The sequence below is a fragment of the Streptomyces sp. NPDC048288 genome (assembly GCF_043201555.1).
Taxonomy (GTDB): Bacteria; Actinomycetota; Actinomycetes; order Streptomycetales; family Streptomycetaceae; genus Streptomyces.
Genome location: NZ_JBICZD010000018.1, coordinates 1 through 56657, shown reverse-complemented (window position 1 = coordinate 56657; position 56657 = coordinate 1). Strand labels below are relative to the sequence as shown.

The following is a 56657-nucleotide window of genomic DNA, read 5'->3' as shown; positions in this document are numbered from 1 at the left end:
ACCGGCCGCGACCGGGCTACGCCGCCAGGCGCATCTCCTCGCCGAGCGGCTGTTTCCGCTGACCGGCATCGATGAGCCGACACAGCTCCTTGAGCGCGCCGAACAACGTGCGAGATTCGAACAGTTGCTGGGCGCCGAGGCGGGTCCGTTCGCCGATCTCCAGGCCGGCATCGTGGTACTCACCCCCTTGCTGGCCAGCGCTGTCGCGGTGTGGCTGCCGCACTGAGTCACCATTGCACCCCTGTCAGGAGGTCGCCGCCCCGCGCACTCGCCGCGGCCGGAGCCTCGGTGCCATACGCGCAGGTGGTTTGGCCGGGGCACCCCCTCGATCGGCCTCGTGCCCGCTCTACCTTCAGAACGTAGCCGAGTGGCTACGTTGAGTGAGAGGAGACAGGGATGCTTCCGATGTCCACGGGTCGACGGGTGGCCTTCGCCTCGGCGGCCCTGGTGCTGGTCGGCGCGGTGAGCGCCGGATCGGCTCAGGCGCGGTCCGCTGCTCAGGCACGGTATCCCGGGGGGCTCGTCACGTACTCGATCGAGTTCTCCAACCCGCAGGAGAAGGACGACAACAACCTTCCCGAACCCTACGGCAAGGTCTACGTGACCGATGGGGGCCTGCGGCAGACCACCCTGTGGGAGCACCCGGACCTGGACATCAACACCCCCACCGTCCCGCGCTACCCCGAGGCCGGCTACACCCACCGGTACGCCGACCACCTCATCACCGAGGTCTGTGCCTTCGTCGGGGAGGACGACACCGGCTACAACGCCGATGACGTCCTCGCGCAGGGCTGCGAGCCCTTCCACGGTCCCGGCGCGTACACCATCCCCGGTCCGAACGGCGAGGTGACGATCACCGTCTACCACATCGGCTGATTCTCACCGCGTGGCGCCCCGGCCCCCCCCCGGGGGCCGGGGGGCGCCCGGCGGGCCCCCGCCCGCTCGGCGCCCACCCCCCCCGCCCCCCCGCCCCGGCGGGGGGGGGGCCCCCCCCCCCCCCCCGGCGGGGGGGGGCCCCCGGGGGGGGCCCCCCCCCCCCCCCGGGGGGCCCCCCCCCCCCCGCGTCGGCGCGCAGCACGAGAGCGGCAAACCGAACCGCTCAATCGCCCCATGTGCCGGTCAGCCGCAGTGCGGCGGCCGACGGTGCGGGGAGCGGTCGCCGGCTCTGCCCGGAGCGCAAGGAACTGGTCGGATGGGCTGGAGTTGGTACGAGGTTCCACCGGCGTCCGAACCCGGGGCGGCATCGACCGGCGGAACGTCCGCGACTTCCGGAAGGCCCGCACGCAGCTCCCCGGCGACGCCGACGGCCACCCGGCCCGCCGACATGGCGCCTGCGTCCCGGAGGTGGAGCGGACTCCACCACCGATCCGGGTGGCCGGGTCCTCCTGGCGGCGCACCGGCCGCGGGAGGGTTGTTCCCACAAGGTCAACCCCTCCGCACGGACAGGACATCACGATGCCGCACACCAACGCAGCCGCGGTCCGCAAGCCCCGTACCGCCCGCCCGACCCCGGGCACCCCCGCGCCGGTCCGCCCGGCCACGACCGCCCACGTCGTGCCCCTCTGGGAGGCCATGGCCCTGCTCTTCGCTCCGGCCAAGAGCACGGAACGGCCCTGAGCCGCCGCCGCGTCATGCAGACCCAAGAAGAGCACCGGGCCACCACCCCGGCCGCCCCCGGCCCGCTCGCCTCCTTCGCCCGGTTCGTGCTGTTCGGCGGTGGGGTCGGTGTCCTCTCCAGCGGCGCCGTGACCCTGCTTGCCGGGGCCATGCCCTGGACGCTGGCCAACGCCGTGATCACCGTCGCCTCCACCGTCCTCTGCACCGAGTTGCATGCCCGCTTCACCTTCGGCACCGGCAGGCGGGCCGGCTGGCACGAGCACTGGCAGTCCGCCGGCTCCGCCGCCGTCGCCTACGCCGTGACCTGCGCCGCCATGTTCCTGCTCCACCTCGTCCAGGCTTCCCCCGGCATGCTGACGGAGCAGATCGTCTATCTCGGCGCCTCCGCCCTCGCCGGCCTCGGCCGCTTCCTCTTCCTGCGCCTGTACATATTCGCCACCGGCCGCCGCAGCCGGAACCAGGCCACGCCCCTGCCCTCCAAACCGAGCCTCACAGCGCCGCCGCCGCTGCCGCCGCTGGCTGTGCTCGCCGCGGCCTGACGCGGACGCGGTCACGATGCAGGCAGGACCCTGGCCGTTCCCAGCCGCCGACAAGGGGGATCACCAGGGCCCGATGCGGGCATCCGTCCCCAACGCGAGGGGAAAGGCCGACGCCCTCCTCCCTCCCTTGCAGGGCTGACGGGACCGCCGAGCAGGGCGCAGCGCCCGCAGCTGAAACGATCCAGTCCCGTAAGGTTGACGGACAGCCGACGCACGGTGGACAGCCGATGCGCGCGCAGGAGAGGGAGTCCGTCCGACATGGCCCGTTCTGGCCGGGTGACGCTGACCGATGTGGCCGAGGCGTCCGGCGTGTCGCGGGCGACGGTGAGCTTCGTGCTCAACGACGACCCACGGCAGACGATCTCCACCGCCACCCGTGAACGCGTCCTGGCGGCCGCCCGGGACCTCGGGTACGTCCCGCACGGGATTGCCCGGGCACTGCGTGAGGGAGCCTCGCGCATCGTCGTGCTCAGCGTCGACCACGGGCTGGAGGGCAACTTCTCCCGGAGCTACGTCGTGGGCCTCGACGAGGAACTGGCCGCACACGACCACGTGCTGCTCGTCCGGCACGGGCGTGCGGCGCCGGAGAACCTGAAGAAGATCCTCGACACCATCGCCCCGCGGGCGGTCCTGCGGCTCGGTGAGGCCTACATGCGGGGTGACCGGCCCGCCGACGAGGACTGGGAGCGCGGATTCGCCTTCAACGCCGGCCTGCAGATCGGCTACCTCGCCGAACGCGGACACCGGCACATCGCCATGGCCATGCCCGACCATGACTTCCCGCTGACCGAGGCACGCCTCGGATTCGCCCGGGAGGCGGCCCGACGGCTGGGGCTTCCGCCCCTGGAGCGTCTCGTCGTACCGCAGCCGCGACGGGCCGGCGAGGCCGCCGTGGCGGCGGCGCTCGCGGCGCACCCGGAGGTGACCGCGCTCGCGGCGTTCGACGACGACATCGCGCTGCGCGGCCTCACGGCCCTGCGCGACCTCGGACGGCGGGTGCCCGACGACGTGGCCGTGATCGGCTTCGACGAGACGGAGTACGGCTCCCTGTCCACTCCCGCCCTCACGACGGTCCGTATCGATGCCGAGATCCTCGGGCGGATCGCGGCGCGCGAGGCCCTCGGCCTCGACACCGCCGGACTGTCCCCGGTGCCGGGCCGGATCGTGGTGCGCGAGTCGGCCTGACCCCGCACCGCCCGCCCGACCGCTCGGAAAATGGTCTCCGAAAACTGGTCTCCGACGGGTTCTTCGCCGTCGGCGGAGGCGTCTGCTACCGTCGCACTTAACCGATCTAGTTACGTGATCTGATGGCTTCTTCGTCATGGACGAGCGAAGGGGTCACGCGCGAGACCCGCGCCTTGGCCGGTACGACCGGGCCGGGGCGGCGAGAGTCACCAGCGCCCGCGAGCAGGAGAGTGTCATGGGTACAGCCGACATCCAGCGCACGACGTACGACGCGGTCCGGCGGTTGAAGGGCGCCCCCTTCATCGCCCAGCGGCCTGCCTATTTCAGTCCCGCCGCGGCGGCCCAGGACGCGAGCAACACCCGGGGCGGCTTCGGCGAGTTCGCGCAGACCCTGCTGCCCCTGGAGTACACGGACTGGACCGAGGAGAGTGCCGCGCACGTGAGCGCGTGCTACCTCGGGGACTGGTCCAGCCTGCACAAGGTGCTCGTCAGGGGACGGGGAGCCCGGGACTTCCTCTCCTGGCTGGGCATGCGCGACCTGACCCGCTTCGAGTACGGGCAGATCAAGCACCATGTCCAGCTCGACGAGCACGGCCGGGTGGCCTCCGAGGGCATCCTGTGCCGCCTGGCCGAGGAGGAGTTCCTGTACACGGCCGGCAGCGGGGACTGGCTGATCTGGCAGCTCGGCCAGGGCGACTGGGACGCCGAGGCCGTGGACGTCAGCCCCGAGCGGTTCATCTTCGGCGTCCAGGGGCCGGCGTCGCTGGCGACACTGGAGAAGCTCACCGGCGAAAGCCTCCGGGACATCGGCTTCAGCCGGAGCCGTATGTCGCGGCTCGCCGGAGTGCCGGTACGGCTCCTGCGCACCGGGATCTCGGGCGAACTCGGCTACGAGATCCACGGCCCCGCCGAACAGGCCGGCGAGATCTGGTCGTCGACCGTCGAGGCCGGCCGTCCGCTCGGGATCAGCCAACTCGGCCTGCGGTCCCAGCCGGTGCAGCACATCGAGGCCGGTATCGCGACGAACGGCCTCGACTACCTCCCCGCCTCGATCCTCACCCCGGGTGCGCCCACCCAGTTCAGGACCGGCAGGCCCGGCGGCAGCTACGTACCGGAGAACGGCATCACGGACTACTTCCGCAAGCCCGCCGAGCTCGGCTGGGGGTTCCGCAAGGGGGTGCCCGGCCGGGACTTCCTCGGGCGGGACGCCCTGGCGGCGGACGCGGTCGGCGGCGGACCCCGGCGGACCCTCGTGGGGCTGCGCTGGAACACGGCGGACGTCGCCGGCGTCCTCACCGCCGCCCTCGGAGAGGGCGACCTGCCCGAGCCCATGGAGCTTCCGCGCGGGCGGGGCCCCGTCTTCGACCAGGTGCTCGCGGACGGACGTCCGGTGGGCGTCTCGACGGGGCGGACCGTCAGCGTGAACCTCCGCTCGACCATCTCGCTCTGTGTGATCGACGAGAGCCGTGCGGCACCCGGGACCGAGGTCGTCGTGGTGTGGGGCAGGCCCGGGACCGCGCAGCGCGAGATCAGGGCGACGGTGGCGGCACTGCCCTTCAAGCCGGACCGCCGGCGGACCGACGTGTCGGCGGGGTGACGCCATGGACCGCATGCTCCTGATGAACAGTTTCGTGACCGTCGCGCAGCTGGGCAGCTTCAGCCAGGCGGCCAGGGCCCTCAGCTCCTCGGGATCGCTCGTCTCGCGCCATGTCGCGGAGTTGGAGCGGCAGGTCGGCGTCCGGCTCGTCAACCGGACGGCCCGCTCGGTCAGCCTCACCGAAGCCGGCGTACGGTACGCCGAGTTCGCGACCCGCATCCTCAAGGAGATCGAGGCCGAGGACGCCGGCATCGCATCCGTCCACGACCGAGCCGAGGGAAGCCTCGCCATCGTCTCGCCCAAGTGGATCGGCAGCCTCGACCTCGGCGACGCCATCGCCGCCTTCTCCACCGCCCATCCCAAGATCTCCGTACGGTTCGAACTGGGCGGCCTGTCCGATCGCACCTACGAGTTCCTGGACAGCGGCTTCGACGTCGCCCTGCACACCCGGGACCTGCGGGACTCCAGCGTCCACCTCAAGAAGATCACGTCGCTGCCCTTCGTGCTCTGCGCGTCGGCGGAGTACATCGGCAGACAGGGGGCGCTCACCCACCCGAACGACCTGTCGGCCCACGACTGCCTCGTGCACGTCAACGAGCCCGTCTGGCGGTTCGGGTACGGGTCCACCTCGACCCTGCACAAGATCCGCAACGTCGCCTACTCGTCCAACTCCTACATCGCCCTGCAGAAGGCCGCCGTGCACGGTCGGGGCATCGCCCTGCTTCCGGAACGGTCGGTCCACGACGACCTGATCGCAGGCAGACTGCGGATCCTGCTTCCCGGCCACACGGTGCCCGACCGGCCCCTTTACGCCATCTACGGGCCGGGGCAGCCCGCCCCTCGCAAGATCACCGTGTTCCTCGACTTCCTCGCCCGCTGGTACAAGGACAACCCGGTCCCCGGCGGAGCGGAGGGGGCGGGGACCGGGCGAGAGGACTCGCGGTGACCGGTCCGACGATGTCCAGTTCCTGGTCGAGGAGCCACTGCGACCGGAGCCCGTTGAGCACCCCACGCAGGCAGGCGCCGGAGTAACCGCGCTCGGCGAGGCCGTCGACGACATCCCGCGCAGAAAGTCTGCCAAGTGGCCGGATTCTCTCCCGGCCGCACCGTGTCAGCCGTTCGCGGTGGTCCCCTCGTGGCGCTGGAGGAACTGCTCCACGAAGTCGAGGGCCTCGGCGTGACGGGTCGTCATGCCCATCGCGTTCTCCATCATGATGATCCGGCCCAGGGCGTTCGTCAGCATCAGCAGCACGGCCGGGGACACCTCGGACGGCAGCTCCACGCCGGTCTCCGCGAGCCGCCGGGTGAGCGCCGCCAGCTGTGCCTCTCGGTAGCGGTCGGCGAAGGCGGCGAGTTCGGTGCGGATCGCCTTGCGGTGGTTGGCGAGGGCGGCGAACTCCGTGGTCAGCGCGTTGCCCGGGTGGCTGGCGATCCGCCACAGGGTGTGCAGCGGCTGCGGGCCGTCCAGCAGGCGGGTGACCCGCTCCATCTCGTGCTCGCCGCGCCGCCGCAGCATCGCGAGGAACAGGTCGTCCAGCGTGCGGAAGTAGTACAGCACCAGCGCCGGTGCCACCTCTGCCTCGCGGGCCACCCGGCGGATACCCACGGAGGCGTAGCCCTCCTCCAGCATCAGCCGCTCGGCGACGTCGAGCAGGACCTGGCGCGTCTTGGAGTTCTCGGTGCCCATACGGCGAGGCGCAGTCATGCCGCTCATTGTCCTTGACGGCTCCGGCAAGCGCTGTTAAACAGTTGTTCAGCGCTCGTGTTAAACACTCGTTCAGCGTGAACGGAGGGCCACATCGATGGCTCGCTCCACGGGTACCCGCGCTCTCCGCGCCGAGGATCCAAGGCTGTTGTTGACCAGCACCGGCACTTCCGCGTATATCGCCGACGTCGTACGCCCCGGCGTGCACGCGGCGTTCACCGCCCAGGACCCCAACTGCCGTGTGCGCGAGCAGTGGTACACGCCCAACGGACGCGACGAGCCCGACACCCCCGTCCGCCGCTCGCCGAGGCCGCCACCTCGGCGTCGGCACCTGCGCCTACGTCGAACCCACCGTCGGCGCCACGCCCTTCCGCGGCACCGAGGGGCTGAGATCGCTGCGGGTCCGGCCGAAATCCCAGGTGTCACACCGCCGGCCGCCGCCCTCGCCGCGCTGCTCCTCCTCGTGTTCGCCCTGCGCGGCAGCCGACGCACCGACCGGTGACCAGGCCTCCCCGCCCAGCTGTCACCGCACCCCAATCCACCGCACCCCACCCAGTTCCATCCGACCCGCACCAAGAAAGCGAGGCAGTCATGCCCGGACGAGTCGAAGGCAAGGTCGCCTTCATCACCGGCGCCGCTCGCGGCCAGGGCCGCGGCCATGCCGTACGGCTGGCCGAGGAGGGCGCCGACATCATCGCCGTCGACGTGTGCAAGCAGCTCGACGGCGTCACGTTCCCCATGTCGACGCCCGAGGACCTGGAAGAGACCGTGAGGCAGGTGCAGAAGCTCGGGCGGCGGATTCACGCCGTGCAGGCGGACGTCCGCGACCACGACGCGCTCAAGGCCGCCGTGGACGACGGGGTCGCCGCATTCGGCCGCCTGGACATCGTCGTGGCCAACGCGGGCCTCGGCAGCGACGGCGGCCCGCTCGACGCCATGGGGGAGAAGACCTGGCGCGACATGATCGACGTCAACCTGACCGGCGTCTGGCTCTCCACCAAGGTGTCGACCCCGCACATCGTGGCGGGCGGCCGGGGCGGCTCGGTCGTCCTGACCAGCTCGGTCGGCGGCCTCAAGGGTTACGCCAACATCGGCCACTACATCGCCGCCAAGCACGGCGTGGTGGGCCTGATGCGCACGCTGGCGGGGGAGTTGGGGCCACACGGCATCCGCGTCAACACGGTGCACCCCACCCAGGTGAACACGCCGATGGTGATGCACGAGGGCACCTACCGGATGTTCCGCCCCGACCTGGAGCACCCCACCGCCGACGACTTCGCGGCGGTCTCCCAGAGCATGCACGTGCTGCCCACCCCGTGGGTGGAGGCGCTGGACATCAGCAACGCCGTCCTCTTCCTCGCCTGCGACGAGTCCCGTTTCGTCACCGGCGTCACCCTGCCGATCGACGCGGGCGCCCTGCTCAAGTGAGCCGCGCAACAGAGGAGTTGTGCCCGTGACGACCGCCGACACGATCTACTGGGACCCCTTCGACCCCGCGCTCGCCCGCGACCCCTACCCCCTGTACGCACGGCTGCGTGAGGAGGCACCCCTCTACTACAACGACCGGCACGACTTCTACGCCGTCAGCCGCCACTGCGACGTCCAGCGCGGCCTCGCGGACTGGGGGACCTACTCCTCCGCCCGTGGCGACATCCTCGAAATCATCCAGGCGGACATCGAACTCCCGCCCGGCACCCTCATCTTCGAGGATCCGCCCGTCCACGACATCCACCGCCGCCTGCTCGCCCGGCTGTTCACCCCGCGCCGGATCGCCACCCTGGAACCACGAGTACGGGCCTTCTGCCGCCGGGCGCTCGAACCGGTCACCGGCGCCGAGCGGTTCGACCTGGTCGAGGCCGTGGGCGCCGAGATGCCGATGCGGGTGATCGGCATGCTGCTCGGCATCCCGGAGGCCGACCAGCCCGCCATCCGCGACCACACCGACGACACGCTCGGTACCGAGGGCACCGGAAAGATCAACCACGAGGACATCCTCACCACGGACGCCTTCAAGGACTACATCGAGTGGCGCAAACGGCATCCGTCCGACGACCTCATGACCGAGCTGATGACCGCCGAGTTCGAGGACGAGAAGGGCGTCGTCCGCACCCTCACCGACGACGAGGTCCTCACCTACTGCACGGTGGTCGCCGGCGCCGGCAACGAGACGACGGGCCGCCTCATCGGCTGGTTCGGCGCCCTGATGGCCCGCTACCCCGATGCGCGCCGGGAGCTGGCGGCCGACCCCTCGCTGATCCCCAACGCCATCGAGGAGATCCTGCGCTTCGAGCCGACCGGACCCTTCACCGCACGCTACGTCACCAAGGACGTCGAGCTGTACGACCGTACGGTCCCGGCCGGCAGCGCCATCCTGTTCGTCCAGGCCGCCGCCAACCGCGACCCCCGGCGCTTCGAGGACCCGGACACCTTCGACATCCACCGGGTCACCCAGCACCTGAGCTTCGGGGTCGGAGCCCACTACTGCCTGGGCGCGGCCCTGGCCCGGCTGGAGGGCCGGATCGCCGCCGAGGAGATCCTCGCGCGGTTCCCCGGCTGGGACGTGGACTGGGACCACGCCGAACTGGCCCAGACCTCGACCGTCCGAGGCTGGAAGACCCTGCCGCTCGTCATCGAAGGGGCCCGCCGATGACAGAGACGACAGAACGGTGGACGGTCTACGTCGACAAACGGGTGTGCGTGCGGACCGGACTGTGCGCGGCCTCCGCGCCCGAGGAGTTCGAACTGGACGCGAGCGGCCAGGGCCGCGCCCGGTCCGAGACGCTCCCGGCCTCCGAACTGGTCCTGGAAGTCGCCGAGTCCTGCCCGATCGAGGCCATCGGCATCACGAAGGCGGAGAACGGCGAGCGGATCTTCCCGCCCGGCACCGCCTAGTCCTCCCCGCCGCGGACGGCGTCACCCGGGGCGAGGACTCAGGGTTCAGGGCTCAGGACTGAGGGCTCAGGACGAGACCGCCTGCAGGGGCAGTTCGACGATCGCGTAGGCGAGGAACGCACAGGGTACGGCTGCCGCCAGGGTGAGCGCGCGCTCCCGGTGCGTGCGCGCCATGAGCAGCGGGACAAGGACGAACACGGCGCAGCAGGCCCAGGCCTGCGACGCGTAGTGGAGGTCCCGGGCAGCCGTCATCCCCTCCATGCCGAAGAGCCCGGCGAACGCGGCCAGACCGGCGATACGGACCCGGGCGTCCGTGCCCCGGCGCCACCAGTGGGCCGCGGCGCCGAACAGCGGTCCGGCCACGCAAGCCATGCCCAGCCAGACGAGAGGGAAGAGCAGCGCGCCCATACCGTCACGCCCGAACTCGGCGTAGCCGTAGTACCCCACGACGAGTCCGACCTCGGCGCCCAGTCCGCCGACGGCGGCCCGGAGTACCGTGCCCCGCCCGGCGAGCAGGGCGCCACCGGCGAATGCGACGGCCGACCAGACGGCGCCCGAGTTGGCGAGCTGGTTCCAGGCTCCGGGGAGCCAGCCCTGGGCCAGGTTGGTGAGCACGCCGAGCAGCACGCCACCAGCCGTCGTTGTCGTCATGGCGCCCCACGCACCGAGGCCACCGCTCCGGTCCGCCAGGTCGTCAGGGGTCGCAGCCGTCGCCATATCAGCCTCCGCGCTCACACTCACATCGCCGCACTACTCCTGCGTCCCGCCGAACTATACACACGTCGTATACATGCAGTGCATAGTTGCCCGGCGGTGCCGCCCGGGCAGAACCACCTACGGGGTCTACCGGGCTCGCGCGGGCTTCAACGCATGGTGGTGTGGCCTGCTACGACTGGGTGCTCACCGGCGCCGTCGGTGTCACGCCCGCCGGCAGGCCGGTCACGAGCCGCCGGAAGCGGCGCAGCAGCAGGACGGCGGTGGCCGCCAGGCCGGTGAGCAGGCCGAGCCAGATGCCGAGGGTGTCGAGACCGGCCGCGAACCCGAGCAGGGCCGCGGCCGGCAGGCCGATGAGCCAGTAGCCGACGAGGGTGACCCGGAAGCCGCCCTTGGTGTCGTCGAGTCCGCGCAGCAGGCCGACCCCGATGTTCTGCGTGCAGTCGAAGAACTGGAGGACCGCGGCGACCAGGAGAAGCTTCACGGCCGTGTCCATGGCCCGGTCGTCGTGGGTGTCGAAGAAGGGCGCGAGGACGATGCGCGGGATGGTCACGTAGACGACGGCCACGACCGCCATGACCCCGGCAGCGCAGGCCAGCGCGGTGGTCTTGAGCCGCTGGGCGGCGGCCGTGTTGCCGAGGGCCAGCTCGCGGCTGACCCCGAGGGACGCGGCGTGCGAGAGACCGACCGCGATCTGGAAGACGATGTAGACGAGCTGGTTGACGGCGGTGTGCGCGGCCAGCGCCGCCGTGCCGAAGCTGCCGACCAGCAGCGCGACGACGGAGAAGAAGCCGGCCTCGGAGCCGTAGGTCGCGGCGATCGGGGCGCCGAGTCCGGCCAGCCTGCGCAGGGTCGCGGGCCGGGTCTGCCAGATACGGAGGGAGAGCAGCGGCGCCAGCTGGGGATCACGGCGGGCGGAGGCGTACAGCGCCAGGAAGGACAGCGTGTACACGGAGGTCGTGGCCAGGCCGATGCCGGGCAGCCCCAGCTTCGGGAAGAGCCAAGTGCCGTGGATGAACAGCCAGTTGAGGCCCGCGTTGACCGCGATGGAGGCGATCGTGATGCGCAGCAGGGCTTGTGGCCGGCGCATGCCGACGGTGAACTGGCGGATCGCCTGGAACCACAGGCAGGGCAGCAGACCCGGCGCCATCGCGTAGAGCACCGGCCTCGCCGTGCGGACGACGTCCGGATCCTGGCCCAGCCGGACCAGCGCGTGCCCGATCAGCACCATCAGGACCGCGCCCGCCACACCCGCGAGCGTGGCCAGCAGCAGGCTCGCGCGGACCAGGTCGCGGACGTCCTCCCGTTCGGTCCCGCCCGGCTCGCTCCGCTCGGCCCGCTCGGCCCGTGCGTCGGCTGCGGCGACCTGGTTGCCGACCGCGGTGACCATGCCGACGCCCATGGTGCGCAGCTGGTTGAAGACGACCATGGCCAGTCCGCTGGCCGCGAGGGCCTCGGTGCTGATCAGCCCCATCATCACGGTGTCGGTGGTGGTCAGGGCGACCTGGGCGAGCTGGGTGAGGGCGAGGGGCACGGCGAGCGCGGCCAGGGCTCGGGCATCGGCGCGGAGCCGGGTCGGGGCGAACTGCATCAGAGGTGTTCCCGCGGGATCTCGGTGGTGGCTGGACGGAGGGTGGTCAACAACTCGTCGACGTCGCTTTCCACTTGGGGGTCGAGCAGACCGCGCGCGGTCATCCAGTCGTCGTCGAAGACAGTGTCCATGTACTTCTCCCCGCCGTCGTTCACCAGGGCGACGGTCGTGGTTCCCGGCGGCTGCGCGGCGAGCCTGCGCAGTGCCTCGTACACCACTCCGCCGGCCGAGCCGCCGACGAGCAGCCCGACCCGGCGGGCCACCACCCGTGCCGTGGCGAAGGCTTCGACGTCGCCGACCTTGACGCCCTCGTCGAGGAGGCCGTAGTCGACCATGGCGCCGATGGTGGCGCCCTCGGGGGTGCCGGTGCCGGACTGGTAGTAGTCGTGGGCCGGCGGTCCGAAGGCGATCGACCCCTTCGGTTCGACACCGACGATCCGCACTCCGGGAACGGTCTCGCGCAGCACCTTCCCGGTGCCGAACAGCCCGCCGCCGGTGCCGACGGCGCCGATCAGTTCGTCGATCCGGCCGTCCAGGGCCTTGTCGATCTCCCGGGCCACGGGGTGGTAACCGACCCCGTTCGCCGGGTTGTTGTGCTGTTCGGTGAAGTAGGCGTTGTCCGAGTCGGCGGCCATCTTCTCGGCGAGTTCCTCGCGGGCGGCCGTCGCCAGCTCCTCGTCGCCCTCCTGCGCGACGTAGACGAGTTCGGCGCCGAGGGCCGTCATCGCGCGGAGTTTGTCGACGGCCGCGTGGTGGTCGACGACGGCGGTGAAGGTGTAGCCCCGCTCGGCCGCGACGACGGCCAGGCCCAGCCCGGTGTTTCCGGAGGTCGACTCGATGATCCGGCCGCCCGGCCGCAGCAGACCGCGCTCCTCCGCGTCCACGACCATCTGTCGGGCCATGCGGATCTTGGCCGTGCCGGTCGGATTGAACTGCTCCAGCTTCAGCAGCAGCCGACTGCCGTCCGCGGTGTGGCAGAGCTCGAACAGGGGGGTGGCGCCGATGAGTTCGGAGACCCGCCGGACGACGGGCGGCCGGTACAGGGGATCGTGCACGGAGGTGCGGAGGGGGATGGGCAGGGGAGCGGGTATGGGGGCGGGCATGGGGGGCTCCAGACGTGGGGTCAGGCGGGGCGGCGGTCGAGGTGCCAGCGGAAGCGGTCCGACGCCGGCTCTACGACGACCTTGGGCGGCAGCGGCAGTTCGTGGAACGGCGACTCGTTGGAGTCCATCTGGTAGCCGGCGGTGTTGAGGTACACGAGCAGGTCACCCACGGCCGGCGGGGCTGGAAAGGGGATCTTGCGCCAGGTCAGCAGGTCCGACTCCAGGCAGGTCGCGGCCCCCACGCAGGCCGGGTACGGTCCGGCGGGGGCGCCGAACTCGGGGCGGGCGGGGACGAGTACCGGGTCCGGCAGGAACTCGCTGTCGAACCACTGCTCGGACAGGCTCAGGCTGCTGCCGTCCACGGTCAGGATCGCGTAGCCGTCGCGCTCCTTGACCCCCTGCACCCGGAAAACGGTGAACCCGGCCTGGTCGAGCAGCGCCCGGCCGGGCTCGACCAGCAGCCGCACGTCCGCCGTCCGCAGCACCTCGGCCAGCGGGACGCTCTCGCCGGAGGGGACGGCGGCGAGGATCGCGCGCAGGGCATCGGCGCCCGCGACGGGGGAGTGGTAGGGATAGAAGCCGCCGCCGAAGCGCTTCCCGGCGTGGAAGTGCTCGGCCCGGTTGCTCTCCTCGAACTCCCGCCAGTCCTCGGCGCCGACGTAGTCCACCGCGAAGCCGCCGCCGATACTGATGCTGTCGACGGGCAGCCCGAGTTGCCGTGTCCGTCGGCAGAGCCGTACCAACGTCGCCGCCAGGTCGGCGCGTTGACGGACGTCGTAGCCGGACAGATGGAAGCTGAAGCCCTCCAGCGAGACCGCCGAGACGCCGATGCGGGCCAGCGCGGTCGTCACCTCCCGCTCGTCGAGTCCGAACCGGCTGTGCGGCTGCCCGGGCGGCAGGATCCGGAGCAACGCCCGGGCCCCCCGCCCGAGTTCGCGGGCCACCGTCTCCAGCCGGTCCAGCTCGTCCAGGGCGTCCACGGCGATCAGCGCGCCCTGGAGCACGGCCACCCGCAGGAGTTCGTCCGCCTTCGCCGGGCCGGTGACCATCAGGTCCTCGCCCCGGACCCCGGCGGCGAGCGCCTCGCGCAGCTCGCCCCGGCTCGCCACGTCCACGCCCAGCCCGGCCACGGCCGCACGCTCCGCGAACACGGCGGCCTTGTTGGCCTTCTTGGCGTAGTACACCCGCCCCTGCACACCTGCCTCGCCGAACACCCCACGGAAGGCGGCCGCGTTGGCGTCGAAGGCGCTCGGCAGGAGCACGTGGTAGGGGCCGCCGAGGCCGTGGCCGAGTTCGTGCAGCAACGGGTCGGCCAGGAGCCCGCGCGTCTCGGGGCCGGTGTGCGCGGGAAGCCGTGCCGTCACTTCCACAGGGGCACCGCCGTCCCCAGCCCCTGCGCCAGGGCGAGTTGGGCGAACCGGTGGCCGAGCGCGATGTCGGTGACGACCAGACCGCTGTTGTACGCGAAGATGCTCTGCCCCGCGTCGGTCCGCCCGGACGCCCGTCCGGCCAGGACGTCGGGGAACTCCGCGTCGACGTCCGGCAGCCGTCCGTCGCCGTCCGCCATGTCCGTGCCGGTGACCCGCATCTGCGCGGCGCTGGTGGCGATGACCCGCCGGGCCCGGTGCAGGGTGGAGGGAGCGATGCCGTACCCGACCAGGACGCACAGCGCGGAGGGCTTCAGCCAGGCCGCCTCCACGGAGGCCGGGGTGTTCGGGCCCGCGGTCGCGAGCACGATGTCCGCCTTCTCGGCCGCTGCCCGCAGATCGGACACGACCTCCAACTCCCGGCCGGGGAAGTGCCGTTCCAGCTCCGCCCGGACGGCCGCGATGCCGTCCGGATGGGTGCCGAAGAGCATCAGCCGCTCCAGCTCGGGCAGGGTCGTCAGCAGGAACGGCAGGGCCAGCCGCCCCTGGGTGCCGGTGCCGATGACCAGCGCGCTGCGGCTGCCGGGAGCGGCCAGTTCACGGGCGAGCAGCGCGGAGACGGCCGGGGTGCGCAGGGCGCCGACCCGTCCGCAGTCCAGCATCGCGACCGGCAGCCCGGTCTCGTCGTCGTACAGGGTCAGTGTCGTGTAGTAGTGCTGACGGTCACGGTCCTCGTGCAGGCCGTACTTGTAGGACGTCTTGACGGCGACCACGTTGCGCTCGCCGTCGCGGCCGAGCATGGCGTAGGCGACGGAATGGCCGTCGTCCGGCTTGACGGTCAGCTTGCGCGGGTTGTCGGAACGGCCCGCCGCCAGGGTGCGGTACGCCTGCTCCACCACGGACACCACGTCGGCGAGGGTGATGTCGATGCCGGCCACGTCGCCGGTGCTCAGGATGCGCAGGGTCTTGTCGTCGGGCGTCACGGAATCCCCTTCAGCACGGGCGCGGGTGCGGGTCGGTCCGGTCGGGACGGTGGTCATGCGTACGCCTCCACCGCGGCCTGGCCGTAGCCGTGTTCGTGCCGCTCGGCGGCCGGCCTGCCGGGGCGGTCGGGGACGCGGACCGAGGCGCGCTTGAGCCAGCGGTCGGTGCCGTCGTAACGGGCCCGGAAGGGCACCCGGCCGTGCACGACCAGGTCGTTGTCGACGACGAGGACGTCGCCGGGCGTCAGGCTCACGGCCGTGGAGACCCTGGTGAGTTCCTCCGTCAGCCGGGCGTAGGCCGCACGGTGCTCCGCGGTCCCCTGGTCGAGAGGGGTGTAGGCGGGGTCGTAGCGCAGGGTGAGGCCGTCCGGTGCGTGCCAGAGGGTGGGGACGGCGGGTGGGGTCCCGGTGTAGGACTGGGCCTCGGCGTAGGCGTCGTCGGGGAGGATCGGCAGGACCGGTTCGCTCAGCAGCGCGATGTCGGCCGCGTCGAGCCGGACCTCGCGGACGGAGGCGGCGGTGGTGGCCACGGCGTCGTGGTTGCGCAGGCAGCCGAGGACCAGCAGGTGGGCGCGGCCGGGGTGGAAGGCGTCCTCGGTGTGCGGGCTGAGCAGCACGGTGCTGCTGGCTCCGGTCTGCTCGGCCTCGTGCCCGGGGGAGGGGACGATGTTGTGCACGAACCGGCCGTCCTGCTGGCCCTCCCAGGCGATCGGCGTGCCCATCACGGTGGAGAGCAGCAGCAGGACGACGTCGTACAGCGCCCCGGCGCGCCCGGCGCTGGACCAGTGGCGCGGGGTGGGGCCGATGGCCTCGTCGTCGACGGGGATGCCACGGACGACGAAGAGGCCGGCCGCGGTGTCCACGGGGCGGCAGGCATGGCGGACGTCGGCGCTCAACGAGGCGGCGGCGAGCGGTACCCGGGGTATGAGCCGCGACCAGTCGAGGTCGTCCTCGCGTGGGCCGGCCGAGGAGAGAAGGGTGTGGGCCGCCTCGGTCAGTTCGTGTACGGCGTGCGGCTGCAGCTGGCGCACAGGCGTGACTGCCGTGGGCATGGTCGACCATCCGTTCTTGGGGGGTGCGCGTGCGGGTGCGCGGTGTGGTGATCGGGGAAGGCCGGGCAACAGGGCGTTGGCGGTGGATCGTCTGTGACGGGACGGGAGGTCCACGTGTTGCGTTCCAGTGACGCGCCGGGCCGGCTCGGCTCAGGTAAGCCACACCTAAGTTAGAGCGTTCACGCCGTGTGCGCTGTACTCCACTTGGAGTATTGCCCCGGCTCCGATTTTTAGGATAGGCAAACCTAAGTAAATGAATGCCGCTTCTGAAAGTCGAGGACGACGTGGATGTGACGAGACGCCAACTGCTGTGGGCCGGCGGCGCTTTGGGGGTCACTGCCCTGCTGGCGGCCTGCGGCGGCGGCGGTGACGCCAAGTCGACCGGGGCCACCGGCGGTGCGAGCGCGAAGCCCCGCAAGGGCGGCACGCTGAGGGTCGGGGCCCTCGGCCGCGCGAGCGCCATCACCCGCGACCCGCACGGCACCCAGGCCAACGAGAGCGACTACCTGATCATCAGCCTCGTATACGACACGCTCGCCGTGCCCGGCGGCAAGCCCAACACCGTGCCCCGGCTCGCCGCGAGCTGGAAGGCGTCCGAGGACCTGAAGACCTGGCGGTTCACCCTGGCCAAGGGCGCCACGTTCCACGACGGGTCCCCGGTCACCGCGGCCGACGTCGTCTTCTCCCTCAAGCGACTGCGCGCCACCCCGTCCGGTGCCTCCCGGCTGCCCGGCATCCAGGCCGCCAACATCACCGCCGACGGCGACGACACGGTCGTCCTGGTCTCCGACTACGCCAACGCCGAACTTCCCCTGCTCACCCGCCTGACCACCTTCGTCGTCCCCGACGGCACCGCCGACAAGGACATCGCCAAGGCGCCCGGCACCGGCCCGTTCAAGCTCGACTGGTTCCGCGGCGGCAACGCCCGCCTCGTCCGCAACGACGACTGGTACGGCGGGGACGTGTACCTCGACGCCATCGAGGTGAAGATCTTCGAGAGCCCCCAGGCCATGGCCAACGCCCTGCTCGCGGGCCAGATCGACCTCGCCTCCAACGCCGGCGCCGTCGCGGCCCGCACCGCCGAGACGCGCAGCGACATCCAGCGGGTCCGCCGCCCCAACGACATGGCCATGCCCATCGTGATGCGCACGGCCGACGGGCCCTTCGCCGACCCCAAGGTGCGCGAGGCGCTGCGCCTGGCCGTCGACCGCAAGGCCATGGTCGAACAGGTGCTGTCCGGCTACGGGAGCGTCGCCAACGACATCCTCGGCACCGGCGACCCCGCCTACGCCAAGAGCATCCCGCAGCGCGCCCGCGACCTGGCCAAGGCCAAGCAGCTCCTGAAGGAAGCCGGGTTCGACACCTCCAGGACCTACGAGATCCTCACCACCGAGGACATCGCCGGGCTCGCCGAGTCGGCCACCCTGTTCGCCACCCAGGTCCGCGAGGCCGGCGTCAAGGTGAAGGTGGTCAAGCAGGAGTCCGCGGTCTTCTGGGACAAGACCTGGCTCAAGGGCGACCTCTACACCACCTACTGGGGCACCAACGACTCGGTGGTCTTCTTCGCCAGCAAGACGATGGTCTCCGACAGCGGCCAGAACGAGGCCGGCTGGAAGGACACCGCCTTCGACGCGGCGTACGAGAAGGCCATCGGCACCGCCGGTACCGCCGAACGCACCGCCCGGCTGGGGGACATGCAGCAGATCGAGTACGACAGCTCCGGCTATCTCCTGTGGGGCATGGCGGACGGCGTCGACCTCGCCGCCGCGAAGGTCCGCGGGCTTCCCACGCTGCCCGGCTACGGGCGCGTGCAGCTGGAGAAGGCGTGGCTGGCCAGTTGAGCACGGAAACCGGGGCGCTGCCGGCGATGGCGGCGCCAAGGGTCGGACAGGCGTGGGCCGTTGTGGCCCGCGTCGGTCTCGTCCTGCTCAGAAGAGCTCTGCTGCTTGCGGCACTCCTCGCCGTGGTCTTCGCAGGCGTGGAACTGCTGCCCGGCGACGCGGCGAGCGCCACCTCGGAACGCGGCGAGAGCGCCGCGGACCTGGCCGCTCGCCGCCATGAACTCGGCCTGGACAGACCGGTCCTGGAACGCTTCTGGGACTGGATGTCCGGCCTGCCCACCGGCGACCTAGGCACCTCCGCCCACGGTGAACCGGTCACCGGCCTGCTCACCACCGCGTTCCCCAACACCCTGGTGCTCAGCGGCACCGCCCTGCTGCTGACCGCCGTCCTGTCGGTGACGCTCGCCTCCTGGGCGGCGCTGCGGCCCGAGGGACTCCTCGACCGGACCGTCACCAACGTCTCGACCGCGGTCTTCGCCGTCCCGGAGTTCGTGGTCGCCGTCGGACTCGTCCTGGTGCTGTCCCTGTGGACCGGCTGGCTGCCCGCCGTCACCCTCACCGGCAGCGACGGCACCCCGGCCTCCTGGACCATGCTGATCCTCCCCACCCTGGCCCTGACCATCCCGCAGACCGGCTGGAACACGCGCATCGCCCGCGCCGCCCTCGCCGACGAGGCCCGCGCGCCCTACGTCGAGGCCGCCGTCCTGGACGGCCTCCCACCGGGCCGCGTGCTGCTGCGCCACGTCCTGCCCGGAGCCCTCCCGACCATCGCCACCGGCATCGCCACCTCCTCGGGAGTGCTCCTGGGCGGGGCGGTCGCCGTGGAGACCGTCTTCAACTACCCGGGGATCGGCGTGGTCCTGTCCGCCTCGGTCGCCGACCGGGACACCCCGGTGATCGCCGGCGTGACGGCACTGGCCGGCGCGGCGATCACCGTCGTACTGCTGGGCGCGGACCTCGTCCGCGACCGGCTGACGGCAGGTGGCCGATGAGCGCCCCGACCCGCGCGGTCCTGCTGCGGGTGACACCGGCCGTCCTGCTCGTCCTGCTGGCGCTCGTCGGCCCCTGGCTCACCCCGCACGCCGTCGACGAGCCCGTCACCATGCCGTTCGCCGCACCCGGCCACGGGGCGCCGCTGGGCGGCGACCAACTCGGCCGCGACGTCCTCAGCAGACTGCTCGCGGGCGGCCGTGAACTCGTCCTGTCCGCCCTGCTCATCGCCGTGGTGGTGACGGCGTCGGCCGCGGTGGTCGGCACGATCGGAGCCCTGCGGCCCGCCGTCGGTCGCCTGGTGGAACGCGCCGCCGACCTGCTGATCCTCCTGCCCGCCGTCCTCGGCGTCATGCTGGTCGCCCTCTCCTGGCCCGGCGGCGGACGGCTCGCCGTGATCCTGGCCGCGGTCGTCCTGGGGTTCCCGTACGCCGTCCGGCTCACCGCCAACGCGGCGGCGCCCGTGGCCGCGTCCGGCTATGTGGAGGCGGCCGCCGCCGGCGGCGAACGCCTCTGGTTCCTCGTGGTCCGCGAAGTGCTGCCCAACCTGCGGGCCACCCTGCTCGCCCTCCTCGGGCTGCGCTTCGTGGAGGCGGTCTACGTCGTCTCCATGGCCGGATTCCTCCAGGTCGGGCCCCAACCACCGGCCGCCGACTGGGCGTTGATGATCCGGGAGAACTCCTCGGGCATCCTGCTCAACCCCTGGGCCGTCATCGCCCCGAGCGCGGCCGTGGGCCTGCTGGCACTGAGCGTCAACCTCGCGGCGGCCGCCCTGGCCCCGAGAACCGGCCGAAAGGCGGCAACGCTGCTGTGAGTCACCCCAACCGGAAGACGGACAGCGAGGAACCCGTCGCCACGACACGCGATTTCGGCGTCGTTGCGGCGGACGGGCGACACCTCCTGGCAGCGACCTCGCTCAGCCTGCGGCCAGGGCGCATCGTCGCCGTCACGGGCCCTTCGGGAGCGGGCAAGACCACGTTGCTGCGGGCCTTCCTCGGCCACCTGCCCCATGACACGACCCGCTCGGGCGGCACGGTCGAGGTGCTCGGGCACGACATGTTCGCGGCCGACGAGACCGCGCGCCGTGAGATCCGCAGCGCCGAGATCGCCTACGTCGGCCAGGACCCCGCTTCACTGCTCAATCCACGGCTGCGGATCCGCACGCTCCTGTCCGAGCTGAGCGCGGACCGGGCCTCCGCCGCCGTCACCGAACTCCTGGACGCCGTCCGGCTGCCCGGTGACCGGGACTTCATGGCCCGGCGGCCAGGACAGCTCTCGGGCGGCCAGCTGCGTCGCGTCGCGCTCGCCCGCGCCCTCTCGAAACGGCCCCGGCTGCTCCTGCTCGACGAACCTACGGCGGGCCTGGACCCGGTGCTCCGCGACGAGATCACCGAGCTGCTGCGCACCCTCGCGCGTGAACGGCGGCTCGCCCTGGCCTTCTCCTCCCATGACCCCGACGTCGTGGCGAGGCTGGCGGACGACGCCGTACACCTGACCGCCGACGGGGTCCGCCCCGCACGGGCGCCGCGTCCTCGGGACGAGCGATCCGTCCCGCCGCACACGGCCGCGACGCCTGGGCCCGTCCTCGATGTTCGGGATCTCAGCGTGCCGTTCTCGGACCGAGGGACCGGCGGTCGGCCGGGGCTGACAGATATTCGGCTGTCGGTGGCCGAAGGGTCGGTCGCGGCCGTCGTCGGCGCCTCCGGATGCGGCAAGACCACGCTCGCCCGCACGCTCGTCGGCCTGCGGAAACGCCGGTCGGGCACCATACGGCTCGACGGCGTGGAGCTGCCCGCCACCGTCCGGCGCCGCAGCAGGGAACAGCGGCGCCGGATCCAACTGATCACCCAGGACCCCCTTGGTGCGCTCAATCCCAGCCGCACGGTCGGCTCGTCCGTGGCCAGGCCCCTGCGTATCCACCGGAGAGCCAATGCCGGCACTGCCGACGGCTCGGTGCGGGAGCTGCTGGAACTCGTCGGGCTCCCGGGGGACTTCGCGGGCCGCTACCCGCACGAGCTGTCCGGCGGCCAGCGCCAACGGGTGGCGATCGCGCGGGCGTTGGCCGCCGAGCCGGACATCCTCGTCTGCGACGAGATCACTTCCGCACTCGATCCGGCCACGGGAGACGCCGTGATGGATCTGCTGGACGGACTGCGTCGGGAGCGCTCCCTGACCCTCGTGGTCATCAGCCACGACCTCGCACTGGTCCGGGAGCGCACCGACACGATCACGGTTCTCGCCTCCGGCCGCATCGTGGAGTCCGGGTCCACCGCGGATGTCTTCGCCGCTCCGCAGCACTCGGCGACGCGCGAGCTGCTCTCCGCGAACCTCGCGCCCACCTGAACGGCCCGCGCCCACGGTGCGGGTGGTCAGCGCGGTATGACTCCCTGCGCCTCACCCACTTCGTGCCGCAGGTGGAGCACGCCCGCCACCGTCGCGCTCGCCGACAGCGCGACGACCAGGGCCATGACGACCGCGAGCAGGCGTGAGTATCGGGTGGCAGGCGGCGCCGAAGGCTCAAGGAGTGTGGCGACACGGTGCGACACGGGCTCGGTCGCGGCGCCGAGCGTCAGATAGGGCCGTGTCGTGGGGCCGGCGTCATGACCGGCCAAGGCGGCCCGGGCCACGGCGACGGCGACCAGCCTGCGGTCCCCGACCACCCGGGCCGCCGCCTCGTCGGCCGCCAGTTCCGCGGCGAGCCGGATCCCGGCGCGGACCTGGTGCAGCGCCGGATGGCAATGCGCCGAGATTTCCGCAATGGCGAGAAAGTAGTGATGCCGTCCGGAATTATGCGCTCGTTCATGGGCGAAGAGGGCCTCCCGCTCGGCCGCCCGCAGACAGCGCAGCATTCCCGCGGTCACGACGATCCGGTCGACGCGCCCCGGCAGGGCATACGCGTCGGGCCGCGGCGAGTCGATGATGCAGAGATCGCCGACGACGGGAAGTCCGGCGACCTTTCGCCGGGTCGCCCGCAGCGTACGGCCGTGGCGCACCGCCGAATAACCGAGGCGCACCCCGCCGATGGCGAGAGCGCAGGCCGCCAGGACGGCCATTCCGGCCATGAGATGTGCCGAAGGCGTGCACAGATGGCTGACGAAGTGATGGAGATGGGCGAAGGCCGGCAGCAGATAGAGGCCGGTCATCACCAGCGCGCCGAGGGAGACGGCACAGGCCAGAGCGAGAACCGCCGAACTGACCGTGAGTATCCACAGAGCGGTTGTCGGCCGAGTCCGGGCCAGAACACGATCCGTCACCGGGCCCAGCAGGAACGGCAGTACAAGCGGCACGAGAAAGAGTGGAGTCAGCAACAGGCGTCCCGGAGCGGAGCAGGATCTCGTACCGGCCCTCGTGCCGTGAGGCTGGGAAACGTGCCTTCTTCGGCAGTCACCTATCCATTCACCCCAACTGTCGACTACAGTGTTGTAGACCGTTTACAGATTTGTAGACGGCTTGATTGCTCTTCCCCGAGGAGGGGCGCGACTGGTGTGCCCTCGGTCGGTCATCTTCGCAGACCAGGGTACATGTGCACCCCAACTGCAGGCTCTTCTTTGGATGTTCGGCGAGGATGTGAATGGTGCTGCGTGTACTGCTGGCCGGCGGGCCGACCTCCGTACACTCCCGTATCCGTGAACTGTTCGAAAATACGCCGGACATCCAGGTCGTCGCGGCAGTCGCAAGCGGCGTGGAGAGTGTTCGCCTCGCTCACGATCTGCATCCGGACGTCGTCCTCATTCATGCTCGGAGCGAGGGCATGGACGGAATCGAGATAGCTCGTCAGATTGTCAGAAGCGGCGAGCTGTCTCATGTGTACACGATGATGCTGGCCGACTCGGCCGCGGACGAATCCGTGCTCGGGGCCCTCAATTCCGGAGTCCGCGGGTTCCTGGAAAGGGACGCGCAGACGGAAACACTGGTCGAGGCGGTAAGGGCGGTGGCGCGTGGTGAGGCCCATCTGTCTCCTGCCGCAACGCGATGCGTGCTCGACAAACTGTTTCCCGTCATTCCGTCGGGATCGGGCGACGACATCGCGCAGTTGTGGAGCGAACTCACCCCGAGAGAACGCGAAGTGGTCTCGCTCGCGGCACTCGGGCTGGACAACAAGGCCATATCCAGCCGGTTGATCGTCTCGCATTTCACCGTCAAGACGCACATCACGCGTGCCATGGCGAAGCTCGATGTGAGAAGCCGAGCGCAGTTGGTGGCCGAGGTGCATCGAAGTGGGCTCGTTCGTAAGAGAGACGGTGAGTGAGGAAAGTGGTGTCGCCGGCCTCCGGTGGACCTACTGATCGGCACGTCGGACGAGGCGGAAACTCGTAGTGGTTTTCGTCTCGCCCGGCCGTCGGGGTCTGCGGGAGTTCGGCACGAAGTGCGTCGGCCTGTGCGGTCGCGCGCGTCGGGCCGAGTTCGCGAGGGCGACAAGCTCGGGGGAGTCCCTCTTGAGCAGGCGGAACTGATGCGCCGTGAAGCCGGCGAGTTCGGCCGCGGTATGCCACGCCGTTCCCGAGATGAGGGCCACCAGCAGGACGCGGATCGCCGCCGGGGTCCGGCTCTTGCCCTGCCGTAGGCCATGGGCGCTGGCCAGGGCCGTCGCCGACTCGACGGCGGCCGAGAAGTCCGCGTCGTTCGCCAGCCAGTTGGCCAGTACGTGTTCCGGGATGCCTGCCCACACGGCGGCCGCCGGCAGCCCGAGTCCCTGCGCCGTCGCCTGCAGTACGTCCGCCATCCGCGCGATGCGGTCGTCCCGCTCGCGCGGCACTCCGCCCAGGGGGGCCTGCAGTGCCTGCTCGACCTCCAGCCGGCTGGTCAGCCATTGCACCACCCGGTCGGGCTGGGTCGTGGTCTCCTCCGCGACCTGCCCGTCGGGCCTCTTGGAGTCGTACATCATCTCCTCCGTCCGCGCCTGCTCGGCAGGAGGCGAGAGCCTCTGTCGCGTGCGGCTGTCAGCGGTGTCATGGCTTCGGAGCGACCGGCATCCCAGGCGGCGGACGGTGGGCGGTGGACGTGGAACGACCGGACGCCCTTCGCGCGGCGGGCCGCGGAGGGTGTGGTCGCCGCTGAGTCTACATACATGTAGACGAATAAGGAAGGCTACCCTTACTTGCGTGTCTGCCGCTGGTGAGCCGCGCTGCGGACGGCCTTGGGCTCGCCTGTCCGCGTCTGGCCCGGCGGGGGCGTGGCAGGGTGATGCCGACGTTCCGAGAGGGGCGCCGATCGCTCCCGGTGCGGAGCGCTCTCGGCGCGCCGGAGGCGGACGACGGCGTCGAGTCCGCCGTCGGGGGCCGCCTCCAGGGTGACCTCGCCGCCGGCGGCGTGGGCGAGTTGCCGGACCATCGGCAGGCCCAGGCCCGTGCCGTCGTGGTCGGCGTCGGTGGCCCGCCAGAACCGTTCGAAGGCGCGGACGCGGTCCGCCTCGGCCATGCCGGGGCCCTGGTCGATCACATGCAGCTCGGCCATGAGCGGTGTGCGGCCGCCGTCCCGCCGGGGCGTGACGGTCGCCAGCCTGACGGCCGTTCCCGGCGGGGAGAAGCGCAGCGCGTTGGAGAGCAGGTTGTCGATGATCTGCTCCAGGGCTCCGGGGACCGTCCACACCTGGGCGCCGGTGGCCACGGCGACGTCGATGCCGACGTGCTGCTCGTCCGCGAAGGCCGCCCAGACGGCCGCGCGATCGGCGACGACGACGTCGAGATCCACCGCCACCGGTCTGGTCGCGGAGACCTCCAGCCGGGCGAGCGCGAGCAGCCCCTGGACCACCCGGCTGAGCCGTTCCGTCTCCCCGAGCGCCTTGTCGAGGCTGTCCCGGGCGCAGGGGGCGAGGTGCGGCTCGAAGTTCTCCAGGCGCAGCCGCAGTGCTGTGAGGGGCGTCTTCAGCTGGTGCGACACCTCGGAGGAGAACGCCTGTTGCGCCTGGAGCAGATGCTGCAGCCGGGTCGCGGTACTGGTGAACGACGCGGCCAGTCGGCGTAGTTCCGGCGGCCCGTGGTCGGTGGCCGGCGGGTCGGTGATCCGGCCTTCCGCGAGTTGCGCGGTGGCGCGTTCCAGGGCCTGGACGGGGCGGGTGATGGAGCGGGCCAGAGCGAAGCCGATCAGGGAAACGGTGGCCAGGACGCCCAGCCCGACGACACCGAGGACCATCCAGACCGCGTGGACCCTGGCCCGGAGCGGACCCAGCGCGTACTCCGTCCGCACGACACAGGGGACGGTGGCGGCGGAGCCACCGGGAACGGTGACGAAGAGGAGTTCCTCGCCCGGGCCGGAGGCATCCCCGGTGACGACGGCGGGGTGACCGCGCAGCGCGCTGGAGATGTCCCGCTCGGCGGAGAGATCCTCGCCGGCCCTGGCTCGGGCGGCGGTGTCGATCAGGACAGTGCCCGTGTGCCCGGTGACGAGCACCCGGCTGTGGGTCCGCCGCCCGTAGGCCCGGGCCACGTCCGGGAGGTCGGCCGACAGACCGTGCTCCATCTTCTCCTCGCAGACCGCGGCGAGCGTCATCGCGCTCTGCTGGGCCGCGTGGGAGAAGCGTGACAGTTCGCTGCGTCCGTAGAAGACGCCGAACGGCACTTCGAGCGCGAGCAGGACGAGCAGTATGAGACTGAGGTGGCTGAGCAGGAGGCGGCGCGTCACCGGGGCCCTCCGCCGTGCGGCGAAGGTCCGGCGGACGCGGGATCGGCGTGTGCGGGGAGCACCAGCCGGAAACCGATGCCCCGGATGTTCTCGATCCAGGAGGAGTCACCGAGCTTGCGGCGCAGCGCGGCGATGTGGACGTCCAGGGTCTTGGTGGGACCGAAGTAGTTCGGTTCCCACGCCGTGTCGAGGATCTGCCGACGGGTGCAGACGGCCCCGGGATCTTCCGCCAGGCAGGTGAGCAGGTCGAACTCCTTGGGAGCGAGGGCGACGGGCGACTCGTGCAGGCGCACCTGCCGGGTGCGGCGGTCGATGGTCAGCGGCCCGATCCGCTGGACGTCGGGGATTCCGAGTGGTGTCGGGCCGTCCGAGGGGCGCGGTTCCGTGCGGCAGGTGTCCGGTGCCACGGGCCGGGCGCGGCGGGTGACGGCCCGGATCCGGGCGACGAGTTCGCGCACGCCGAACGGCTTGGAGACGTAGTCGTCCGCGCCCAGTTCCAGGCCGAGCACCCGGTCCACCTCGTCGTCCCTGGCCGTGATCATGATGATCGGAACCGCGGAACGGGCGCGGAGCGCACGGCAGACGTCGATGCCGTCCATGTCGGGCAGCCCCAGGTCCAGCAGCACCATCTGTGCCTCGGGGGCGGCGAGGCCGTCGGCCCCGGTTCCGGCGTGTTCCACGGTGAATCCGAAACGGCGCAGCCCCTCCGCCAACGGTCCGGCCACCCCGTCGTCGTCCTCGATCAGCAAGACACGCATGCCGAAAGGCTCACAGACGCCGGCCGGAGCGCGCGGCGCAAACGCCGTAAGCTCCCCCGACTCGGTGATCCTCGCCTTCCCGGTCAACCGCGTGCACCACGAATGGCGTAACCGCCGACACGCGGTGAGACAGCGACATCCAGGCGATGCCCAGCGTGGATCAAGGAAAGAGCCAAGGCCTTCGAACACGGTGAGGGCCGTCGGCCGGTGCGATCGCGCCGACAGCGCTCGAAAACATGTCTAACGGGCGGCCGTACCGAACGGACCGACCGCCCTGGAAGCCACCGGAACGCCGCACGGCGAATCGCTTCTCCAGGGGGGCACCGGATGGGCCCGCTGTGATTCCCCTGGCCATCCGTTTGACGGCGCTCTCCTAGCGTCGGTTGCACGGTCGGCGCCACCTGGGCGCCGCCCGGCCAGCGCCTCCCCCCCCACAAGCACCCGGGACTCCCCATGCCCATGGAACGACCACCACTTGACGAACTGCGCCGTGTGCGCCCGGACTTGGCAGAGCCCTTCACGACCGCGCTCCCGGGAGCACGCGCGAGCGTCCTGGCCCGCCTGTGGGGAGCCCTCGTACGAGAACCGCTGCCCGGAGTGGCGGGGCACCGCCGAGATTCCGGTGCCCTGGTGGTCGAGCTGCGGCGGGGCGGCGTGCTCTCGGCGGCCGAGTCCTGCGCGCGGCCGTTCGCCGAGGTACCCGAGGACTTCGCCGTGTCCGGGCCCGACGGACCGATCAGCGAGCCTGCCGAGCTGCTGGCGCAGCTCGGCCTGGGCACCCCCGCCGCGGAGCGCCTTCGGGCGGAACTCGACAACAGCGTGGTCAACCTGGCCCTGGCCAGGGCCGCGAACCCCGGCGGGGCGGCCCTTCCGGCCGACTCGGCCGACGCCGAGCAGGCGGTGACCGAGGGCCATCCGCAGCATCCCTGCTGTCGCACGCGGACCGGCATGTCGATCGCCGACGTACTCGCCTACGCTCCCGAACACCACCCCGTCGTCCGGCTGGCGCTGCTGCGTGTCCCGGCCGACCGCTGGCGGGGAGCCGGAACCTGGCCGCGGCACCTGCGGGACGGCGACACGATCCTGATGCCGCTTCACCCCTGGCAGCGGGACCACGTGCTCGCGCACCACCGCGACCTGGCCGTCGCGGAGGAGACCGTCCCGTCCCGGCCGCTGCTGTCGCTGCGCACCCTGGCACCGCTGGGTGTCCTGCCCGGCTGCCACCTCAAGACGGCACTCGACGTGCAGGTCACCAACTACCGGCGCACCATCTCCCCGGCCGAGGTCGCCGACGGCCCCCCGCTGTCCGACCTGGTCTCGGCCCTCGTCGACAAGGCCGGATACGGCGACAGCCTGCGCGTCCTGCGTGAGCTGGGCGGCGGCGCGGTGTGCGTGGCCGGGGAGCCCTCCGCGAGCCTCGCGGCGATGGTCCGGGAGTCGACGGAGTGCCACCTCGACACCGGGGAGATCGCGGTTCCGCTCACCGCCGTCCAGGCGACCGGAGCGGCCGTGGTGTCGGGAGACCCGGTGCGCTGGCTGGCCGACTTCGCCGGGCTCGTCCTGCCGCCCGCGCTGACGCTGCTGTCCATGGGCGTGGCCCTGGAGGCGCACGGCCAGAACACCCTGGTCGTCCTGCGGGACGGGCGGCCGGTCAGGGTGCTGTACCGGGATCTGGACGGCGTGCGGGTCAGCCCGCGCCGCCTGGCCCGCTGCGGCTTCCCGCTGCCGCCGCTGCTCGGCACCCGCGCGGGGGACGACGTGGCCGCCCTGCACACCAAGCTCTTCGGGGGGCTGGTCAGCGGGGTCTTCAGCGAACTGGTCCACGTCCTCGCCCGGACCCACGGCGTCGAACCCCGGGCGCTGTGGGGCGTGGTGGCCGAGGTCGCCCGCCGGGTCCTCGCCGGCCTGCCGGACGGCCACGAGGACGAGGCGGCGCTCTTCGGGGACACGATCCCGCTGAAGGCGACCATCGCGATGCGCCTGGCCGACGACCCGGGCAAGGCCCGGTGGACGCCGCTCCCCAACCCGCTCGCGCGGTGCCGCTGAACTCCGAACCGGCCGATGCCTGCCGCTGTGCCGCCGAGCCTCTGTGTCAACTCCCCAGCCCTGCCTCCCTGTTACCTGGAGCGACCGCATGACCACCAGTGCTACCGCCAGCGTCACCACCGCCCCGACCGCGTCGCCCGCCGTCCCGACCGCATCGCCCGCCGAGCAAACCGAACTCGCCGATTCCGTCACCGCCCACACGCTGCTCAACTGCCTGATCCGTGAGGTGTCCGCCCCCGAACACCAGGTGACGGTCGACGGCGACCTCCTCCTGCTCCGGCTGCCCCGCCGGGGCATCCTGCTGCGCTCCCGGCTGCGCCGGGTGTCCCTGATCGGCGCGCACCGCTTCCGGGGCCCGGTGCAGCGGCTCGACGACGGCACCTGGGTGACCGTGGGCTGGCGGGAGCTGGCCGGTCATGTCCGGGACGAACTGGAACTGCGTACGGGGGTCGCGAACGAGGAGTTCCTCGGCCAGGTGGCGGACAGCCGGGAGACCATCCACACCGCGCTGACGGAGCGGGCCGACGCCACACCGCACGCCGACCCCTACGTGGCCTCGGAGCAGTCACTGGTGTTCGGGCATCGCTTCCACCCCACTCCCAAGGCCCGCACCGGCAACCCGGAGGACTGGCTGGCGTACGGGCCGGAGACCGGTGCCCGCTTCCGCCTGCGCCGTCTCGCCGTGCGCCGCTCTCTCGTGCGCGAGGAGGGCGACTTGGGGGAGCTGGACGCGCTGCACCCGCCCGTCGACCCCGGGTTCGCGGTACTGCCGGTGCACCCCTGGCAGTACCGGATGCTGCGGGACCACGTCCGGCTGCGCGCGGCGATGGCCGCCGGCGACGTCGTCGACACGGGGGTGAGCGGGCCGGAGCTGGCGCCGACCGCGTCGGTGCGCACCCTCTACGACCCCGACGCCGACACCTTCCTCAAGTTCAGCCTGAACGTCCGCCTCACCAACTGCGTCCGCAAACACGCACGTTACGAGCTGACCGGAGGCGTCGCGCTCGACCGCCTGCTCCGGCCGCTCTTCGCCGCGCTCGCCGTCCGCTTCCCGGGCTGCGTACTCCTGGCCGAGCCCGGCTACCGCACTCTCGACACCGGCGACACGGACCTCCTGGAGGGCCTCGGCGTAGTCGTCCGCTCCGGCCTGCGCCGGCACCTGCTGCCCGGGGTGACGCCGCTGCTCGCCGCCGCGGTGGCCGACGAGTACCCGACCGGCACCGCCCACGTCTCCCATCTGCTCGCCCGCGCCGACGGGGACGTCCTGGCCTGGTGGGACGGGTACCTGCGGCTCCTGCTGCCCCCGGTCCTCGCCGCCTACTTCGAGCACGGCGTGGTCCTGGAACCCCATCTGCAGAACGTCGTCGTCGGGGTGCGCGCCGACGGCACCCCGGCGCAGATGTTCTTCCGCGACCTGGAGGGCACCAAGATCCTGCCCGGGCACCACGAACACGCTCTGCGCGACCTGCCCGACGACGTCCGCGACGCCCTCACCTACGATCCCGAACGCGGCTGGAACCGGGTCGCCTACTGCCTCCTGGTTAACCACACCGCCGAGGTCCTCGGCGCCCTGGCCGACCTCGACCCCACGCTGGAACCCGCCCTGTGGGGCCTGGTCCGCGACCACCTGGACGCCTACGCGCGCACCGCCGCCGAACCGCCCCGGCTGCGTGCCCTGCTGTCCGGGGTACCGCTGCCCGCCAAGGCCAACCTGCTGCTGCGCTGGTCCCGCAAGGCCGACCGGCACGCCACCTACGTCCCGCTGCCCAGCCCGCTCGGCGCGGACTTCCCCCGCGAGGTGGTCCGATGAGGCCCGCGACGCACGACCTCGCCGCCGGGCTGCCCGACGACGACCTGCCCGCCTACGTATACGACCTTTCGGACCTGCGCGAGCACGTGCGGGCGATCCGCGCCGCCCTGCCGGAACGCGTCGAGCTGCTGTACGCGGCCAAGGCCAACTCCGACCCCCGGATCCTCGGGACCCTCGCCGAGCACGTCCACGGGTTCGAGGTCGCCTCCGGCGGCGAACTCGACCACGTCCGCTCGCTCGTCCCAGCAGCACCGATCGCCTTCGGCGGCCCCGGCAAGACACCGGGCGAGCTGATCCGGGCCCTGGACGCGGGAGTCGAGCGCCTGCACATCGAGAGCGAACACGAACTGCGCCTGCTCAGCAGCCTGTCGGGCGACCGGACCGTGGACGTCCTGCTGCGGGTCAACCTGCCCGTCGACGTGGGCCAGGTCGCTCTGGCCATGGGCGGCGGTCCGTTCGGCATGGATCCCGTCCAACTGGACCGCTGCCTGGAGGTGTTGGCGTCCGCCCCGGGCATCCGGCTGCGCGGTCTCCACGTCCACCTGGCCAGCGGACTCCAGGCCCGGCCCCAGCTCTCCCTCGTCGACAAGATCCTGGCCTGGGCCGGCACGTGGGCCGGTGACCGCGGGATCGACCTGTCCGAGGTCAACGTCGGCGGCGGAATGGGCGTCGACTACACGCACCCGCCCAGGGTGTTCGACTGGCGCGCCTTCGGCGCCGGGCTCGGCCGGATCCTCACCCGCCACCCGCGCCTCACCCTCCGGATCGAACCCGGCCGCTCGGTCACGGCGTACTGCGGCTGGTACGTCACCCAGGTCCTGGACATCAAGTTCAGCCGCGGGCACGCGTTCGCCGTACTCCGCGGCGGTACCCATCACCTGCGCACCCCGGCCGCGAAACAGCACGACCAGCCCTTCGAGGTGATTCCCGACGACGTCTGGCCACGGTCCTGGGAACGCCCGGAGGTCCGCGACGAACCGGTGACACTGGTCGGACAGCTGTGCACGCCCAAGGACGTCCTGGCCGACCGGATCATGGTCGAACGGCTCCGCGTCGGCGACCGGGTCGCCTTCGCCATGGCCGGCGCCTACGCCTGGAACATCTCCCACCACTCCTTCCTCATGCACCCGCACCCGACCTTCCACCACATCGACGGAGCACCGGCAGCACCGGAAGCACCGGCGCCCGCCGAGCGCACGTACGCCCATCGGCGCTCATGAGCGAGGGCTCCCGGCTGCGGGCCGCCCTTGCCGTCCGGTCCTTCCGGCGCTATCTGCTCGGCCAGCTGACCTCCAACATCGGCACCTGGATGCAGCGCGCCGCCCAGGACCTGCTCGTCCTCCACCTCACCGGCGACAGCGGCAGCGCGGTCGGCATCGTGACCGCGCTGCAGTTCCTGCCCCAGGCCCTGTTCGGCCTGACCGGAGGCGTCCTCGCCGACCGCTGCCCGAAGCGGCGGATCCTGCTCCTGACCCAGACGGCCATGGCGGCGCAGTCCGTCCTGCTCGGACTGCTGACGGTCACCGGGACGGTGAGCCTGCTCGCCGTCTACGCGCTGGCCTTCGCCCTCGGCACCGCCACCGCCGTGGACAGCCCGGCCCGCAACGCGTACATCTGCGAACTGGTCTCCCGGGAGCACGTGGCCACCGCGGTCAGCCTGAACTCCGCCCAGTTCAACCTGGCCCGCATCCTCGGCCCCGCCCTCGCGGGCCTGACCGTCGCCGCCTTCGGCACGGGCCCCGTCTTCCTCGTGAACGCCGCCTCGTACCTGGCCGTCCTGTACGGCCTGGCCACCATCCGCACGGACGAGCCGAACGAGCCGGACGAACCGAACGAGCCAGACGAGCCGGAGGACCACGGTCGGCCCCGCCCTCGCTCCGCGCGGCTGCGGGACGCCTTCCACGCCATCACCACCACCCCCGACCTCCTCCTGCCGATCAGTCTCATCGCCTTCGTCGGCACCTTCGGCCTCAACTTCCAGGTCACCCTCTCGCTCGTGGCGATCACGGTCCTCCACTCGGGCGCCGCCGCCTTCGGCTGGCTCTCCGCCGCCTACGCCGCGGGCAGCCTCGTCGGCGCGATACACGCGGCGACCCGCGGGAACCCGCCCGGCACCCGGCGCCTCGTCACCACCACGGTCGTCTTCGGAGCGCTGGAGACCGCGCTGGGTCTGATGCCCGGCTACGGCACCTTCGCCGCCCTGCTGGTCCCCACCGGCTTCGCCGCCGTGACCGTGACCACCACCGCCAACGCCCTCACTCAACTCCACGCCGCCCCGCACCTGCGAGGCCGCGTCATGTCCGTCTACTTCGTCGTCCTCCTCGGCGGCACGCCCGTCGGCGCCCCGCTCACCGGGCTGGTGTCCGACGCCTTCGGGGCCCGGGCCGGTCTGGTTCTCGCCGGGGTCGTATCCGCCGTCGCCGCGCTCGTGCTCCCCGCCGTACTCAAAGGCCGGGCCCGCCGGTCCGTCCGGGCGGCGTCCGTTCCCGCCGGGCCCTGGCCGGTCCGGACGCGAACCGGGAGGTGAGCACGGAGGAGTAGCGGCCCGTAGTACCGCGGTACGACCCCGCGGACGTGGATCGGCCCCCGGTACCACCGGATCTGGGGATATCGCCTCCTAGCGTGGTCGGTGAGGCGTCGAGGGTGACAGACGGCGCCGGTTCCGGCAGGAAGAGACGCACATGATCGACGCACAGAAGCTGACCAAGCGGTACGGGGAGAAGACGGCCGTCGACGGCCTGGACTTCGCCGTGCAGCCCGGCACGGTGACCGGCTTCCTGGGGCCCAACGGCGCGGGCAAGTCCACGACCATGCGCATGATCGTCGGACTCGACGCCCCGACCAGCGGCTCCGTCACGGTCAACGGACAGCGCTACGCACAGCATCAGGCGCCGCTGCAGGAGGTGGGCGCGCTGCTGGAGGCGAAGTCGATCCACCCGGGCCGCTCCGCCTACAACCACCTGCTGGCGCTCGCGCTGACCCACGGGATTCCCCGGCGCCGGGTCGACGAGGTCATCGAGATGGCGGGGCTGGGCAGCGTGGCGAAGAAGCGGGCCGGTGCCTTCTCCCTGGGCATGGGGCAGCGCCTCGGCATCGCGGCGGCCCTCCTCGGCGATCCGCAGACGGTCATGCTGGACGAGCCGGTCAACGGGCTCGACCCGGAGGGCGTCCTCTGGATCCGCAACCTGCTCAAGGCCCTCGCCGACGAGGGGCGGACCGTGTTCGTCTCCTCCCACCTGATGAGCGAGATGGCCCTGGTCGCGGACCACCTGATCATCGTCGGACGCGGCCGGCTGCTGGCCGACACCACCGTCGGGGACCTCGTCCGCGAGGCGGGCGGCGACACGGTGCAGGTGGCCACCCAGGACCCGGCCCGGCTGCGGGAGGTGCTCGCCGCTCCGGGAGTGGAGATCACGGGCCGGGCCGGCTCCGAGGAGCTTCAGGTGACCGGGGTGAGTGCCCGGGAGATCGGCCTGAAGGCGGCCGAGCACGGGATCGCGCTGTTCGAACTGACCGCGCGGACGGTGTCGTTGGAGGAAGCGTTCATGAACCTGACCAGGGACGCCGTGGAGTACCACGGCTCCGCGACCGTCGAGAGCCTCGAGACCGTCGGGAGGACCGCATGAGCACGCTCACCGCAACCGTCGAGACGCCCCCGGAAGCCCCGGCCCGCCCCGCCTACCGGGTGACCGGACGGCGCGTCCTGGCCTCCGAGTGGGCCAAGCTGTGGTCGCTGCGCTCGACCTGGATCACCCTGGGCCTCGGCCTGCTCTTCCTCGTCGCCTTCGGACTCATCGCGGCGAACCACTACAAGTCCGGCGTCGGCTCCCCGCACCGGGACCCGGACTTCGCCACGTCGACGGCCGTCAGCCTGTCCCTCTTCGGCACCAACTTCGCCCAGCTCGCCCTCGGCGTGCTCGGTGTGCTGGTCACGGCGGGGGAGTACTCCACCGGCATGATCCGCTCCACCCTCGCCGCCGTGCCGCGCCGGCTGCCCGTGCTGTGGTCCAAGGCGGCCGTGTTCGGCCTGGTCGCGCTGCTGGTCGCCACCCTCGGTGTGTTCGTCGCCTTCGGGTTCGGCAGCGCCATCGTCTCCGGCACCCCCGCGGCCATGGGGTTCTCGCACGCGGGAGTCGTCCGCAGCCTGCTGGGCGCGGGTCTCTACCTCGGCCTGGTCGGCGTGATCGGCACCGCGCTGGGCTCGCTGCTGCGGTCGGTGGCCGGCGGCATCTCGGTACTGGTCGCCTCCCTGATGCTGGTCCCGGGCCTGATCTCCCTGCTGCCCAGCTCCTGGCAGGACAACATCAGCCCCTACCTGCCGAGCAACGCGGGCGAGTCGATGTTCGCCCTGACCCACGACTCGACCACGCTCTCGCCGGGCGCCGGTCTGCTGGTCTTCCTCGCCTGGACGGCGCTCGCGCTGGCGGGAGCGGCGTACCGGCTGGTGCGCAGCGACGTCTGACCGCCTGCACCATGGGCAGGTGACGACTGTGACCACCGACTCCACCACCGCGACCACCGACGACATCGGTGGGATGGGACCGCTGGCCGCCCGGCTCGCCCGGGGCGGCCAGCGGCTGCGGCTGGCGGACCGCGCCCATCCGTGGGTGCTGGACACCGCCGTGGCGGCCCTCGTCGTCCTCATGTTCTGCCTGCCGGACCTCGTGCACCACGGCGGTGCGGGGGTCGGCGACGGCGACGGCGACCGCCACAGGTTCCAGTTCGCCTTCACCCGGCTCCCGCTGCCGGCCGTGCTGGCCCTGCAGGCCGGTCTGGTGCTCCCGCTGCTGTGGCGGCGGCGCCGGCCCATGACGACCTTCGCCGTCATCGCCGCGGTCTTCGCCCTGCAGTGGTCGCTCGGCGCCGCGCTGCGCGCGGACGTCGCCCTGTTCATCGCCCTGTACAGCCTGGCCCTGCACGGGCAGCTGCGTCGGCTGCCGTGGGCCTGCGCGGTCATAGCGGCGGGGATGGTGCTGGTCGCGGTGCGCGTGTCGCCCGCCGTGTCCGTCTGGGACGCCCTGTTCTTCCTGCTGAGCACGGCGACCGCGGCCCTCGCCGTCGGCCTGATGGTCCGCAGCCGGCGGGCGCAGCTCGCCGGGCTGCGGGAGCGGGCGGCGCGCCTGGAGACGGAACGCGACCAGCGCATCAGGCTCGCCACCGCCACGGAACGCGCCCGGGTGGCCCGTGAGATGCACGACATCGTCGGCCACAACCTGTCCGTCATCATCACCCTCGCCGACGCGGGCGCGTACGCCACCGACATCGCCCCCGAACGCGGCAAGGAGGCGCTCCAGCTCATCGGCGACACCGGCCGCACGGCCCTCGGCGAGCTGCGCCGGGTGCTCGGCGTGCTGCGCGAGGCGTCGGACGGCACCCGCCAGGCACCCGAACTCAGCCCCCAGCCCGGCCTCGCGGACATCGAGACGCTGTGCGACGGTGTCCGCACCGCCGGACTGGAGATCGTCTACCGGACCGTCGGCGAGGTGGACGCCCTGGACCGGGGAATGCAGCTGACCGTCTACCGCATCGTCCAGGAAGCCCTGACGAACACTCTGAAGCACGCCGGCGCCGGCACCCGGGTGAACCTTGCGGTCGTCGTCGAGGACGAACGGCTCGTCATCCGGATCCGCGACAACGGCACGGCCGGACACCCCGGACCGTGGAACGAGGAAGGACACGGACTGGTGGGCATGCGCGAACGAGCCGCGTTGTACGGAGGGACCGTGAGCGCGGGACCCGCGGCCGACGGGGGCTGGACCGTGGAGGCCGCCCTCGACCTGACCCCCGGGGCGGGTGCCCGGTGACCACGGTCCTCATCGTCGACGACCAGCAGTTGCAGCGCTACGGCTTCCGGGTGCTGCTCGACTCCATCCCCGAGACGGAGGTGATCGGCGAGGCCGCGAACGGCACCGAGGCCGTCCGCAAGACCGCCGAGCTGCGCCCCGACGTCGTCCTGATGGACGTACGGATGCCCGGCATGGACGGCATCGAGGCGACCCGCCGGATCGCCGAGTCCGGGGGACGCTCCCGGGTCCTCGTGCTGACCACCTTCGACGTCGACGAGTACGTGCACGCCGCCCTGCGCGCCGGAGCCAGCGGCTTCCTCCTCAAGGACGCGCGCCCCGAGGAACTCCTCGCCGGGATCCGTGCGGTCGCCGGCGGCGACGCGGTGATCGCGCCGGCCCTCACCCGCCGCATCCTGGACGAGTACGCCCGGCACGTGCCCGCCAGGAGGGGCGACCCGGCCGAGGACCCGCGCCTGGCCGCGCTCACCGAACGCGAACGCGAGATCCTCGTCGCCATCGGCAAGGGCTGGACCAACGGCGAGATCGCCGCCCGCTTCGTCGTGACCGAGTCCACCGTGAAGACGCACGTCGGCCGGGTCCTCGCCAAGATCGGCGCCCGCGACCGCGTCCAGGCCGTGATCTTCGCCTACGACCAGGGACTCGCCCGCCCCGGCACCGGCTGAACGGAAGGCCGAGGTAAGGCGCCGGCACGTCCTCTTCTCACTCGCCTCTCACCCTACAAGCCGTAGTGTGGAGCGTTCTCCTACGACCTGTAGGAGGGCCCGGCTCCACCGCCGGCCCGGGACGACGAGAGGTGCGAGATGGCGGACGGCCCGAACGCCACGGCGACCAGTGCCCCACGGGCCAGACTTCCGGCGCGATCCGCCGAGTCCCGCCGCCGGCGCGGCGAACCCCGGCTCGCGGCGGTCGCCGCCGCCTTCACGCTCGCCCAACTCGTCCTCGTACGGCCCGGACTCGGGCTCGGCTGGGACGAGACGGTCTACGTCAGCCAGGTCAGCGGTCACGTTCCCGCCGCCTACTTCAGCGCGCCCCGCTCCCGCGGCATCTCGCTCCTGGCCGCCCCGATCGCCTCGTGGTCCGACTCCACCGTCCTGCTCCGGATCTACCTGGCCGTCCTCTCCGGCCTGGCCCTCTACCTCGCCCTGCGCGTCTGGCGACACCACGTCGAACCCGGCGTGATCGCCCTGGCCGCCGCCCTGTTCGCCTCGCTGTGGGTGACGCTCTTCTACGGCCTTGAGGCCATGCCCAACTACTGGGTCGCCATCGGCGCCCTGGCCTGCGTCGGCTGCTTCCTGCGCGCCCGCGCGAACCCACGGGACCGGGCGGCCTGGTGGGGCGTGTGCGCGGGAGCGGCGCTCATGGCGTGGATGCGCCCCACGGACGCGGTCTACGTCGTACTGCCGCTGCTCGCCCTCGCCCTCGCCCTGCGCCGCCCGCGCCTGCTCGCCGTACTGGCCGCCGGGCTGCTGGCCGGCGCGGGCGAATGGGTGATCGAGGCATACGTGAGCTACGGCGGTCTCGGGCAACGCCTCTCCGACGCCTCCGCCATTCAGGGCGGCCTCGGCCGGCACCTCGCCGTCCTCGACCAGCTGCGCAGTCTGGGCGGGCGCACCCTGTGCCGGCCCTGCACCGGCTCGGCCCCGAACCCGCTGGTGACCCTGTGGTGGTTCGCGCTCCCGCTCCTCGCCGCCCTGGGGGCCGTGACCGCCGTCCGCACCCGCCGCGCGCTGCCCACCCTGCTGCCGTTGGCCTGCGCCGTCACGGCCGCCGTCCCCTACCTGTTCCTCATCGGCTACGCGGCCCCCCGGTTCCTGCTCCCCGCCTACGCCCTGCTCGCCCTCCCCGTCGCCGGCGGCCTGACCCACCTGGTCACCGCCCCGGCCCGCAAGAGCGCGCGCACTCTGGCCGGCGGCCTGGTGGCGGCCGGACTGGCGGGCCATCTGGCCGTGCAGTACGTCGTCCTGGAACACACCGTGCACAGCTCCGCCGCCTCCCGCGCCGACTGGGCCCGCACCGCGACCGCCCTCCACCGGCTCGGCGTACGGCAGCCGTGCCTGCTCAGCGGCTACGACGCCGTCCCGATCGCCTACTACACCGGCTGCGGCTCCGCCCAGACGGCAGGCCACGACGCCAGCACCACCGTCGCCGGACTGAAGCGTGCCGCCCACCGCACGTCCTTCGCCGTCCTCGTCCCACCGGGAGGACGTGCCCCCGCGTACACACGCGCCTGGCCCGACGAGCGGGTCGGCATCCTCCAGGCGTACGTGGCGCCCGACGCACAGCGGGGGAGGTGACCCACGTGTCCGCGACCGAGAGCCTGCCGGTCACCTCGGGCAGACGCCTGTACCTCCACCTGGGAATCACCCTGGTGGTCCTTGCCGCCGCCGGCGCGGTGCTCGCCGCGCACCGGGCCACGCTGGACAGCGGCACCGAGCGGCTGGCCGCCGCCGACGGGGAGTGGCTGGTGCTCGCCTGCCTCGCCGCCGTCGCCACCTGGCTGAGCGCGGCCGTGGCACAGCAGGGCGCGGTGGTCGAACGCCTCCCCAGAGGGCGGCTGGTGGCGGCGCAGTTCGCGGCCGGTGCCGCCAATCACCTGCTTCCGGCGGGCGCCGGAGCGACCGTGGTCAACCTGCGGTTCCTGAGGCGGTGCGGGCTGCCCACCCGGCGCGCGGCGACCGCACTCGCGGTGAAGGCGGCCGTCGGCGGCGTCGTCCGGTGTGCGCTGGGCGTGGCCCTGCTGGTCGCCGCACCCGGCACGGTCGGCCTCTCGGTGCGGATCCCGCATGTGCTGGTCCTGCTGCCGATGGCGGGCGCGGCGGTCGGCCTGGCGGTCGTGGTCAGCCGCCGCCTCCGCCGAGCGGTGGGCCAGGCCTTCGCCGACGTGCGCGAGGTGCACCGGAGCCGGGCGCGGGCCTGTGCGCTGTGGGGCGGGTCGGTCGCCTTCGCCCTGCTGCACGCCGGAGTGGTCGTCGCCGTGGTGCACGCGATCGGCCTCGGCCTCCCCACCAGCCGGGTCGTCATGGCCTACCTGGTCGCCAGTGGCGCGGCGGCGCTGCTGCCCACGCCGGGCGGACTGGGGTCGTTGGACACCGTGCTCGCCCTCGCCCTGACGGCGGCCGGAGCGCCGGGACCGGACGCGGTCTCCACGGTCCTGGGCTACCGCCTGCTGACCGGCTGGCTTCCGATGGCCCCCGGACTGCTGGTACTCGCGCTGCTGGTCCGCCGCAAGGCACTGTGAACGTCGCCGTACCGCAGGCGCGAGCGCGCGCTCAGTCCTGCGGTTCCGGTTGCCGTTCCAGCCGGTACCCGTGCCCCCGCAGCGTGGTGATCCGGGGCAGCAGGACCGGCCGCCCGCCTGCCCGCGCCGCCTCGGTCAGCCTGCGGCGCAGGCCCGCCAACGTCACGTCGAGGGTCTTGGTGGAGCCGAACCAGTTCTCGTCCCACACCTCGGCCATCAGTGTCTCGCGCGAGACCGCCTCGCCGATCCGCCCGGCCAGCACCGCGAGCAGGTCGAACTCCTTGGCCCGCAGCGGAATGTCGGCACCGAGCAGAGCGCAGCGCCGGGCCGTCACGTCGACGACGAGGTCGCCCAGCCGCACGGGCTCGCGGGCCGGCGCCGCCGCCGTGTGCCGTCTGAGGTGCGCGCGCAGCCGGGCCAGCAGCACGGTCAGGCTGAAGGGCTTGACCAGGTAGTCGTCGGCGCCGGCGTCCAGTCCGGCGATGATGTCGATGTCGTCGGTCCGTGCCGTCAGCACGACGATCAGCAGGTCGGGAAGGCGGGCCCGCAGCTGCCGGGCGATGTCCAGACCGTCCATGTCCGGCAGCCCAAGATCCAGCAGGAGCACGTCGTACGGAACCCGTGCCGCTTCCGCCAGCGCGCCGCTTCCGGTGCGGCACCACGTCGGCGCGTAGTCGTGACCGCGCAGACCGGTCTCCAGGTGGCGGCCGATGGTGTCGTCGTCCTCGACGACGAGGACACGCAGTCGGCTGCGGTTGGGTGCGGCGGGCGTGCGCATGGGCGACAGCCTAGAAGCCGTGGCGGCGCGCGGCCCGTCGCCGGTGTACGCCGGGTTCACAGGTCCCGGAGCTCCTCCACGGCGGGGCGGTGGCTGCCGCGGATGCCGTTCAGGGCCGCGGCGAGGACGGTGGCGAGGGCGGCCGCACCCGTGAGCGCGAGATAGGCACCGGGGACCGACAGGGCTGCCGGTGGCGGATCGAAGACCCCGGTGAGGACCTTGACCAGCATCTCCGACAGGGCCCAGCCGATGAGGGCGCCACCGGCCAGACCGCCGACGGCCAGCAGCAGGGCCTCGGAGAGGACCATGCCGCGCAGGTGGCGTGGGCGGGCGCCGAGGACGGTGGCGACGGCGAAGGTGCGACGCCGTTCGGCGAGTCCGAGGGCGAGGACGAGACCGCCGGCTCCGGCGGCGAGCAGGACGGCGAAGGCCAGCTCGATGCGGGTGAGGCCGGCCAGGTCGACGGAGGTCAGGCTGGTGCCCACGGTGCCGCGGGTCTGGGTGAGGTCGGTGACGGTGGCCCCGGTGCCGAGCTGCTTGCGCAGCTGACCGGCGATCCCCGGCTGGTTCGTGCCGCCGGTGTCGAGGAGGAAGGCGCCGACCGTGTCGCTGCCGGTGGCCTTGGCGATGTAGGAGGCGTTGGCGACGAAGAAGCTGTCCTTGGGCGCGGTGGGGAACTCCTTGGCGATGCCCGCGTAGTGGAAGGGGACCGTGCGCAGGGCCTTGGTACGGGCGTCCTGGATGCGCAGGTTGAGGGTGTCGCCGGGGGAGAGCTGGAAGTCGTTGACGGTCTCGACGCTGACCAGGATGTTGTCCGGGCGCTGGGCGAGGCGGCGCATCAGCTGCTGGGCGGTGCCGCCCGCGAAGTAGGCGTCCTGGAGGGAGGTGGCCCCCGCGATGGTGTCCGGCCGGACGCCGTAGAGGTCCTGGAGGTCGGAGCCGACGTAGGCGAAGCGGTGCTGGAGCGGCTCGACATGCCGTACACCGGAGATCTTCAGGCCGTTCCCGGCGGTGGGCGGGACCTGGGCGCCGGGGGGTTCGGTGACGGTGACGTCGGCGCCGTTGGTGAGCCGGGCGTCGACCTCGGCCTGCTGCTGGTAGGTCGCGTTGAAGACGGCGGTGGAGATCGCGAAGGAGACGGCGAGGGCGAGCAGGACCACCGACCGGGCGAACGGGCGGCGCCGCCGGGCCAGGACGGCCGCGGTGGTGCCGGCCAGGGTCGCGGTCAGTGGCCGGACCAGCCGGGCCAGGGTGGGGCGGCCGTGGGTGAGGGCGAGCAGGGTGAGGCGCCACAGCAGCAGGGCCGCGCCGATCCACAGCAGGGCGGGACCGAGGAAGGCCCAGTACGACACGGAGATGCTCGGGACGCCCTCGGGGGCGAGGACGAGCGCGTACTGGTTGCCGGAGGAGGCCCGGAAGACGAGCCACGAGCCGATCAGGAGGGCGAAGTCCAGGCCGTAGCGCATCCACCAGGGCGACCGGGAGCGTCGTACGTCCTCCTGCTTGCGGGTGTCGGCGACGGTGACCGCGCGCAGGTCGCGCAGGGCGGGGACGAGGACGGCGCCCGCGGCCACCACGGTGCCGAGGACGAAGGCGACCGCGTACCAGAGGGACCAGGTTCCGGCGCTCGCGCCGAAGGAGGCGGTGCCGAAGGCGAGCCGTCCGGTGAGGGCGGCGACGCCCAGTCCCGCGAGGCCGCCGACCAGGCCGATCAGGGCGGCCTCCAGGCCCGCGAGCGCGGTGATCTGGCGGGGCCGCAGCCCGCGCAGCCGCAGCAACCCCTGTTCCTGACGGCGCCGTTCGCCGCCGGCCGAGGCGACCGCCGCCGTCAGCGCGGCGGCCAGCACCGCGCCCGGCACGCCGAGGAAGAGGAAGAGGATCTGGGCGTACAGGGCGTCCTGGCGGGCCGAGTCGAGGGCGGCGCCGATGTTGTTGCCGACCAGGGCGGTGCCCGAGGAGCGGGCTTCGAGGTTGTGGGCGGCGCCGGTGACGGAGGTGTAGGCGGCGGCCGGGTCGGAGGGCAGCCGGCCGTTGTCACGGGCCGCGTGGATCTGCGTGGTGACCCCGGTCGCGCCGCGGGTCAGGGCGGCGAACCGGGCGGCGGGCAGCAGGACGACGTTGTCCGGGGGCGCGGTCGGCTGGGACTGACTGGGGGCGCCGACGGTCTGGAAGAGGGAGTCGGCCTGGGGGAGGTCGACGACACCGTCCACCTTCACCTGGCGCACGCCGACACCGGGCAGCTGGACGCCGACGGTGTCGCCGGGGGCGGCGTGCAGGTTGGAGGCGGTCTGCTGGGCCAGCAGGACCCCGGTGTCGGAGCCGGAGAGCGTGCGCAGGGCGTCCGGGAAGAGGGCGCGGTAGCCGTCGGGCAGGCCGAGGACCATGCCGGGACCCGTGGTCTGGGTGCTGCCCTGCACGCGCGCGGTGAAGCCGGTGGTGTGCGCGAAGCCGACGGGCAGGGCGGCGCGGGTGCCCCGGGCCCCGGCCACCAGGGACCGGATGGCGTTCGGATCGGCGCCGGGCTGTACCTGGACCTGCCAGTCCACGGCGACCGAGCGCACGGCGCGCTGGGTCATGGTCGCCTTCGACGCGGTGAGGAAGGAACCGAGCGCGGCGACCAGGGCGACCGCGAGCGCGATGCCGGTCAGGGCGGCCAGCAGCCGTCCGGTGCGGTGGCGGGCCAGTCCGCGGGCCCATGCGGCGATCATGACACTTCCTCCGGTGCGAGAGGCGCGAGCAGCCGTCCGTCGCGCATGCTGCGGCGGACGGTGAGCCGGGCGGCGACGGCCGGGTCGTGGGTCGTGACGACGAGGGCCGCGCCGGTGTGGTCGGCGGCCGTCAGGAGGGCGTCCAGGACACGGGTCCCGGTGGCGTGGTCGAGCCGGCCGGTGGGTTCGTCGGCGAGGATCAGGCGCGGCGCCTGGGCCAGGACCCGGGCGGCGGCCACCCGCTGGGCCTGGCCGCCGGAGATCTCCTCGGGGAGCCGGTCGGCCAGGTCCGCGGCGTCCACGAGGGCGAGGGCCGCGAGCGCGCACTGTCGCGCCTCGCCCTCCGGACGATCGGCGAGGACCAGGGGGAGCGCGGTGTTCTCGACCACGTTCAGGGCGGGGATCAGACTGTCGCCCTGGAAGACCAGACCGATGCCGTACGGCCCGAGGGAGGCGGCCCGGGTGACCGTGCCGCTGGTGGGCTGTTCGAGCCCCGCGAGCAGATGCAGCAGCGAACTCTTGCCCGACCCCGAGGGGCCGACGACGGCGAGCCGGTCCCCGGCCCTCAGCTCCAGGTCGGCCCCGTGCACGGCCACCACGGACTGCACTCCCCGGCCGAAGGTCAGGGCCGCGTCCGCGCAGCTGACGAGCGTCTCATCCGACGGCATCGCGGGCCTCCTCGTGATCCTGCCGCCGGACATCGGCGGCCTTCCCGTCCGTCAGGGTGATCACCCGGTCCGCGATCCGGACGGCTTCCCGGCTGTGCGTGACGATCAGCACCGCGCACCCCTGTGCGGCCCGCTCCCGCAGCATCGACAGGACCAACTGCTCGGTCTCCCCGTCCAGTTCACCGGTCGGTTCGTCGGCCAGCAGGACGGCGGGCGCGTTGGCCAGCGCCACCGCCAGTCCGGCCCGCGCGAGCTCTCCGCCGGACAACTGGCGCGGCAGGGCGTGCGCCCGGGCGGCCAGCCCCACCCGGTCCAGCAGTTCCCCGGCCGCCACGGCGGCCCGGCGGCCCCGCGCCCGCTGCGGCAGCCGGACGTTGTCGCGCACGCTCAGGTGCGGCAGCAGGTTGCGGGTCTGCAGCAGGACGCCGATGTGCCGGGCGCGCAGCCGGGCCCGCTCGGTCTCGGGCCGGTGGCTGATGCGCACGCCGTCGACGTGGACCTCGCCGCCGGAGGGCTCGTCGAGCCCGGCGAGGCACGCGAGGAGGGTCGACTTGCCGGCCCCGGACGGCCCCACGACCGCGACCGTCTCACCCCGCCGTACCCGCAGGGACACCCCGCGCAGCGCGAGTGTCTCCTCTTCCCCGGCCCGGTAGAAGCGGTAGAGCTCGCGGGCCGTGAGGACGTCGTCGGCGCCGCCGCCGCTGGTGTGTGCGTTGTCGGACATGGGGCTCACCGCCAGGTGAAGGAGTCGCTGACGGTGCGCCACGGGTCGACGTTGTCGGCGTTGACCGGGCCGGACAGGGTCACGTCCACCTCGTGTCCCGCGCGGTAGAACGCGTACCGCTCGAACGCGTCCCGCACCACCTTTCCGGTGACCGGGTCCTTCGCCGAGTCGCCCTGGTAGGTGACCAGGACCACCCGCCCGGCGCGCCGGGTCACCTCGCTCACCTTGGGCGAGGCGAACTTCGGTACCTGCGCCTGGAGTTGAGGAACGACCTGGCCGGTGACCGAGCCGGCCGTCGGCGCACCGGAGGCGGAGACCGCGGCGATCCGCACGGTGTTGAGCTTGTCGGTGAACGCGGTCGTGCCGCCCTGGCTGGTGCGGGCCCAGCCCTCGGGCACCTTCAGGGTGAAGCCGGTGAAGGAACCGCCGGTCGGCCGGTAGGAGACGTACACCTGGTTGTCGGGGATGTCGCCGGGCGGATTGGACTCGGTGGGCGCCGGTTTGACCTGCCCGCTGACGGTGGAGGAACCGGACGCGGGGGTACCGGACCCGGTGCCCGACCCGGACCCGGAACAGCCCGCGGTCACCGCCGCCACGACGCTCAGCCCGACGACGGCGTACGTCCTTGTGTGTGCTGCCATGGCCACTGCCCTCCAGGGAACTCCGCTGACCGGACGGTCATGGCACCGACGCTAGGAAGCGGCCGGTTAACGCCCCGCCCGCCGAGGGTTAGACGACGGCAAAACCGTGTGGCGCAGCGCATCCGCCCAGGTGAACGGCCCGCATGATGGGCGCATGAGACAGCGCGTGGTGCGAGTCGCCCTGACCGCCGCTCTGGTCGCCGTCGTCCTCCTCGCCGTGCCGCTGGCCCTGGCGATCAGGTCGTCCCTGTACGCGGACCAGCGCGACACCCTGGAGCGGGCGGCCCTGGCCGGCGCCGTACGGGTGAGTCCGGACTATGTGAGCGGCGACCCGGTGGAACTGCCCGCGCCCCCGGCCGGCGGGCGGCTCGGCCTGTACGACCCGCACCAGGTACGGCGCGCGGGCAGCGGGCCCCGCCCCGGCGACACTCCGGTCCGGCAGGCCCTGACCGGCGAGGTGGCACGCGGCCGGGCGGGCGGCGACCTCGTCGTGGCCGTACCCGTCGCCCATGACGAGCGGGTGATCGGCGTCGTACGGGCCTCGACCCCCGTCGCCGCCGTACGCGACCGGGTGTTCACCGCGTGGGCGGTCCTGCTCGGCGTCGCGGTGTTCGCCCTGGCCGTCGCCGTCCTCGTCGCCCGCCGGCAGGCCCGGGCGCTGGCCGCTCCACTGGAGGAACTCTCCCGCCACTGCCGGGCCGTGACCGAGGGCGACCTGACCGCACGGGCCGCCCCGAGCAGCATCGCCGAGATCGACCAAGTCGCCCGCACCCACAACGAGATGCTGCACAGCCTCGCCGAACTCCTTCGCCACGAAAGGGACTTCGCCGCCAACGCCTCCCACCAGCTGCGCACCCCGCTCACCGGCCTCCAACTCGCCCTGGAGGCAGGCCTGGCCCAGGAGGACGACGCCCGGTTGCGGCCCGTGCTGACCGAGGCGCTGGCCACCACGCAACGGCTGCACCACACGGTGGAGGAGGTCCTGCGCTTGTCCCGCTCCGGGGAGGCCCCCCGCCCCACCGCCGGGACGACCGAGGTGCGCCAGTTGCTGCGGGAGACGGAGGAGCGGTGGCACGGCCTCTTCGCCCAGGACGGCAGACGCCTGGAGTGCGCCGTTCGCGACGCACCGGCCGACGCCCGGATTCCGGGCGCGCCCGTGTCGGAAGTGCTCGGCATCCTGCTCGACAACGCCCGGGTGCACGGGCACGGCACGGTCCGGTTGGCGGTGCGGGACCTGGACGACGTCCTCGCCTTCGACGTGAGCGACGAAGGAGCGGTGACCGGCGAGCCCGCCCGGCTCTTCGACCGCGGGCGCAGCGGGAACGGGCACGGTACGGGCATCGGCCTGGCCCTCGCCCGCGATCTGGCCGCGGCCCTGGGCGGCAGGCTCTCCCTGACCAAGGGCCATCCGGCCACCTTCACGCTGCTGGTTCCCGTCGGCCGGGAAGAGGCGGCGCAGGAGGCCGAAGGGGAGTCCCGGTGAGCCGACGGCCGCCGATGGGGCCAGGCCGCATGCGCGGGGAGGGGGCACAGCCCGCGTCCCAGTGCCGCTCGCGCACTCCCGTGGGCATTCGGCGCGCCCACCAGGACGAAAGGACGTCCCGCCATGGCCGCGGCCGCCACCGCGCAACTGGCTCTCGACGGATCCGGCATCGACGGCTCGTTGTTCACCTCGGTCACCGACTTCGCCCGCGACACCAAGTGGCTCAACACACCCATGGAGCTGTGGACCAACCTCGGTCTCGGGGTCTTCGCCATCCTCATGATCGCGGGCTGGTGGACCGCACGGCGCCGCGGCCCGCGGGCGATGACCCTCGCACTGGCCGCACCGGTCGCCGTCCTGGCCGCCTTCGCCGCCGCCGAGGTCGTCAAGAAGCTGGTCGGGGAGGTGCGGCCCTGCCGCTCGATGCCTCGCGCCTACGTCGTCGACACCTGCCCGGCACCGTCGGACTACGCCTTCCCCAGCGGGCACGCGGGTCTACGTCGGCGCCCACTACCCCCACGACGTCCTCGCCTCAGCGCTCCTCGCCCTCCCCGTCGCCTCCCTGGTCAGCTGGGCACTGTGCCGCCGGGCCGCCCCGCTGGTCGGCTCCCTGAGCCACGGGGCGCTGCGCCCGTTGCTCGCGGCCGAGCCCACCGCCGGAGTGTGAGATATCGAACGACTCGCGAAGTTCTACTACGTCATGTAGAGGTAGGACGTATCGTGGGAGTGCCATCGGGGCCGGGTGCCCCGAGGAGTATCCGCACTCGTCCCACCGGAAGGACCCTGTCCCATGACGGCACCGTTTCCGGCCGCCTCCCAGCTGGCTGTGAACGTGCTCGACGCCCATTCGCTGCTCGCCGCCTTCGGCGTGCTGGGCGTGGCGGTGGTGATGTTCGCCGAGACCGGGCTGCTGGTCGGGTTCTTCCTGCCGGGCGACTCCCTGCTGTTCACCGCCGGCCTGCTCTGCACGGGCTCGGCGCAGGGGAGCCTGCACCTGTCCCTCGGCCCCCTGCTCGTGGCGGCGGCGGCCGGCGCGCTGGCCGGGGCGCAGTGCGGGTATCTGCTCGGGCGGAGGGCCGGCGGAGCACTGCTGGCTCGCAGTCACTCCTCGCGCCTGCACGAAGGAACGAAACGCGCGGAGGAACTCCTGGAGCGGTACGGCTATGCGAAGGCCATCGTGCTGGCCCGCTTCGTGCCCGTCGTGCGCACGGTCCTGAACCCGTTGGCGGGCGCCCTCGAGGTGCCGGTGCGGACCTTCACCCTGTGGCAGGTCGTCGGCGGCCTCGTGTGGAGCGTCGGCCTCACCCTCGCCGGCTATGCGCTGGGCTCGTCGATCCCGAACGTCGACCGGTACCTGCTGCCCTTGGTGGCGCTGATCGTCCTCGTGTCACTGACCCCCCTCGTCGCCGAGCTGTACCGCGGACGCCGGGCCGCCAAGTCCCGTGGGGGCCGCGCTTGACCGGTGCCAGGGGCAGGGGGATTGGAGAACCATCGCTGGAGTACCTAGGGTCGGCCTGTGTCTTTTATTGTGGTTTGTGAGGATGACGCGGCGGTCCGTGACGTCCTCAAGCGCGCACTCGAGCACGACGGTCATAGCGTCGCGGTCGCCTCCACGGCGGACGGCCTGCTGCGGCAGCTTGAGCCGGTCCCTCACCTGGTCGTCCTGGACCTGGGGCTCCCGGACGCCGACGGCCGCGATGTCTGCCTGGCGCTACGGTCACGGGGCGTCGACGCCCCGGTGCTGATGCTCACCGCTCTGGACGGCATGCATCACAAGGTGGGCGGCTTCGAGGCCGGAGCCGACGACTACATGACGAAACCGTTCGACATCCCGGAGCTGCTGGTGAGGGTCCGCGCCCTGCTGCGCAGAACGACCGCGACGACCCCGCCGAGGGGCGTCGTCCTCGATCCGGCGAAACATGTCGTGATCCACGGTTCGACGAGCGAGAGCCTGACCCCGACCGAGTTCCGGCTGCTGGGCAGACTCATCGCCTCCCAGGGCGACGCCGTACGCCGCCATGCCCTCGTCGCCGCCGGTTGGCCCCATGGCGCGCAGGTCAGCGACAACACCCTCGACTCCTTCGTCCGCCGGCTGCGGACCAAACTCGGCGCGCTGGGCGTGGCCGATCGCCTGGCGACGGTCCGTGGGGTGGGCTACCGATGGGAGTGACGGGTTTCCGCGGAAGGGTCGTCGCCCTCGCGGTCCTGATCGCGACAGCGGTCGTCGCCGTGCTGGTGGTGGTCTCCCACGTGCTGCTGAGCCAGGTGACCGAGTCCGACGCGAACGCACTGGCGCGTTCACGCGCGGAGGCGGTGGCGGCCAACGTGACCGTACGGAACGGCCACATCGTGCTGGTCGAGAGCGGCAACGAAGCGCTGGACACGGTCTCGTGGGTGTACGCCGACGGGCACCTCGTCGACGGGATCGTGCCGGGCGGTGTCCTCGACCGGGTCGACGCGCTCGTCGGCTCCGGGCGGTCCCAGACCGTCACGGTCGGCAGCGACCTGCTGTACGCCCAGCCGATCCTGCTCGAAGGCCATCACGTCATGGCGGTCGTGCGGGTGGATCTGACGCCGTACGAGACGTCGGAGCAGCGCAGCCTGACGATGTCCCTCATGCTGGGCGGCATCTCGATCCTGCTCGCGGGCGTGGTCGCACACCTCGTGGTGGGCCGTGCGCTGCGGGTGGTCCACGAAATGGCCGCTCTCGCCGACGACTGGGGCGATCACGAACCCGGGCGCCGATTCGACCTCGGCGTACCCCGCGACGAGTTCGGGGAACTCGGACGGACCCTCGACCGCCTGCTCGACCGCGTGGACAACGCGCTCGCGGACGAGCGCCGGCTCACCGACGAGATCGCCCACGAACTGCGGACACCCCTGACGGCCCTGCGGGGCGAGGCGCAGCTGGCGCAACTCGCCGGTCACCCCCTGGCGCCTGCGTTCGTCCTGACCGAGGTCGACCGTCTGAACGCGGCGGTCACGACGATTCTGAGCTCCGCCCGGACACGGATCGACGGTGGCACCCGCTGCGATCTCAGAGCGGCGGCCCGGCAGGCGATCGCCGGCCGCTCCGTCGAACTCGCCGTCCCGGCCGACGTCGATGTCGCCGTGGCGGCCGAACTCGTCGTGGCCGTGTTGTCACCCCTGCTGGAGAACGGCCTGCGGCATGCGAGTTCACGCGTCTGGATCACGGCGCGCGTGCAGCCCGAAGGGGTCGTGATCGATGTCCTCGACGACGGCCCGGGGTTCGATCCGGCGGAGGTCGACCGGGTCTTCGAAGCGGGCGTGACCAGCGGCGACGGCCACGGTCTCGGGCTGGCCGTGGTGAGGCGTCTCGCCGCGTCCGCGGGAGTGGCGGTCCGTGCGGTCGCGGACGGTCACGGGCGCGTCGAGGTGACCTTCCCCACCCCGGAGGCGATCACGTAGTCAGGTTGTGTGCAGGTTGGCCGGGCCAACCTCGGCGCATGACAACGACGAGCGAGGCACGCACGCGCAGCGGGCGGCTCCTGCTGAACAAGGTTCCCGAGGTCACCGTCTGGTTCTGGGTGATCAAGATCCTGTGCACGACGGTCGGTGAGAGCTTCGCCGACTGGATCAACATGAAGCTGGGCGTCGGCCTGGTGAACACCGCCTGGATCTTCACCGCGGTGTTCGTGGTGGTTCTGGCCGTCCAGCTGCGCTTGAAGCGGTACGTTCCGTTCCCGTACTGGCTGACCGTGGTCGTCGTCAGCGTCACGGGCACGCTGTACACCGACATCCTGACCGACCAGGTCGGCGTGCCCCTGTGGATCAGCTCCGCCGTGTTCTCGGTCCTGCTCGCCGGGGTTTTCGGTGTGTGGTGGGCGCGCGAGCGCACCCTCTCGATCCACTCGGTCACGACGCTGTCGCGTGAGTCGTTCTACTGGCTCACTGTCCTCGTCACCTTCGCGCTCGGCACCGCGACCGGAGACTGGACCCTGGAGCTCACCGGCTGGAGCCCGGGTGTCTCGGTCCTGCTGCCGCTCGGCCTCATCGCGGCGATCACGCTGCTGTGGAGGTTCGGCGCGAACCCGATGCTGTCCTTCTGGCTCGCCTACATCCTGACCCGCCCGCTGGGCGCCAACATCGGCGACTGGCTCGCCTCCCCCAAGGTCGCCCAACCGGGCGAGCCGACCGGCCTCGCGCTGGGCACCTTCACCACCAGTCTGATCTTCCTCGGCCTGATCCTGGCGACCGTCATCTACCTGACGGTGACGCGCCCCGACGTGACCGAGACCTACGAGGCCACCCACATCCCGCAGATCAGCGCCGACCCGCGCCGGGAGCGCACCGCCCTGGCGGGCTTCGCGCTCATCGCCGTCGCCACCGGGAGCCTGCTGGTCTGGGCGCACAGCCAGCCGCACGTCGGTCCGGCGCCGGAGACCGACGCCACCTCCACCGTGCATCTCGCCCCCGGCCAGGCCGTGAAGAAGTTCCCGCCCGCGAAGGTCTCCGCGCTCAAGGCCCTCGCGTCGACCTCGCTCAAGGACGCGCGAGCGGGGAACGAGACCGGCGCCCACGCGGCCGCCCAGTCGCTGCGGGACCTCTGGGACGCCGACCAGGCCTCGTTGCAGCCGCTGGACAACACCGGCTGGACATTCCTCGACGCCCAGATGGACCAGGTCCTGAAGACCTTCGGAATCGACCACCCGAACGCCCCCATGTCGTCCGCGCAACAGCAGGCCGAACTCAACACCCTCCTCACGGACATGGGCTGAACGACCCGACCGGCGGCGCCTCTCCGGAGGCCGCCGCACGGCGGTCAGGACCGGGATGTCGCGCTGATCAGTGCCGTCGGCACGCTGGGGCAATCAGCCCACCACGCGCCGGTGCAGGTAAGAACTCACGCTTCGATGCGGGCTACTTCACGCGAACCACTTACCGACTACATCCTTGTAGACGGTAAGTGAACGGCAGATGATCGAACAGGGGCGTCCACTCGCCCCTGCCCTGCCGGGTGGATGTGTGCACCCCTTGCCGGGGCGGCCGGACGAACCTCCGGCCCGGGCGGGACCCCACCCCCCGAACCCACCCGCAAAGGAGAGCAGTCCTTGGCCGTCATCCATCGTGGTGGAACGGGCGTCGAGACCCGCCGTCGTACGGCGACGCACCCTGCGGCACCACCTCCGCACGCGGCCCCCACCCCCGGTGTCCCCGACGCCGGGCCCCAGCAGTGGCACCGCGGCATGACACTCGTGGCCACGATCAGCCTGTTCATCGGCGCCCGCGCCGCCTGGACCACCGCGATGGCGTCGAGCCCGCCGGTGGCCGCGGTCATCTCCGTCTGCTACGCCTCGATCCTGGTCTGTGCCGTCCTCAGCCTTCTCGTGCGTGGCTCACGGTCGCTGATCCGGGTCGACGCGCTGGTACTGATCACCGCTGTCACCCTGGTGAGCTGCGGTTATCTGCTCGACCACGCCGGCACCGACGAAGGCGTGCTGACCGCCCAGGCCGCGCGCGAGATCCTGCACGGGCACCGCGTCTACGGTCAGCCGTGGCCCTGGCTGTTCAGCACGCCCCGCGTCGGGATCACCAAGACCATGTCCGGCGGCGCCGACTACACCTACGGCTATCCGCCGCTGACCGCCCTGCTCGCCGCACCGGTGTACGCCGTCCTCCACTCCACGGCGGCCGCCACCCTGGTGCCCACCGTGGCCCTCCTCGCCTCCACGGTCCTGCTGTGGTTCCTGCTGCCGGCGCCCTGGCGTTCCGCGGCCACGGCCGTCTGCCTGGGGTTCGGCATCCTGCCCCACTACGCCTACTCCGGCTATCCGGCGATCACGGCCCTGGCACTCCTCGTCCCCGTGGTGGTCCGCTGGCCGAGCACGGGTGCGGGCGGCCGCCTCGGAGCACGGGGCGTACTGCGGGCGGCCTGTCTGGGCGCCGCCTGCGCCGCTCAACAACTCGCCTGGTTCCTCGCGCCGTTCCTCCTGATCGGCCTCTACGCGGTCCGCCGCGGCGAGCTCGGCCCCCGACGGGCGCTGGCGGTGACCATCCGCTACACGGCCGCGGCCGCCCTCGCCTGGTCCGCGGTCAACGCCTACTTCGCGGCTCAGGGCTTCTCGGCTTGGCTGAACGGCATCCTGCTGCCCCTGGAGCAGAAGGCGATCCTGCACGGCCAGGGAGTGATGGGCATCTCCTACTACTTCACCGCGGGCAGCAGCCGCCTCGACTACTACTCCTACGGCAGCCAGTTGCTCCTGCTCGGGCTGCTCGCGGCCACCCTCCTGTCCGTCCGGCGGCTGGGCCCGGCTCTCACGGTCCTGCCCTGGATCGCGTTCTATCTGGCCACGCGCTCCCAGGACGGCTACTTCCTGATGATGACCCCGCTGTGGCTGGCGGCCGCCGCCACTGTCCCGGCCGCCGCGTTCGCCCATGCCTGGCAGCCGCGCCTGCCCCGCCTCACCGGCCGCCGCGCGAAGGTGATCGTCGCGGCCGGGGCCCTCGCCCCCGCCCTCGCGTGCGTCGTGATCGCCGCCGCGAGCCCACCGCCGCTGCGCATGAGCCTCACCCCGCACTTCGCCAGGCGCGGGGCACGTGTCGGGGTCACGGCCGTCGATGTCCGGGCGGTCAACACCACGGGCACGGCGCTCGAGCCGCACTTCGCGAGCCGTACCGGCCAGGGCGCCTCCAACTGGTGGACGATCGCCTCGGGCCCCGCGATGCTGGCCCCGCACACCGCTGCCGAGTACCGGGTGGAACCCGCGAGAGGTTTCCGCGCGATGCCCGGCGGCCACGGGCCCGGGACCTATCTCATCGCCGTCACCGGCACGCCCATGACGATCACCTCCGCCCACATTCCGACAGCCACGTCCGCGGCCGGCACCTGATCCGAACCCGCTCGCCGCCGGAACCACAAGCCGCGCCCCATGACGGGGAGGTGGTCGTCCGTTCCGTCGTCCGGCCCCTGCAGTCCGTCCACTTTCCGAAGGCGGTCGGCGCCACTCGGTGGAGTGACGGGGGCGATTCCGGACGTCCCGTTGTCTCAGGGCCTGAGCCGGTGTTCGTAGGAGAAGATCACGACCTGTACCCGGTCCCTGAGCTGCAGCTTGGCGAGGATCCGTGTGATGTGCGTCTTGACCGTGGCCTCGGTCAGGCGCAGCCGGTCGGCGATCTCGGCGTTGGTCAGTCCGGAGCCGATCAGGTGGAACACCTCCTGCTCGCGCGCGGTGAGCTGGGCGAAGCGCTTTCCGGCGTCCTGGTCGTGCGGCCAGGGCGCGATCCGCGCGAACTTGTCGACCAGGCCACGGGTCACGCGCGGGGTGAGGACGGCGTCGCCGCGGGCCACGGCCCGGATCGCGTCGCCGAGCACCGCGGGCAGGACGTCCTTGAGCAGGAACCCCGCGGCACCGGCGCGCAGCCCCTCGAAGGCGTAGTCGTCCATGTCGAACGTGGTCAGGATCAGCACCCGGGAGGAGGCCTGGTCACAGATGAGGCGGGTGGCCTCGATCCCGTCCATCACGGGCATCCGCACGTCCATGAGGACCACGTCCGGGCGGTGCCTGCGGACCTCCTCGACCGCCTCGCGGCCGTCGGCGGCCTCGGCCACCACGGAGATGCCGGGCATGGTGTTCAGCAGGCTCCGGAAGGCCATGCGCACCAGCGCCTGGTCGTCGGCGAGCAGCACGGAGACGGTCATCCCTGTCCCTCCGGAAGCTCCCGGTCTTCGGGGACCGGCGCCCGGCTGCCCGACTCGCGCAGGCGCAGCCGCCCCGCCACGGACCAGCCGGCCGCTCCCGGCCCGGCCCTCAGGTCGCCGTCGAACATCGCGACCCGTTCCCGCATTCCGGTCAGGCCGTTGCCGGCCGGCGCGGGCTGCGGCGGTGCCCCGTCGTCGGTGATGCGGAAGCCGATGGTGTCGGCCGCGTAGCTGAGTTCCACGTCGACCCGGGAGGCGTCGCGTGCGTGCTTGACGACATTGGTCAGCGACTCCTGCACCACTCGGTAGAGGGTCGTCTGCGCCGCCGGTCCGAGGCGCTGCCGGACCGCCGACGGTCCGGTCTCGTCCAGCCGGACGTCCAGTCCGGCGCGGCGGGCGTCCGCGAGCAACGCCTCCAGCGCACGCAGGTCGGGCTGTGGCGCGAGGGTCACGCCCTCCTCGGTGCGGAGCATGCCCAGCAGGCGCCGCATCTGCGCCAGCGACTCCCGGCCGGCCGCGGCGCTGCGCAGCATCTGGTCGCGGGCGTCCTCCGGACTGGTGGCCGTGGTGGCCGCCGCCGCCTCCGAGAGGGCGATCACCACTACCAGCCCGTGGGCGACGATGTCGTGCATCTCGCGGGCGATCCGGGCGCGTTCGGCGGCCGCGGCGAGTTGCTCGCGCTGGGCGCGCTCGCGTTCGAGCCGTTGCGCCTGGTCCTCCAGGGAGGCGAGATAGCGGCGCTGTGCGCGCATGGTCGTCCCCAGGAAGAAGACGGCCGCCGCGAGGCCGGTGAGGATGATGATCCCGTCGTTGACACTGCCCCGCGGAGCGACCTCCATCGCCACCAGCACCACCCCGAGCTCGGTGGCAGCGGCGGACGCCAGGGAGACGCGCAGTCCGTACCCGGCGGCGACGGTGTAGAGGGCCACCAGCACCGCGAAGTCCGGTCCGGGCCCCACCCCGAGCGCCCAGCCCGCCATGGCGCCCGCCCAGCAGGCCCAGAACACGGCGACCGGCGCGCGGCGCCGCAGCAGCAGGATCCAGATCGTCGCCGCCGCGAGCAGCCAGTGGCCCGCGGGCGCGTGGTCGTACAGGAGCTGATGGACCGCGACCACGCTGCACGCGGCCGGCGGCAGGACGACCGAGAGCGCCGCCACCGCCATCCGGGGCCGCGGTATCCGGGGCCTGCTGAGACGTTCGGGCCGGGCGTGGTCTTTCACAGCCCCGACCATACGGCCGGCGCGACCGGCCGGCATCAACCGAAGGTCGTACACATTCCGGGAAATGGCGACGATCGTCCGATCCGCCGCGGCCCCGGGCTTCCTACGGTGGTGCGCACGGTGCCGGAGGAAAGCGCGGTGGAATTCCCGGAAGGATCGTCCGGTGCCGACGGACGAGAACAAGGAGCAATTACGTGACGACCATCCGTCCGCACCGGACACGACCGGACATCGCCGTCAAGGTTCCCGAGGTCACCCTGGTCTTCTGGGTGGCGAAACTGGCGACGACCGCGTTCGGCGAGGCATTCTCCGACTACGTTTTCTTCAATGACCACATCGGCAGGAACGCGGCCATTCTCGGTGGCCTTGCACTGCTCGCCGGCTGTCTTGCGGTTCAACTCTCCAGGCGGAAGTACTCGCCGCTCGCCTACTGGCTGACCGTCGTGGCCGTCAGCATTTTCGGGACCATGTCGGCGGACTTCCTGAACCAGGATCTCGGCATGCCGCTGTGGGGATCCACGGTGATGCTGCTGGTTCTCCAGGCCGGGGTCTTCGCCGCCTGGTGGCGCAGCCAGGGGACGCTGGACATGCACTCGATCGACAGCCGGGCCCGCGAGACCTTCTACTGGCTCACGGTGATTCTCACCTTCGCGCTCGGTACCGCGGCCGGTGACCTGGCCGCCGGACCACTGGGACTGGGCACCCTGGCGTCCACGTTCGTCTTCCTCGGACTCATCCTGCTTCCCGCCCTGGCCTACCGCCGGTTCGCACTGAACGAGGTCGTCGCGTTCTGGGTGGCCTACACCCTCACCCGTCCGCTGGGCGCGTCCTTCGCCGACTGGCTCGGCGTGCCCGCGCCCTACGGTGACGGCCTCCAGCTGGGCACCGGTCCCATGAGCCTGGCCACCGGGGCCGTGCTGCTCGTCGTGCTCGGCCTGGTGGTGAGGAGGTACCGGGTGACCACGCGGCACGCCGGTCCCGGCTCCGGGAGCTGACCCGGCCGGCACCGCCTGCGGGATCTCTCCTTCGTGTACGTCCGTATCCCCACCTTCCTCTACGTCATGTAGTAGCTTCGCCCTGGCGTGCCTCGGGGGTGGATGCCGGATCCCCGGGCCTGCTCGCATCCCGTCCTCGCGGTGGCCGTTTCCCAGGTTCTACATCATGTAGTAGCTTCGGCTCTCGACGCCACCGCGATCGACTCGTGGCCCCTATCCCGTCAGGAGACTGATCGACCGTGCCCCGCCGTGACGACCCGGTTCCCGAGCCGGTGCCTTCGCCGTACGCCGCAGCGCCGCAGGGCTCGACCGCGGGCCGGATCG

General features: G+C 72.2%; 50 protein-coding genes (1 of these 50 running past the window's edge). 32 read left to right on the top strand and 18 right to left on the bottom strand.

The window, feature by feature from the left end; all coding sequences use genetic code 11:
- The 7 genes from ACGFZS_RS44130 to ACGFZS_RS44100 form a co-directional block, all read left to right on the top strand.
- Positions 1-226: the final stretch of a hypothetical protein gene (locus ACGFZS_RS44130; protein ID WP_393799883.1), read on the top strand. It extends 653 nt beyond the left edge of the window; 226 of the gene's 879 nt are visible here — the last part of the coding sequence; the start codon falls outside the window, past its left edge; its stop codon occupies positions 224-226.
- A 179-nt stretch (positions 227-405) separates the two neighbouring features.
- A complete protein-coding gene (locus tag ACGFZS_RS44125) occupies positions 406-876 on the top strand; it encodes a hypothetical protein (protein WP_393799882.1) in 471 nt (156 codons plus the stop codon).
- 579 nt (positions 877-1455) lie between these two features.
- Positions 1456-1617: a hypothetical protein gene (locus tag ACGFZS_RS44120; RefSeq protein WP_393799881.1), complete on the top strand. Its 162-nt coding sequence runs from the start codon at positions 1456-1458 to the stop codon at positions 1615-1617.
- Positions 1618-1631: 14 nt separating this feature from the next.
- Positions 1632-2156 (top strand): GtrA family protein, encoded by a 525-nt coding sequence (locus ACGFZS_RS44115; protein ID WP_393799880.1) that lies wholly within the window; start codon positions 1632-1634, stop codon positions 2154-2156.
- 258 nt (positions 2157-2414) lie between these two features.
- A complete protein-coding gene (locus ACGFZS_RS44110; protein ID WP_393799879.1) occupies positions 2415-3341 on the top strand; it encodes a LacI family DNA-binding transcriptional regulator in 927 nt (308 codons plus the stop codon).
- Between the two features lie 235 nt (positions 3342-3576).
- Positions 3577-4938: an aminomethyl transferase family protein gene (locus ACGFZS_RS44105; RefSeq protein ID WP_393799878.1), complete on the top strand. Its 1362-nt coding sequence runs from the start codon at positions 3577-3579 to the stop codon at positions 4936-4938.
- A gap of 4 nt (positions 4939-4942) precedes the next feature.
- Entirely contained in the window at positions 4943-5884 is a 942-nt protein-coding gene (locus tag ACGFZS_RS44100; RefSeq protein WP_393799877.1) for a LysR family transcriptional regulator, read from the top strand.
- A gap of 165 nt (positions 5885-6049) precedes the next feature.
- Here the strand turns inward: ACGFZS_RS44100 and ACGFZS_RS44095 are convergent, their stop codons facing one another.
- Positions 6050-6643, bottom strand: a complete 594-nt coding sequence (locus tag ACGFZS_RS44095) for a helix-turn-helix domain-containing protein (RefSeq protein WP_365691819.1) — start codon at positions 6641-6643, stop codon at positions 6050-6052.
- Positions 6644-7234: 591 nt separating this feature from the next.
- Here ACGFZS_RS44095 and ACGFZS_RS44090 point away from each other — a divergent pair.
- Genes ACGFZS_RS44090 through ACGFZS_RS44080 form a run of 3 tightly spaced genes read left to right on the top strand, consistent with a single transcriptional unit; the run spans position 7235 to position 9535 of the window.
- Complete coding sequence (locus tag ACGFZS_RS44090) at positions 7235-8071, top strand: mycofactocin-coupled SDR family oxidoreductase (RefSeq protein ID WP_393799876.1); 837 nt, start codon at positions 7235-7237, stop codon at positions 8069-8071.
- A gap of 25 nt (positions 8072-8096) precedes the next feature.
- Positions 8097-9293 carry a cytochrome P450 gene (locus ACGFZS_RS44085; RefSeq protein WP_393799875.1) on the top strand — a complete coding sequence of 399 codons (1197 nt, stop codon included), beginning with the start codon at positions 8097-8099 and terminating at the stop codon, positions 9291-9293.
- Complete coding sequence (locus ACGFZS_RS44080) at positions 9290-9535, top strand: ferredoxin (protein ID WP_393799874.1); 246 nt, start codon at positions 9290-9292, stop codon at positions 9533-9535. Before ACGFZS_RS44085 ends, ACGFZS_RS44080 begins: the two co-directional genes overlap by 4 nt.
- 66 nt (positions 9536-9601) lie before the next feature.
- On the opposite strand, the gene ACGFZS_RS44075 is transcribed toward ACGFZS_RS44080, so the two are convergent.
- The 6 genes from ACGFZS_RS44075 to ACGFZS_RS44050 form a co-directional block, all read right to left on the bottom strand.
- Positions 9602-10252 carry a DUF6518 family protein gene (locus tag ACGFZS_RS44075; protein ID WP_393799873.1) on the bottom strand — a complete coding sequence of 217 codons (651 nt, stop codon included), beginning with the start codon at positions 10250-10252 and terminating at the stop codon, positions 9602-9604.
- 169 nt (positions 10253-10421) lie between these two features.
- Positions 10422-11840 (bottom strand): MATE family efflux transporter, encoded by a 1419-nt coding sequence (locus ACGFZS_RS44070; RefSeq protein WP_393799872.1) that lies wholly within the window; start codon positions 11838-11840, stop codon positions 10422-10424.
- Entirely contained in the window at positions 11840-12943 is a 1104-nt protein-coding gene (locus ACGFZS_RS44065) for a cysteine synthase family protein (protein ID WP_393799871.1), read from the bottom strand. Before ACGFZS_RS44065 ends, ACGFZS_RS44070 begins: the two co-directional genes overlap by 1 nt.
- A gap of 20 nt (positions 12944-12963) precedes the next feature.
- Positions 12964-14307 (bottom strand): alanine racemase, encoded by a 1344-nt coding sequence (locus ACGFZS_RS44060; protein ID WP_393799870.1) that lies wholly within the window; start codon positions 14305-14307, stop codon positions 12964-12966.
- On the bottom strand, positions 14304-15350 hold the full coding sequence (locus ACGFZS_RS44055) for an ornithine cyclodeaminase family protein (protein ID WP_393799869.1): 1047 nt from the start codon (positions 15348-15350) through the stop codon (positions 14304-14306). The genes ACGFZS_RS44060 and ACGFZS_RS44055 overlap by 4 nt, the downstream gene beginning before the upstream one ends.
- A complete protein-coding gene (locus ACGFZS_RS44050; protein ID WP_393799868.1) occupies positions 15347-16345 on the bottom strand; it encodes a TauD/TfdA family dioxygenase in 999 nt (332 codons plus the stop codon). Before ACGFZS_RS44050 ends, ACGFZS_RS44055 begins: the two co-directional genes overlap by 4 nt.
- Before the next feature lie 257 nt (positions 16346-16602).
- Here ACGFZS_RS44050 and ACGFZS_RS44045 point away from each other — a divergent pair, with 257 nt between their 5' ends.
- From ACGFZS_RS44045 to ACGFZS_RS44030, 4 genes are read left to right on the top strand one after another with little or no spacing between them, the layout of a single operon-like run.
- On the top strand, positions 16603-18186 hold the full coding sequence (locus tag ACGFZS_RS44045; protein WP_393799867.1) for an ABC transporter substrate-binding protein: 1584 nt from the start codon (positions 16603-16605) through the stop codon (positions 18184-18186).
- The gene (locus tag ACGFZS_RS44040; protein WP_393799866.1) at positions 18171-19178 is read left to right on the top strand and encodes an ABC transporter permease; all 1008 of its coding nucleotides are present in this window, start codon (positions 18171-18173) and stop codon (positions 19176-19178) included. The genes ACGFZS_RS44045 and ACGFZS_RS44040 overlap by 16 nt, the downstream gene beginning before the upstream one ends.
- Positions 19175-19990 (top strand): ABC transporter permease, encoded by an 816-nt coding sequence (locus ACGFZS_RS44035; RefSeq protein WP_393799865.1) that lies wholly within the window; start codon positions 19175-19177, stop codon positions 19988-19990. Before ACGFZS_RS44040 ends, ACGFZS_RS44035 begins: the two co-directional genes overlap by 4 nt.
- Complete coding sequence (locus ACGFZS_RS44030) at positions 19987-21519, top strand: ABC transporter ATP-binding protein (protein ID WP_393799864.1); 1533 nt, start codon at positions 19987-19989, stop codon at positions 21517-21519. Before ACGFZS_RS44035 ends, ACGFZS_RS44030 begins: the two co-directional genes overlap by 4 nt.
- A gap of 26 nt (positions 21520-21545) precedes the next feature.
- Here the strand turns inward: ACGFZS_RS44030 and ACGFZS_RS44025 are convergent, their stop codons facing one another.
- On the bottom strand, positions 21546-22463 hold the full coding sequence (locus ACGFZS_RS44025) for a M48 family metalloprotease (RefSeq protein WP_393799863.1): 918 nt from the start codon (positions 22461-22463) through the stop codon (positions 21546-21548).
- A 284-nt stretch (positions 22464-22747) separates the two neighbouring features.
- On the opposite strand from ACGFZS_RS44025, the gene ACGFZS_RS44020 reads away from it, so the two are divergent.
- Positions 22748-23425, top strand: a complete 678-nt coding sequence (locus tag ACGFZS_RS44020; RefSeq protein ID WP_393799862.1) for a LuxR C-terminal-related transcriptional regulator — start codon at positions 22748-22750, stop codon at positions 23423-23425.
- A gap of 30 nt (positions 23426-23455) precedes the next feature.
- Here the strand turns inward: ACGFZS_RS44020 and ACGFZS_RS44015 are convergent, their stop codons facing one another.
- From ACGFZS_RS44015 to ACGFZS_RS44005, 3 genes are all read right to left on the bottom strand, one after another.
- Complete coding sequence (locus ACGFZS_RS44015; RefSeq protein ID WP_393799861.1) at positions 23456-24058, bottom strand: hypothetical protein; 603 nt, start codon at positions 24056-24058, stop codon at positions 23456-23458.
- Positions 24059-24270: 212 nt separating this feature from the next.
- Positions 24271-25797 (bottom strand): sensor histidine kinase, encoded by a 1527-nt coding sequence (locus ACGFZS_RS44010; RefSeq protein WP_393799860.1) that lies wholly within the window; start codon positions 25795-25797, stop codon positions 24271-24273.
- Positions 25794-26555, bottom strand: coding sequence for a response regulator transcription factor (locus ACGFZS_RS44005; RefSeq protein ID WP_393799859.1), 762 nt, complete (start codon positions 26553-26555; stop codon positions 25794-25796). Before ACGFZS_RS44005 ends, ACGFZS_RS44010 begins: the two co-directional genes overlap by 4 nt.
- Before the next feature lie 504 nt (positions 26556-27059).
- On the opposite strand from ACGFZS_RS44005, the gene ACGFZS_RS44000 reads away from it, so the two are divergent.
- From ACGFZS_RS44000 to ACGFZS_RS43955, 10 genes are all read left to right on the top strand, one after another.
- Positions 27060-28601: an IucA/IucC family protein gene (locus tag ACGFZS_RS44000; protein WP_393799858.1), complete on the top strand. Its 1542-nt coding sequence runs from the start codon at positions 27060-27062 to the stop codon at positions 28599-28601.
- Between the two features lie 88 nt (positions 28602-28689).
- The gene (locus tag ACGFZS_RS43995) at positions 28690-30411 is read left to right on the top strand and encodes an IucA/IucC family protein (RefSeq protein WP_393799857.1); all 1722 of its coding nucleotides are present in this window, start codon (positions 28690-28692) and stop codon (positions 30409-30411) included.
- Positions 30408-31631 carry a type III PLP-dependent enzyme gene (locus tag ACGFZS_RS43990; protein WP_393799856.1) on the top strand — a complete coding sequence of 408 codons (1224 nt, stop codon included), beginning with the start codon at positions 30408-30410 and terminating at the stop codon, positions 31629-31631. The genes ACGFZS_RS43995 and ACGFZS_RS43990 overlap by 4 nt, the downstream gene beginning before the upstream one ends.
- Positions 31628-32938, top strand: coding sequence for an MFS transporter (locus tag ACGFZS_RS43985; RefSeq protein ID WP_393799855.1), 1311 nt, complete (start codon positions 31628-31630; stop codon positions 32936-32938). Before ACGFZS_RS43990 ends, ACGFZS_RS43985 begins: the two co-directional genes overlap by 4 nt.
- A gap of 154 nt (positions 32939-33092) precedes the next feature.
- Positions 33093-34037, top strand: coding sequence for an ATP-binding cassette domain-containing protein (locus tag ACGFZS_RS43980; protein WP_393799854.1), 945 nt, complete (start codon positions 33093-33095; stop codon positions 34035-34037).
- Positions 34034-34873 (top strand): ABC transporter permease, encoded by an 840-nt coding sequence (locus ACGFZS_RS43975; RefSeq protein ID WP_393799853.1) that lies wholly within the window; start codon positions 34034-34036, stop codon positions 34871-34873. Before ACGFZS_RS43980 ends, ACGFZS_RS43975 begins: the two co-directional genes overlap by 4 nt.
- 73 nt (positions 34874-34946) lie before the next feature.
- Entirely contained in the window at positions 34947-36215 is a 1269-nt protein-coding gene (locus tag ACGFZS_RS43970; protein WP_393665370.1) for a sensor histidine kinase, read from the top strand.
- Positions 36212-36880 carry a response regulator transcription factor gene (locus ACGFZS_RS43965; RefSeq protein WP_359219931.1) on the top strand — a complete coding sequence of 223 codons (669 nt, stop codon included), beginning with the start codon at positions 36212-36214 and terminating at the stop codon, positions 36878-36880. Before ACGFZS_RS43970 ends, ACGFZS_RS43965 begins: the two co-directional genes overlap by 4 nt.
- Positions 36881-37018: 138 nt before the next feature.
- The gene (locus ACGFZS_RS43960) at positions 37019-38512 is read left to right on the top strand and encodes a hypothetical protein (RefSeq protein WP_393799852.1); all 1494 of its coding nucleotides are present in this window, start codon (positions 37019-37021) and stop codon (positions 38510-38512) included.
- 5 nt (positions 38513-38517) lie between these two features.
- Positions 38518-39456, top strand: a complete 939-nt coding sequence (locus tag ACGFZS_RS43955; protein ID WP_393799851.1) for a YbhN family protein — start codon at positions 38518-38520, stop codon at positions 39454-39456.
- Between the two features lie 31 nt (positions 39457-39487).
- Here ACGFZS_RS43955 and ACGFZS_RS43950 read toward each other — a convergent pair whose 3' ends face one another.
- The 5 genes from ACGFZS_RS43950 to ACGFZS_RS43930 are packed head-to-tail and all read right to left on the bottom strand — an operon-like array spanning position 39488 to position 44975.
- A complete protein-coding gene (locus ACGFZS_RS43950; RefSeq protein ID WP_393799850.1) occupies positions 39488-40234 on the bottom strand; it encodes a response regulator transcription factor in 747 nt (248 codons plus the stop codon).
- Positions 40235-40290: 56 nt separating this feature from the next.
- Complete coding sequence (locus ACGFZS_RS43945) at positions 40291-42942, bottom strand: FtsX-like permease family protein (protein ID WP_393799849.1); 2652 nt, start codon at positions 42940-42942, stop codon at positions 40291-40293.
- The gene (locus ACGFZS_RS43940; protein ID WP_359219941.1) at positions 42939-43610 is read right to left on the bottom strand and encodes an ABC transporter ATP-binding protein; all 672 of its coding nucleotides are present in this window, start codon (positions 43608-43610) and stop codon (positions 42939-42941) included. The genes ACGFZS_RS43945 and ACGFZS_RS43940 overlap by 4 nt, the downstream gene beginning before the upstream one ends.
- Positions 43597-44334: an ABC transporter ATP-binding protein gene (locus tag ACGFZS_RS43935; RefSeq protein WP_393799848.1), complete on the bottom strand. Its 738-nt coding sequence runs from the start codon at positions 44332-44334 to the stop codon at positions 43597-43599. The genes ACGFZS_RS43940 and ACGFZS_RS43935 overlap by 14 nt, the downstream gene beginning before the upstream one ends.
- Positions 44335-44339: 5 nt before the next feature.
- Complete coding sequence (locus tag ACGFZS_RS43930; protein ID WP_393799847.1) at positions 44340-44975, bottom strand: hypothetical protein; 636 nt, start codon at positions 44973-44975, stop codon at positions 44340-44342.
- 154 nt (positions 44976-45129) lie between these two features.
- Here ACGFZS_RS43930 and ACGFZS_RS43925 point away from each other — a divergent pair, with 154 nt between their 5' ends.
- The 6 genes from ACGFZS_RS43925 (at position 45130) to ACGFZS_RS43900 (ending at position 53309) form a co-directional block, all read left to right on the top strand.
- The gene (locus tag ACGFZS_RS43925; protein WP_393799846.1) at positions 45130-46458 is read left to right on the top strand and encodes a histidine kinase dimerization/phospho-acceptor domain-containing protein; all 1329 of its coding nucleotides are present in this window, start codon (positions 45130-45132) and stop codon (positions 46456-46458) included.
- Positions 46459-47248: 790 nt separating this feature from the next.
- Entirely contained in the window at positions 47249-47917 is a 669-nt protein-coding gene (locus ACGFZS_RS43920; RefSeq protein WP_393799845.1) for a DedA family protein, read from the top strand.
- 69 nt (positions 47918-47986) lie between these two features.
- Positions 47987-48628, top strand: a complete 642-nt coding sequence (locus ACGFZS_RS43915; RefSeq protein WP_393799844.1) for a response regulator transcription factor — start codon at positions 47987-47989, stop codon at positions 48626-48628.
- Complete coding sequence (locus ACGFZS_RS43910) at positions 48619-49887, top strand: sensor histidine kinase (protein WP_393799843.1); 1269 nt, start codon at positions 48619-48621, stop codon at positions 49885-49887. Before ACGFZS_RS43915 ends, ACGFZS_RS43910 begins: the two co-directional genes overlap by 10 nt.
- 38 nt (positions 49888-49925) lie before the next feature.
- A complete protein-coding gene (locus tag ACGFZS_RS43905; protein WP_393799842.1) occupies positions 49926-51197 on the top strand; it encodes a hypothetical protein in 1272 nt (423 codons plus the stop codon).
- A 468-nt stretch (positions 51198-51665) separates the two neighbouring features.
- Positions 51666-53309 carry a hypothetical protein gene (locus ACGFZS_RS43900; protein WP_393800002.1) on the top strand — a complete coding sequence of 548 codons (1644 nt, stop codon included), beginning with the start codon at positions 51666-51668 and terminating at the stop codon, positions 53307-53309.
- 155 nt (positions 53310-53464) lie between these two features.
- Here ACGFZS_RS43900 and ACGFZS_RS43895 read toward each other — a convergent pair whose 3' ends face one another.
- Both ACGFZS_RS43895 and ACGFZS_RS43890 read right to left on the bottom strand, forming a co-directional pair.
- Entirely contained in the window at positions 53465-54118 is a 654-nt protein-coding gene (locus ACGFZS_RS43895) for a response regulator (protein WP_393799841.1), read from the bottom strand.
- Entirely contained in the window at positions 54115-55338 is a 1224-nt protein-coding gene (locus ACGFZS_RS43890; protein ID WP_393799840.1) for a sensor histidine kinase, read from the bottom strand. The genes ACGFZS_RS43895 and ACGFZS_RS43890 overlap by 4 nt, the downstream gene beginning before the upstream one ends.
- Before the next feature lie 194 nt (positions 55339-55532).
- On the opposite strand from ACGFZS_RS43890, the gene ACGFZS_RS43885 reads away from it, so the two are divergent.
- Positions 55533-56333: a hypothetical protein gene (locus tag ACGFZS_RS43885; RefSeq protein WP_393799839.1), complete on the top strand. Its 801-nt coding sequence runs from the start codon at positions 55533-55535 to the stop codon at positions 56331-56333.
- Positions 56334-56657: the final 324 nt, after the last annotated feature.

Excerpts from the sequence above, each read along its gene's own strand:
- ACGFZS_RS43900 (WP_393800002.1), top strand. The coding sequence starts at position 51,666 with ATGACACTCGTGGCCACGATCAGCCTGTTCATCGGCGCCCGCGCCGCC.
- ACGFZS_RS43940 (WP_359219941.1), bottom strand. The coding sequence starts at position 43,610 with ATGCCGTCGGATGAGACGCTCGTCAGCTGCGCGGACGCGGCCCTGACC.
- ACGFZS_RS43995 (WP_393799857.1), top strand. The coding sequence starts at position 28,690 with ATGACCACCAGTGCTACCGCCAGCGTCACCACCGCCCCGACCGCGTCG.
- ACGFZS_RS44100 (WP_393799877.1), top strand. The coding sequence starts at position 4,943 with ATGGACCGCATGCTCCTGATGAACAGTTTCGTGACCGTCGCGCAGCTG.
- ACGFZS_RS44015 (WP_393799861.1), bottom strand. The coding sequence starts at position 24,058 with ATGTACGACTCCAAGAGGCCCGACGGGCAGGTCGCGGAGGAGACCACG.
- ACGFZS_RS43935 (WP_393799848.1), bottom strand. The coding sequence starts at position 44,334 with ATGTCCGACAACGCACACACCAGCGGCGGCGGCGCCGACGACGTCCTC.
- ACGFZS_RS43975 (WP_393799853.1), top strand. The coding sequence starts at position 34,034 with ATGAGCACGCTCACCGCAACCGTCGAGACGCCCCCGGAAGCCCCGGCC.
- ACGFZS_RS43925 (WP_393799846.1), top strand. The coding sequence starts at position 45,130 with ATGAGACAGCGCGTGGTGCGAGTCGCCCTGACCGCCGCTCTGGTCGCC.
- ACGFZS_RS44120 (WP_393799881.1), top strand. The coding sequence starts at position 1,456 with ATGCCGCACACCAACGCAGCCGCGGTCCGCAAGCCCCGTACCGCCCGC.
- ACGFZS_RS44035 (WP_393799865.1), top strand. The coding sequence starts at position 19,175 with ATGAGCGCCCCGACCCGCGCGGTCCTGCTGCGGGTGACACCGGCCGTC.
- ACGFZS_RS44005 (WP_393799859.1), bottom strand. The coding sequence starts at position 26,555 with ATGCGTGTCTTGCTGATCGAGGACGACGACGGGGTGGCCGGACCGTTG.
- ACGFZS_RS43950 (WP_393799850.1), bottom strand. The coding sequence starts at position 40,234 with ATGCGCACGCCCGCCGCACCCAACCGCAGCCGACTGCGTGTCCTCGTC.
- ACGFZS_RS44090 (WP_393799876.1), top strand. The coding sequence starts at position 7,235 with ATGCCCGGACGAGTCGAAGGCAAGGTCGCCTTCATCACCGGCGCCGCT.
- ACGFZS_RS43930 (WP_393799847.1), bottom strand. The coding sequence starts at position 44,975 with ATGGCAGCACACACAAGGACGTACGCCGTCGTCGGGCTGAGCGTCGTG.
- ACGFZS_RS44105 (WP_393799878.1), top strand. The coding sequence starts at position 3,577 with ATGGGTACAGCCGACATCCAGCGCACGACGTACGACGCGGTCCGGCGG.
- ACGFZS_RS43985 (WP_393799855.1), top strand. The coding sequence starts at position 31,628 with ATGAGCGAGGGCTCCCGGCTGCGGGCCGCCCTTGCCGTCCGGTCCTTC.
- ACGFZS_RS43990 (WP_393799856.1), top strand. The coding sequence starts at position 30,408 with ATGAGGCCCGCGACGCACGACCTCGCCGCCGGGCTGCCCGACGACGAC.
- ACGFZS_RS44125 (WP_393799882.1), top strand. The coding sequence starts at position 406 with ATGTCCACGGGTCGACGGGTGGCCTTCGCCTCGGCGGCCCTGGTGCTG.
- ACGFZS_RS44020 (WP_393799862.1), top strand. The coding sequence starts at position 22,748 with ATGGTGCTGCGTGTACTGCTGGCCGGCGGGCCGACCTCCGTACACTCC.
- ACGFZS_RS44110 (WP_393799879.1), top strand. The coding sequence starts at position 2,415 with ATGGCCCGTTCTGGCCGGGTGACGCTGACCGATGTGGCCGAGGCGTCC.
- ACGFZS_RS43970 (WP_393665370.1), top strand. The coding sequence starts at position 34,947 with ATGGGACCGCTGGCCGCCCGGCTCGCCCGGGGCGGCCAGCGGCTGCGG.
- ACGFZS_RS44115 (WP_393799880.1), top strand. The coding sequence starts at position 1,632 with ATGCAGACCCAAGAAGAGCACCGGGCCACCACCCCGGCCGCCCCCGGC.
- ACGFZS_RS44055 (WP_393799869.1), bottom strand. The coding sequence starts at position 15,350 with ATGACCACCGTCCCGACCGGACCGACCCGCACCCGCGCCCGTGCTGAA.
- ACGFZS_RS43945 (WP_393799849.1), bottom strand. The coding sequence starts at position 42,942 with ATGATCGCCGCATGGGCCCGCGGACTGGCCCGCCACCGCACCGGACGG.
- ACGFZS_RS43895 (WP_393799841.1), bottom strand. The coding sequence starts at position 54,118 with ATGACCGTCTCCGTGCTGCTCGCCGACGACCAGGCGCTGGTGCGCATG.
- ACGFZS_RS44050 (WP_393799868.1), bottom strand. The coding sequence starts at position 16,345 with ATGCCCACGGCAGTCACGCCTGTGCGCCAGCTGCAGCCGCACGCCGTA.
- ACGFZS_RS44080 (WP_393799874.1), top strand. The coding sequence starts at position 9,290 with ATGACAGAGACGACAGAACGGTGGACGGTCTACGTCGACAAACGGGTG.
- ACGFZS_RS44070 (WP_393799872.1), bottom strand. The coding sequence starts at position 11,840 with ATGCAGTTCGCCCCGACCCGGCTCCGCGCCGATGCCCGAGCCCTGGCC.
- ACGFZS_RS44075 (WP_393799873.1), bottom strand. The coding sequence starts at position 10,252 with ATGGCGACGGCTGCGACCCCTGACGACCTGGCGGACCGGAGCGGTGGC.
- ACGFZS_RS44065 (WP_393799871.1), bottom strand. The coding sequence starts at position 12,943 with ATGCCCGCCCCCATACCCGCTCCCCTGCCCATCCCCCTCCGCACCTCC.
- ACGFZS_RS43910 (WP_393799843.1), top strand. The coding sequence starts at position 48,619 with ATGGGAGTGACGGGTTTCCGCGGAAGGGTCGTCGCCCTCGCGGTCCTG.
- ACGFZS_RS43980 (WP_393799854.1), top strand. The coding sequence starts at position 33,093 with ATGATCGACGCACAGAAGCTGACCAAGCGGTACGGGGAGAAGACGGCC.
- ACGFZS_RS43920 (WP_393799845.1), top strand. The coding sequence starts at position 47,249 with ATGACGGCACCGTTTCCGGCCGCCTCCCAGCTGGCTGTGAACGTGCTC.
- ACGFZS_RS43960 (WP_393799852.1), top strand. The coding sequence starts at position 37,019 with ATGGCGGACGGCCCGAACGCCACGGCGACCAGTGCCCCACGGGCCAGA.
- ACGFZS_RS44095 (WP_365691819.1), bottom strand. The coding sequence starts at position 6,643 with ATGACTGCGCCTCGCCGTATGGGCACCGAGAACTCCAAGACGCGCCAG.
- ACGFZS_RS43905 (WP_393799842.1), top strand. The coding sequence starts at position 49,926 with ATGACAACGACGAGCGAGGCACGCACGCGCAGCGGGCGGCTCCTGCTG.
- ACGFZS_RS44045 (WP_393799867.1), top strand. The coding sequence starts at position 16,603 with ATGCCGCTTCTGAAAGTCGAGGACGACGTGGATGTGACGAGACGCCAA.